This window comes from Pseudomonas sp. B14(2022), assembly GCF_012030485.1.
GTDB lineage: Bacteria > Pseudomonadota > Gammaproteobacteria > Pseudomonadales > Pseudomonadaceae > Aquipseudomonas.
Map to the genome: position 1 here is coordinate 1 of NZ_JAAUVM010000030.1, position 54,776 is coordinate 54,776.

Sequence of the window (54,776 nt, forward strand, 5' to 3'; positions counted from 1 at the left end):
AACACCATGCTGGCAGCCTTGAGCTTGAACTCACTCGAATAAGATTTACGCATATCCAAACACCTCAGATTTGGGCGCTATCATAGCGCCCGATTGAAGTGTCCAAAATCATTAGGCCAGTTCAAGCTCGCTCCTACAGGAGGGAGTTGCCGCCCATAAAAATGCGCCCCGCGGGGCGCATTTTTTTGTTCGGTCAGCTATCGCCTATCAGGCAATTGCATCCCAGGCTCGATCACCGTGCTCGTCCTTGATCCGAGTCGGCAAGCCCATCACGTCCAGCGCCTTGAGGAACGGCTCAGCCGGCAGTTCCTCGACGTTGGCCATGTGTTTCACATCCCACTCGCCCCGGGCGACCAGCAGCGCTGCGGCTACCGGTGGAACACCTGCGGTGTAGGAGATGCCCTGGCTGTCGGTTTCTACGTAGGCTTCTTCGTGATCCGCTACGTTGTAGATGAACATCTCGCGCGGCTGGCCGTCCTTGGTGCCTTTGACCAGGTCGCCGATGCAGGTCTTGCCGGTGTAGCCCGGGGCGAGCGAAGACGGGTCGGGCAGCACGGCCTTGACGACTTTCAACGGCACCACTTCCAGGCCTTCGGCGGTGGTGACCGGCTTCTCGGAGAGCAGGCCGAGGTTTTTCAGCACGGTGAACACGTTGATGTAGTGTTCGCCGAAGCTCATCCAGAAACGCACGTTGGGCACGTCGAGGTTTTTCGACAGCGAGTGCACTTCATCGTGGCCGGTGAGGTAGAGGTTCTGCGAACCCACGACCGGCAGGTCGTCGGTGCGTTTGACTTCGAACATGGTGTTGCTGGTCCACTGGCTGTTCTGCCAGCTCCACACCTGCCCGGTGAATTCGCGGAAGTTGATTTCCGGATCGAAATTGGTGGCGAAGTATTTGCCATGGGAGCCGGCATTGACGTCGAGGATGTCGATCGAATCAATGCGGTCGAAATGCTGTTGCTGCGCCAGCGCGGCATACGCGTTGACGACACCCGGGTCGAAGCCCACGCCAAGGATGGCGGTGATGTTCTTCTGTTTGCACTCTTCCAGGTGGTTCCATTCGTAGTTGCCGTACCACGGCGGGGTCTCGCAGACCTTGCCCGGCTCTTCGTGGATGGCGGTGTCGAGGTACGCAACGCCCGTGTCGATGCAGGCACGCAGTACCGACATGTTGAGGAACGCGGAACCCACGTTGATGACGATCTGCGATTCAGTCTCGCGGATCAGGGCCTTGGTCGCTTCCACGTCCAGGGCGTTCAGCGCGAAGGCTTGGATGTCGGCGGGAACCTTGAGGCTACCCTTGGCCTTGACGCTGTCGATGATGGCCTGGCATTTGGAGATGTTGCGCGACGCGATAGCAATACGACCGAGTTCGTCGTTGTGCTGCGCGCACTTGTGGGCCACCACCTTGGCGACACCTCCTGCACCAATGATAAGAACGTTCTTTTTCAATTGCTTTATTTCTCCTATATCCGCCAGCTTACGAAAGGCTGGACAGGTAGTCGTCGTAACCAAATTCACGAACCACTTCGACTGTACCGTCGAGTTGTTTCACTACGATGGACGGCATTTTCAGGCCGTTGAACCAATTTTTCTTGACCATGGTGTAGCCCGCGGTGTCGATGAACGACAGCCGATCGCCGATGGCCAGCGGACGATCAAATTGATACTCGCCGAAGATGTCCCCGGCCAGGCAGGATTTGCCGCACACCATGTAGGTGTGTTCACCGTCGCTCGGCGCCAGCTTGGCGTTGAGGCGGTAGATCAGCAGGTCCAGCAGGTGGGCTTCGATGGAGCTGTCCACGACGGCGAGGTGTTTGCCGTTGTAGAGGGTGTCGAGCACGGTGACTTCCAGGGAGGCGCTGTTGGTGATCGCCGCTTCGCCGGGTTCCAGGTAGACCTGCACGTCGTACTTCTGCGAGAACGCCTTGAGACGCTGGCAGAAGGCGTCAATGGCATAGCCTTCACCGGTGAAGTGGATGCCACCGCCGAGGCTGACCCAGTTGACCTTGTGCAGCAGCGCGCCGAAGCGTTCTTCGATGGTGTTCAGCATCTGGTCGAACAGGTTGAAGTCGCCGTTCTCGCAGTTGTTGTGGAACATGAAGCCGGAGATCTGTTCGATCACGCCTTCAATCTTCACCGGGTCCCATTCGCCCAGGCGGCTGAACGGACGCGCCGGGTCGGCCAGCAGGTAGTCGGAGCTGCTCACCTGCGGGTTGACGCGCAGGCCGCGGGTCTTGCCTTCGCTGCGTTCGGCAAAACGCTGCAGCTGGCTGATGGAGTTGAAGATGATCTTGTCGCAGTTATCGAGCATCTCTTCGATTTCATCGTCGGCCCAGGCCACGCTGTAGGCGTGCGCCTCACCTTCGAACTTCTGGCGACCGAGCTTCAACTCATACAGCGACGACGAGGTAGTGCCGTCCATGTATTCCTGCATCAGGTCGAACACCGACCAGGTGGCAAAGCACTTGAGCGCCAGCAGGGCCTTGGCGCCGGACTGCTCGCGCACGTAAGCAATCTTCTGCATGTTGACCAGAAGCTTCTGTTTATCGATGAGGTAGTACGGCGTTTTGATCATTTTTGAGAGCCTGCGGTGGTGCCTGCCAAAAAAGGACACGCATTGTGCCCGCACTTGGATCGAATCGAAAGGTTAGCCGGCGGATTTTGCACGCCGGTTTTTCAAGCATAGCCCCGGAGTATGACTATCTAAGGATATGCACTGTCCCGGTGTGGGAGGGGGCTTGCTCCCGATAGCGGGGTGTCGGGCACCCTATTGGCGGGCTGATCCACCGCTATCGGGAGCAAGCCCCCTCCCACATCTTGGCCTATGTCACTTTGCTTCACTGCCATCAAACCGTCATCTCCCCACCACCTTCCTGCCACATTCCGCCGTTACTGTCCTCGCCAATGAGATCGATCTCAAGCGAGTGACCATGACTGATTTGAAAGACGTCGCGCGACTGGCCGGCGTATCCCGCGCGACCGCCGCCCGCACTTTTGCCTCCCCCGACCAGGTGCGCCCGGCGACCCGTGAGCAGGTGTTCGCCGCCGCCCGTGAGTTGGGGTTTAGGCCCAACCTGCTCGGCCGCCAACTGCGCCTGCAAACCACCCAGTTGATCGGCGTGGTAGTGCCCAACCTGCTCAACCCGGTGTTCGCCGAGCAGTTCCAGGCCATGGAGCGTGCCGCGCGGTTGCGTGGCTACAGCCTGGTGCTGGCGACCACCGACTACAGCAGCGAGCGCGAGTGCATTGTGGTGGAAGAACTGCTGCGCCAGCGCGTCGATGGCCTGGTGCTGACGGTCACCGATGCCGAAAGCAACAGCGTGCTCAGCAGCCTGAATACCGAAAAAACCCCGTTCGTGCTGGCCTATCACCAACCAAGCAACCCCAACTACAGCGCCGTGTCGGTGGACAACCGCGCGGGCATGGCCTTGGCCACGCGTTACCTGCTGGAGGCCGGTCATCGACGCATCAGCATGGTCGCCGGCCCCGCCTTGCAGTCCGACCGCGCACGCCTGCGCTATGCCGGTTACTGCGATGCGATGAAGGCATACGGCCTCAACAGCCGCGCGGTGATCGAAATGCCCGCGCATACCCAGGCCGACTTCGCCGCCATCCAGCCGTACCTCAACGGCCCCGACGCCCCCAGTGCGCTGGTGTGTTCCAACGATTTCCTGGCTATCAGCCTGATCGCCGAGCTGCGCCGCAATGCCTGGAATGTACCCGGGCAACTGTCGGTGATGGGCTTTGACGGCATCGCCCTCGGCACCCAGATGCACCCGACCTTGTGCAGCGTGGTGCAGCCCATCGCGCTGCTGGCCAGCACGGTGATCGACCAACTGCTGGCACAGATTGCCGGGAATGACCCGGTTTCCCATTGCCTGCCTTGCCATATCCGGCCGGGCGAAAGTACCCAACCGTTTGAGGAGTCCCTTGATGCGCGCATTCAGTAAAACCCTGGCAGCTGTGCTGCTGTGCGGTGTGGCCAGCCTGGCCCAGGCCGCCGACACGGCTATTTGCTACAACTGCCCGCCGGACTGGGCCGACTGGGGCACCCAGCTCAAGGCCATCGCTGCCGACACGGGTGTGCAAGTGCCGCTGGACAACAAGAACTCCGGCCAGTCCCTGGCGCAACTGGTGGCCGAAAAGGCCGCGCCGGTCGCGGACGTGGTGTATTACGGCGTGACCTTCGGCTTGCAGGCGCAAAAGGCCGGCGTGGTCGATGGCTACAAACCCAAGGGTTGGGAGCAGATCCCCGCCGGGTTGAAAGACCCCGCCGGCCAGTGGTTTGCGATCCACTCGGGCACCTTGGGCATCATGGTCAACGTCGATGCATTGGGTGGCCTGCCGGTGCCGCAAAGCTGGGCCGACCTGCTCAAGCCTGAATACAAAGGCATGGTCGGCTACCTGGACCCGTCCAGCGCCTTCGTCGGTTACGTCTCTGCCGTGGCGATCAACCGCGCAATGGGCGGCGACCTGGACAACTTCGCCCCGGCCATCGACTACTTCCAGAAACTGGCGAAAAACGCGCCTATCGTGCCCAAGCAGACCGCTTATGCGCGGGTGCTGTCCGGCGAGTTGCCGATCCTGGTGGACTACGATTTCAACGCCTACCGCGCCCGCTACAAAGACAACGCCAACGTCGCCTTCGTGATTCCCAAGGAAGGCAGCATCAGCGTGCCTTATGTGATGAGCCTGGTGGCCAACGCGCCGCACCGCGCCAATGGCGAGAAGGTGCTGGACTTCGTGCTGTCGGACCAAGGCCAGGCACTCTGGGCCAAGGCTTACTTGCGCCCGGTACGCCCGGTGACCATGCCGGCCGACGTTGCCGCGCAGTTCCTGCCCGACAGCGATTACGCCCGCGCCGGTGTGGTGGACTATCAGAAAATGGCCGCTGTGCAGGAAGCCTTCGCCGCCCGTTACCTGAACGAGGTCAAGTAAGTGGCTGCATCGGCAAAACAGGCGGCCTGGGCGCTGGCCCCGGCCTTTGCGGTGCTGTTCGCATTCTGGCTGTTGCCGCTGGCGCACTTGATGGTGCTCGGCGCCGAAAGCCGCGACAGCCACGGCAGCGGCTATTGGCAGGTGCTCAGTAGCGCGCAGTATCTGGGCAGCCTGGCGCAGACCTGCGTGCTGGCCATCGTCGTGACGTTCACCGCGTTGTTGATCGGCGGCATCAGCGGCGTGTTCCTTGCGCGCCAGCAGTTTTTCGGGCGTTCGGCGTTGGTGGCCTTGCTCACGTTTCCCCTGGCGTTTCCGGGGGTGGTGGTGGGCTTCCTGGTGATCCTGTTGGCCGGGCGCCAGGGGCTGCTGGCGTCACTGGGCCTGCAGTTGGCCGGTGAGCGCTGGATCTTTGCCTACTCGCTGGCCGGGCTGTTTGTCGGCTACCTGTACTTCTCGATTCCCCGGGTGATCCTCACGGTGATGGCCGCGTGCGAAAGCCTCGACCGCAGCCTGGAAGAGGCCGCGCATTCGCTGGGAGCAGGGCACTGGCGGGTGGTCTGCGACGTGATCGTGCCGGGCCTGGCGCCGGCGTTGGCGTCCTGCGGCGCGATCTGCTTCGCCACGTCCATGGGCGCCTTCGGCACCGCGTTCACCTTGGGCACGCGCCTGAATGTAACGCCGGTGGCGATCTACAATGTATTCACCAACTACGCCAACTTTGCCGTCGCCGCCGCGTTGTCGGTGGTGCTCGGCGCGCTGACCTGGGCGGTGCTGTTGCTCACGCGACGCCTGGTGAAAAATGCGGGGACTGTCTTGTGAAGCGCTCATCGCTGTTTGTGGTTCAACTGCTGTTCACCTTGCTGGTGTGCGCGTTCATGTTGGTGCCGGTGCTGATGTCGTTGCTGGCCGGGTTGACGCGCAATTTCTTCGTCGGCCTGTCCAGCGGCCTGACCTTCGACTGGCTGATCCAGGTATGGCAGGCCTATTCGCCCACCGTATGGCTGTCGTTGCAACTGGCGCTGGCGTGCGCGGTGTGTGTCTGCGTGATCGGCGTGCCGGCGGCGTATGCGCTGGTGCGCATGAACAACCGCTTCAGCCGTGCCTTCGAAGAACTGATGGTGTTGCCGGTGGCGATGCCGGGACTGGCCAGTGCGCTGGCGTTGCTGCTCACCTACGGCCAGTTCGGCACGTTTCGCAGCAGCTGGTTGTTCATCCTGGTGGGCCATGTGTTGTTCACCTTGCCGTTCCTGGTACGTCCGGTGATGGCGGTGATGCAACGCCAGCAACTGCCGGTGCTGGAAGAGGCGGCGGCCAGTCTGGGCGCCGGGCCGATCAAGCGCTTTTTCAGCGTGGTGGTGCCCAACTGCCGGGCGGGGATTCTGGCCGGCGTGCTGATGGTGGTGACCTTGTCGTTGGGCGAATTCAACCTGACCTGGATGCTCCACACACCCATGACCAAGACATTGCCCGTGGGCCTGGCCGACAGCTACGCCTCGGCGCGCCTGGAAATCGCCAGCGCCTACACCCTTATCTTTTTGCTGATGATCGTGCCGCTGCTGATTGCGTTGCAGGCCATCAGCGCTCGTTTGTCCCGTGGAGAGCGTCGATGACCGCTATCACTATCCGCCTGCAAGGCTGTCGCAAGGCGTTCGCCGATGGCACCGTGGCTGTGCATGACCTGAACCTGACCGTCGAAGGCGGTGAAACCCTGGCGATCCTCGGCCCGTCCGGCTGCGGCAAGACCACCACCTTGCGCCTGATTGCCGGCCTGGAACGCCCGGATGTGGGCCAGGTTTTTTTCGGCACCGACGACGTCACCCGCCTGCCCATCGAGCGCCGCGACGTGGGCATGGTGTTCCAGAACTACGCGCTGTTTCCCAACCTCGATGTGGCCGGCAATATCGTCTACGGCTTGAAGATTCGCGGCATGGCGCCGCTGGCGCGGAACAAGCGTTGCGAGGAACTGCTGGAGCTGGTGGGCCTGCAAAATCACGGCAAGCGCAGCATCCACGAATTGTCCGGTGGCCAGCGTCAACGCGTGGCCTTGGCCCGTGCCTTGGCGCCGCGCCCCAAAGTGCTGTTGCTGGATGAACCGCTGGCGGCCCTCGATGCGCAATTGCGCGAGCGCTTGCGCAGCGAATTGAATGAACTGCTGCGCGGCCTCGGTATCACCTCGGTATTTGTCACCCACGATCAGGGCGAAGCCATGGCCCTGGGCGATCGCATCCTGGTGATGGAACACGGCCGCGTCGCGCAACTGGCCAGCCCACGGGAGATCTACCAGAAACCGGCCAATGCGTTCGTCGCCGGTTTTGTCGGCAACCTCAATGCCTTTGCCGTCAGCTCGCGAACCGCCCATGGCCTGAAAGTCTGCGGCGGCGAGTTGCCGTGGCAGGCCGCCGACGTGCCCAACACCGTGTACTGCCGCCCCGAACACCTGCGGGTGATGGAGAGCGAAGGGCACTTGCACGGCCATCTATTGGCGCAGTTTTTCCAGGGCGCCCAAAGCCGCCTGCTGGTGGACGTGGGCGGCCCGCAACCGCTGCTGGTGGACAGCAGCGACAACCACCTGTACGCCGTCGGCGCGCCGATTGCCCTGGCGATTGCGCCGCACATGTTGTTCACCCTGAATGCGTGAGAGTTTGCTTGTGAATCGTCCGTTTCTTGTTGCGCAAATCAGCGACCTGCACCTTAAAGCCGGCCAGCGCCTGACGTATGGGGTGGTCGATACCTTGGGCGCGCTGCGCCGTGCCGTCGACCATTTGAACGCCAGCCAACCCCGGCCCGATATCGTGGTGGTCAGCGGTGACTTGGTGGACTTCGGTCGCGCCGATGAATACGCCGTGCTGCACCCCGAACTCGCGCGCCTGCACATGCCGTGCTACCTGGTGCCGGGCAACCACGACACACGCGGTCCGTTGCTCGAGGCATTCCGTGATCACGCCTATTTGCCGTCGTCGGCAGAGGGGCCGTTGGACTGGGTGGTGGACGAGCATCCGCTGCGCTTGATCGGCCTGGACTCGACTATCCCGGGTGGGCACGGCGGCCAGCTACTGGACAGCCAATTGCACTGGTTGGACGCGCAACTGGCACGACGGCCGGACGCGCCCACGTTGCTGATCCTGCACCATCCGCCGTTTATCAGCGGCATCGGCCATATGGACCGCGAACCCTTTATCAACGCCGCCGCACTGGAGCGCGTCGTGGCGCGCCACCCGCAAGTGGAACGCCTGCTGTGCGGGCACCTGCACCGGCCGATGCAGCGAGGCTTTGGCGGCAGCTTGAGTTGCGTGTGCCCCGGCACCTCCCATCAGATTGTGCTGGACCTGCAAGACGCCGCGCCCGCGCATTTCAACCTGGAACCGGCGGGGTATTTGTTGCATCGCTGGGATGCGCAACACGGCTTGATCAGCCACAACGGTGTGTTCGGGGATTACCCTGGACCGTATCCGTTTTATGACGCTCATGGATTGATTGACTGAGGTTTACGGAGGTTTCACTTCACTCAACTAGCTAACAACTAAGCAATTGAACAACCGTTAACGCCCCGGCCAACGTCACGTTTGGCCGACGGCATCCTGCTGCCCATTTTTTGCGCCCGGAACTTGGATTCCGCGCCGGAGTTCGTCCTGATGAAAGCCACGTTGAATGTATTAAGTGTATTGACCGGCAGCCTGGGCATTGCCCTGAGCCCCTTGGCGTCTGCTGACTTTTTGAGCGACAGCAAAGCCAACTTGAGCATGCGTAACTTCTACTTCAATAACGACAACCGCGACGGCACGGCGGCACCGTCGAAGACCGAAGAGTGGGGCCAGGCCTTTATCCTCAACTACCAGTCGGGCTTCACCGACGGCACCGTCGGCTTTGGCCTGGACGCCATCGGTATGCTCGGCGTGACCCTCGACAGCAGCGCCGCGCGCCATGTCGGCAGCTCGATGATCCCCACCGAAGACGGCAAGGCCACGGACAACTGGGCCCGTGGCGGTGCCACCGCCAAGGCGCGCTTTGCCAAGACCGAAGCGCGCTACGGCTACCTGCGCCCGAACCTGCCGATCCTGGTGAGCAACGACGGCCGCCTGTTGCCGCAGTCGTTCGAAGGCGGGCAAGTCACCAGCAAGGACATCGACAACCTGACCCTGGTCGGCGGCCAGCTTGAGCACACCACCGGTCGCGGCTCCAGCGACCGCAGTGGCCTGGCAGCGGCGGGCGGTACCCAGGAAAGCAATAAATTCACCTACGCCGGTGCGGACTACCAACTGACCAAGGACCTGATGGTCCAGTACTACTACGCCAACCTCGAAGACTATTACCAGCAACACTTCGCCGGGCTGATACATGTATTGCCGCTGGGCGAATACGGCTCATTGAAAACCGACCTGCGCTACTTCAAGACCAGCTCCGACGGCAAAAACAGCAGTGCTGCCGGCCGTGCCGAGGGCTACAAGCTGGGCGGCTATACCAAGAACGGCAACGGTGAAATCGACAACAACACCTGGAGCGCTGCGTTCATCTACTCCCTCGGCCCGCACGCGATCACCGCCGGCTACCAGCAAGTCTCGGACGACAGCAACTTCGCCCAACTCAACCAGGGCGGCCTGGTGAACAAAGGGGAGGGCGGTGCCAGCCTGTACCTCTACACCGACCGTACCGTGCAGACCTTCATCCAGGCCGGCGAACGCACCGCCTTTGCCCAGTACGCCTACGACTTCGCGTCGCTGGGTGTACCGGGCCTTAAGGCCTCGGTGATGTACCTCAAGGGCGAGCACATCCTCACCACCAGCGGCAACGATGCCAGCGAGTGGGAGCGGGACATCTCGTTGGATTACGTGGTGCAGAGCGGCACATTCAAGAACGTCGGGTTCGGCTGGCGTAACGGCGTGTCACGCAGTGAAGTGGCGCGGGACCAGGACCAGAATCGGGTGTTTGTGAGTTATTCGATTCCGTTGATGTAGTACCGCTGAGCCCCTCACCTCTGTAGGAGCGAGCTTGCTCGCGAAAAACGTCAAGGCTCCGCGTGCCTCCAGAATTCGCACGTTATCGTTGACGACCTTCGCGAGCAAGCTCGCTCCTACAGGGGGCCGAGTGGGCGCTCAGTGATAGTGCGTGCGTCGCGGTGTCATCGCTGATCTGATGAAAACCGCAGCGCAGATAAAATGCTGCGGCTTCGGGTGTATCGGTAGATAAACGCACATCTTGGAATTTCACTGCGGCGCAATCCAGCAATGCTTGCACCAGAGCCTTACCCACGTTTCGCCCTCGCATTTCGGGAGTAACGTATACCCGGCGCAGTCGGCCCATTGTTGAGCCGGCGTAGGGATCACGGGAAACGCCGCCGACTGCAATCAGTTGCTTCTGGCAAAACACGCCCAAAAGGTACTCGCCCGGTTGTTCGAACCGATTGGCGCCTGCTACCCACTCTGTGATCAGACGCGTCAGGAACCTGAACCCTTCGGCAATGGCCTGCGCTTCCAACGTGTGGATCTCGTCTGGGAGTTCTTCCAGTCTACGTATCGAAAGGTCTTCGCTGGAGGGCTTCATAGGGACTCTTTGTGTAGGCCTTGAGCGTTGTTGCGATCTCATAGCTGATTGCGTTGCAGAGGCAACTGCCTTGGGTAATGACATCCCTGTCGGGACCTATCCGAAGTAGCGTGGCTGGCACTGTAGCTGTGGCGAGGCTGGTTTTGATCAAGGGTACTCATTTGAAGATTTGTTTAAGCGCATGGTAAGCGCAGTAGATGGGTGCGAACAGCAATGGGTTGATCTATTCATTGCTCACAACATGAGTAGAACTTGTGATCGTCAGGAATAAAATGAGTTTGTCTCACTATGGGTGTATGTCGACAATGGCTGCCATATCTATCGACACTGGAGTTGTAAGTCATGGCAGTCGCTCATTCCCTCGGATTTCCGCGCATTGGACGCGATCGTGAACTGAAAAAAGCGCAGGAAGCGTTCTGGAAGGGCGAGCTTGACGAAGCCGGTCTGCGTGCGGTCGGCCGTGAACTGCGCAAGGCCCACTGGGATCTGCAAAAGCAGGCGGGCATTGAGCTGCTGCCTGCCGGTGATTTCGCCTGGTACGACCAGGTGCTGACCCACTCGCTGATGTTCGGCGTGATTCCCGAACGTTTTCGTCCGACCGATGGCCATGCCACCCTCGACACCCTGTTCGGCATGGCCCGTGGCGTCAGCGACAGCTGCTGCGGCGGTGCCCATGCCCAGGAAATGACCAAGTGGTTCGATACCAACTACCACTACCTGGTGCCTGAATTCAGTGCCGACCAGCAATTCCACCTGGGTTGGGAGCAATTATTCGAAGAGGTGCAGGAAGCCCTCGACCTGGGTCACACCGTCAAGCCGGTGGTGATCGGCCCGCTGACCTACCTGTGGCTGGGCAAGGCCAAGGGCGCTGACTTCGACAAGCTCGACCTGCTTGAGCGCCTGCTGCCGTTGTACGGCCAGATCTTCCAACGCCTGGCCGAGCTGGGCGTGGAATGGGTGCAGATCGACGAGCCGATCCTCGTCCTCGACCTGCCGCAGGACTGGAAAAACGCCTTTGAGCGTGCCTACAACCTGATCCAGCGCGACCCACTGAAAAAGCTGGTGGCGACCTACTTCGGTGGCCTGGAAGAGAACCTGGGCCTGGCCGCAAACCTGCCGGTGGATGGCCTGCACATCGACCTGGTGCGTGCGCCGGAGCAGTACCCGACCATCCTTGACCGCCTGCCGGCGTACAAGGTGCTGTCCCTGGGCGTGGTCAACGGCCGTAACGTGTGGCGTTGCGACCTCGAAAACGCCCTGGCCACTTTGCAGCACGCCCATGAGAAATTGGGCGATCGCCTGTGGGTGGCGCCGTCCTGCTCCTTGCTGCACAGCCCGGTGGACCTGGGCCGTGAAGACCAGTTGGATGCCGAGCTGAAAAGCTGGCTGGCGTTCGCCGTGCAAAAATGCGCTGAAGTGGCGGTGCTGGCGCAAGCGGTTAACCAGCCCGAAGCGCCCAACGTCCTCGCCGCCCTGGCTGAAAGCCGCGCCGTGCAGGCGGCCCGCGCTGCCTCTGCGCGTATCCACAAGCCTGCGGTACAAGCGCGTGTGGCGGCGATTACCCGCAAGGACAGCCAGCGCCAGTCGCCGTTTACCCAGCGCATCGAGAAACAACGTGCGGGCCTGAAGCTGCCGCTGTTCCCGACCACCACCATCGGTTCGTTCCCGCAGACCGCCTCAATCCGCTTGGCGCGCCAGTCCTACAAGCAAGGCAAGTTGAGCCAGGCCGAATACGTCGAAGCCATGCACAGCGAGATTCGTCACGCCGTCGAGGTGCAGGAAAACCTCGGCCTGGACGTGCTGGTGCACGGTGAAGCCGAGCGCAACGACATGGTCGAGTACTTCGCCGAGCAGTTGGACGGCTACGTGTTCACCCGCTTTGGCTGGGTGCAGAGCTACGGTTCGCGTTGCGTGAAGCCGGCGGTGATCTTCGGCGACCTGAGCCGCCCGAAGGCGATGACGGTGGAGTGGATCCGCTACGCCCAGGGCCTGACCCGCAAGGTGATGAAGGGCATGCTGACCGGCCCTGTGACCATGCTGATGTGGTCGTTCCCGCGTGAAGACGTGAGCCGCGAAGTGCAGGCCCGCCAACTGGCCCTGGCGATTCGCGACGAAGTGGTCGACCTGGAAGCCGCCGGCATCCAGATCGTACAAATCGACGAAGCCGCGTTCCGCGAAGGCCTGCCGTTGCGCCAGGCGCAGTGGCAAGGGTACCTGGACTGGGCCACCGAAGTGTTCCGCCTGTGCGCCTCGGGCGTGCGCGATGAAACCCAGATCCACACGCACATGTGCTACAGCGAGTTCAACGATGTGATCGAGTCCATCGCCGCCATGGATGCCGACGTGATCACCATCGAGACCTCGCGCTCGGACATGGAGTTGCTGGACGCGTTCGAAGCCTTCGCCTACCCCAACGACATCGGCCCGGGCGTCTACGACATCCACTCGCCACGGGTGCCGGATGCCTCGGAAATGGCCAACCTGCTGCGCAAGGCCGCCCAGCGGATTCCCGCCGAGCGCTTGTGGGTGAACCCGGATTGCGGGTTGAAGACGCGGGGGTGGCCGGAGACGGAGGCGGCGTTGATTCACATGGTCACTGCAGCTCGCCAGCTACGCGCTGAGTTGGCTTGATATCGTAAAAAATGTGGGAGGGGGCAAGTCGTATCGTCGCACCGCCCCTCCCATATTTAGTCCATGTCAGATCAGAGGTATTTGAGCCAGGTAATATCGCGCCGCCGCGCTTTGAGCCCGGCGAACCAGCGCACCGGCGGGTAGAGCGCCAGGGGCAACACCAACGCCACCAGCCACACCGCACTGATATTCTCGAAGCCAAAGTAGTTGCCATGGTTCAGGCCAAACAGCGCAACACACGCGACATACAGCACTTTCAGCACATAAAGATGCAGCAGATAAAAGAACATCGGCGCCGCACCAAACACCGCCAATACGCCGATCCAGCGTCGATGCCCCACGCGTTCAAACGCCAGCAACAGCAACAGCCCAATCCCCAGGGTCAGCGCCAGGAACAGCAGCGAAGGCGGGTACTTGGTGACGTTGAAAAAGCTCATCAGCGTCTGCACGCCGCTGTCATACGCCTGCCAGGGCTTCTCGCCGTAGCCATTGAGCGCACGCAACAGCACAAACCCCACCAACGCACTCACACCGCCGACCAGCAAATAGCGCTGGCGCACGGCAGGCCGCGTGGCATTGGCAAACCACGGTCCCAGGCCGTAACCCAGGGCAATCACGCCGATCCACGGCAGTACCGGGTAGGTCGTGCGCAGGCGCAGGGTGTCGGACACGTCAATCCAACTGCGTTCATGCAGGATCGTCCACGGAATATGCAGCGCCGAGCCTGGATCGAAGTGCAACCCATCCAGCAGGTTGTGCCCGCCGATGATCACCAGCGCCAGCCCGATCAACAGCAGGCGCGGCAACCACACCAGGGCGGCGAGGGCGAGCATGCTAATGCCAATCGCCCAGATCACCTGGAGGTAGATCACGCTGGGCGGCAGTTGGAAGGTCCAGGCGAAGTTGACCAGGGTGAATTCCAGCACTACCAGGAAAAGCCCGCGCTTGAACAGGAACGCCGACACATCGCGCCGGCCCTGGTATTTCTGGCCGTATAAAAACGCGGATAAGCCTGTGAGCAACACAAACACCGGCGCGCACAGGTGGGCGAGGGTGCGGCTTATGAACAGTGCGGGCTCGGTGCTGTCGATGCTCATCGGGTCGCTGACTTGCCGATGCAGCAGGAAGGTTTCGCGCACGTGGTCGAGTAGCATGAACAGGATCACCAGGCCGCGAAGGGCGTCGATGGAGAGCAGGCGTTGGCGCAGGGGAACGGCATCGGTCATGGGCAGGATCACAGGGCAGGGCGGAAAGTTGGCGTTATCCTATAACATTAATTTGCGCGTTGCCGTGCTTCGTTGTCCAGACTAGAATGCGATCAATTCTTAATTACTCCTTGGCCTCGGCGCCGGTGACTTGCATGTCGTCCCCCCTCAATCTGCCTATCAAGGACCTGTACTGCGAACACCACGGATGGTTGTATCGCTGGCTTGACCGCAAGCTGGGCAATGCCAGCGACGCGGCCGACCTGGCCCACGACACCTTCATGCGCCTGCTGACTCGTCAGGGCAGCGTGGGTTTTGGCAGCGAGCCGCGCGCTTTGCTCACCCATATCGCCAAGGGACTGATGATCGACAGCTGGCGGCGCCAGGAAGTCGAACGGGCCTACCTCGAGACCATCGCCCACCTGCCCGAGCAGCAAGTACCGTCGCCGGAAACCCGCTGGTTGATCCTCGAAGCGCTGTACCGCATCGAAGCCATGTTGCGCGATCTGCCCGAGAAAACCCGCCAGGCCTTCCTGATGTCGCAGATCGACGGTCTCACCTACCAGCAGGTCGCTGACGAATTGAAGGTGTCGCTGGCCTCGGTCAAGCGCTACATGCGCGATGCGTTCCTCGCATGCCTGAGCGTGGCATGAACCCGTCGATCGACCCGCTGATCCTCGGTGAAGCCGCCGACTGGATGGTGCAACTGCAATCTGGCAGCGCCACCGACGAGGATCGCCGTGCCATCGCCCAATGGCAGTGCCGCAGTGCCCAGCACGCCCAGGCCTGGCAACGGGCGGAGGCGATCCTCGGCGATTTCAACAGTGTGCCCGGCGCGATTGCCGGCGACACCCTCAAGCGCATTGGCCGTAAGAGATCCTTCGGCCGGCGCCAGGCCCTCGGGCTGTTGCTGCTGGCGGGGCCGGCAAGCTGGCTGGCCTTGCAGCACAAGCCCTGGCAGGCATGGACCGCCGACCAGCACACCGCCATCGGCGAACAACGCAACCTTACGCTACCGGATGGCACGCGGCTGCTGATCAACACCGCCAGCTCGCTGAATATCGCCTACACCGACAACGTGCGGCGTATCGAGTTGTTGCAAGGCGAAGTCATGATCACCACGGCCCAGGACCCTGCGCCGACTCATCGTCCGTTTATCGTGCAGACCCGCCACGGCACCGCCCGCGCACTGGGCACGCATTTCAGTGTGCGGGTCGGTGAGCAGAGCAGCCGCGTGGCGGTGGTCGACGGGGCGGTGGAAATGCTGCCGCAGCATGCCAGCCGTGGGCTGATTCTCAAGGCCGGCGAGCAGAGCGCGTTCGGCAGCGACAGCGTGGCGGCGCTGGCGCCGCTGGATGTTGGCGCGCTGAGCTGGGAGAACGGCATGTTGCTGGCGCAGCAGATGCGCCTGGCGGATTTGCTTGAGGAGTTGGGCCGCTACCGGCATGGCGTGTTGCGCTGCGACGCCAGTGTGGCCGGGCTGAGCGTGTCCGGCGCGTTCCCGTTGCGTGACACCGATGCCAGCCTGCGTCTTTTGCAGGAAACCCTGCCGGTAACCATCAGCAGCTTGACCGGCTACTGGGTAACGATTGAGCCACGCTGAAATTTTTACCCGTTCGCTGATACCTTTTTCGTTGTCGCCCGGTGTAGGGGAGAACCCTCAACTTTGCACCGTGCCGACAGGAATGCCCATGACCTTCACACCACACCCCATCCGCCCTTTGAAGGCATTGACCCTGGCTGTCGCGCTGGCGGCCATTGCGCCGCTGCACAGCGCCATGGCTGACGAGGCGGCGACCAGCGCGGCGCGCAGCTACCAGATCGCGCCTGGGCCATTGGGTAATGTATTGGCGCAGTTTGCGGCGCTGTCGGGCGTGCCGTTGTCGTTTGACGCCACGTTGCTCAATGATCAGCGGAGCACAGGTTTGCAGGGCAGCTACACCGCACAATCGGGCTTTATGCAGTTGCTGCAAGGGAGCGGCTATACGCTGCAAAGCGCCGGCAGCAATGGCTACACCGTCGTGCCACAGGCCACTGGCGACGCGCTGGAGCTGGGCGCCACCACCATCAGCGGTGAAGGCGGGGCGCAGGCGGATACTTACGGCGGCGGGCAGGTGGCGCGTTCGGCACGGCTCGGCGTGTTGGGCAATCGCTCGATCAGTGATGTGCCGTTCAGCGTGGTCAGCTACACCGCCAAGACCATCGCCGACCAGCAGGCACGCACCGTCGGGGATGTGCTGCTCAACGACGCCTCGGTGCGCCAGTCATCCGGCTTCGGCAACTTCTCCCAGGTGTTCACCATCCGTGGCCTGCCCTTAAACACCGATGACATTGCCTTCAACGGCCTGTACGGCGTGCTGCCCCGGCAAATCATCACCACCGAGGCGCTGGAGCGCGTCGAGTTGTTCAAAGGCCCCAATGCCTTCGTCAATGGTGTATCGCCCGCTGGCAGCGGCATTGGCGGCAGCGTCAACCTGGTGCCCAAGCGTGCCGAAGACATCGCCACCCGCAGCGTCACCCTCGACACCACCACCGACGGGCAGTCCGGTGGTCACCTTGATCTGGGCCAACGCTTTGGCGAGGACAACCGCTTCGGCGCGCGGGTCAACCTGGCCAGGCATGGCGGCGACACAGCCATCGATGATGAATTCAAAAGCTCGCAACTGGTGGCCGTGGCCCTGGATTACCGTGGCGATCGCCTGCGCCTGTCCACTGACTTCGGCTATCAGAAAGAGCGCATCAACAACGGCCGTTCCGTGGTCTACCCCAACGGCACCCAGGTACCCAAGGCGCCGTCGGCCAAGAATAACTATGCGCAGGACTGGAGTTGGTCGGAGCTGGAGGACACCTACGGCATGTTCAATGCCGAGTACGACCTGAATGAAACCTGGACGGTCTATGTCGGTGGCGGTGCCAAGCACACACGCGAGAATGGTCAGTATTCGTCGTTGTATGTGGGCAACGATGGCAGCGGTCGCGTAGGCTTTTTGTACTCGCCCCATGATGAAGACAACAAGAGCGCCATGGCCGGCCTGAACGGGCATTTCAACACGGGGCCGGTGACCCATCAGGTCAACTTCGGTTTGTCCGGTATTTGGGGTGAGCAGCGTTCAGCATTTGAGGCGATCCAGCAGGGCACCCGTCGGCCGGGCAACCTGTACAACCCGACCCAGGTACCACGCCCGACCGTGACTTACTTTGGCAGCGATATCCACGACCCGCGCATCGTCGGTAAGAATCGCATCAAGAGTGCCGCCGTTTCGGACACGCTGGGTTTCATTGATGATCGCGTGTTGTTGACCGTTGGCGTACGTCGCCAGACCATCGAAGTGGATGGCTGGAACACCACGAGCGGTGCGCGCACCGCAAACTATGGCGAGTCCATTACCACGCCGGTGTATGGGCTTGTGGTCAAGCCTTGGGAGCACGTGTCGTTCTATGCCAATCGGATTGAGGGGCTGGCCCAGGGACCCACGGTGCCGACGGCTGTCGACATCACCAACAGCGGCGACGTATTTCCACCCAGTCGCAGTAAACAGACAGAAGCCGGGGTCAAGCTCGATTGGGAAAACTACGGTGCGACCCTCGGCGTATACCGCATCGAACAGCCCAACAGCGCGACCAACAATAACCCCGGTAGTGTGACGCCGCAGTTTCCCAACGGTACGCGGACGTTCAATGTCGACGGCGAGCAAATCAACAAAGGCGTCGAACTCAACGTGTTCGGCGAACCCCTCGACGGCCTGCGTCTGTTGGCCGGCGCCACGTGGATGCACACCGAATTGCAGAACACCTCCAACGGTCTTAGCGACGGCAACCGTGCCGCCGGCGTGCCGCGTTTCCAGTATAACCTGGGGGCCGACTGGGACATCCCGGGCCTCCAGGGCGCCGCCGTCAACGCGCGGATGCTGCGTACCGGGGGGGAATACGTCAACGCCACCAACACCCTGAACATCCCTGCCTGGACCCGCGTCGATCTCGGCGCCCGCTACGGCTTCAAGGCTGATGACAAGTACATCACTTTGCGCGCCAATGTCGAAAACGTGGCGAACAAAGCGTACTGGGCGTCGGCGTCGACGGCCAATAACTACCTGACCCAGGGCGAGCCGCGTACGGTGAAGCTGTCGGCGACGGTGGACTTCTAAGCGGTAAACACGGTCCACTGTAGGCGCGAGCGTGCTCGCGCCTACAGGAGAATAAAATGAACACGCCACAGACCGTTATCGACTTCTGGAAAAGTGCCGGCCCCAAACGCTGGTTCGCCAAGGACGATGCCTTCGACGCCACCTTCCGCGAGACCTTCCACGCCACCCACCTGCAAGCCGCCCGGCGCGAGCTGGAAAGCTGGCTGGATTCAGCCGAAGGCGCCTTGGCCTTGCTGGTCCTGCTCGACCAATACCCACGCAATGCCTTTCGCGGCACGGCGCACATGTTCGCCACCGACCCGCTGGCACGCCTGTATGCCCAGCGCATGGTGGACGCCGGGCTCGACCAGCAGGTTGAGCCGGCATTGCGCGCGTTCTGTTATTTGCCGTTCGAACACTCGGAAGACCCAAGGGACCAGCAACGCTCCCTGATCCTCAACCAGCAGCTGGACGCCAACACTTACCGCTGGGCCAAGGAACACGCGCAGATCATCGAGCGCTTCGGGCGTTTCCCCCATCGTAATGCGGTGCTAGCCAGGGTCACCACGGATGAAGAACGCGCCTTTCTGGACAAGGGCGGGTTTGCCGGTTAACCCGCTATTCCGTCCAGGAATGCCCCCATAAAAACAGCGCATTGTCTTTCCCGCCGCACATCTCGTAGCGTAGGGCTTCACCCAAGGAGCCCCGCCATGAACCAGCCCCCGTTACGCCTCTACGTTGATTCGCTCTACACCAGCCCGTACGCGATGTCGGTGTTCGTTACCCTGCGGGAAAAAGGCCTGGCCTTCGACCTGGTCACCCTGGACCTGGATGCCGCGCAAAACCAGACGGCCGATTTTGCCCGGTTGTCCGTGACCCAGCGGGTGCCGACCCTGGTGGAAGGCGATTTTGCCTTGTCGGAATCCTCCGCGATTACCGAATACCTGGATCAGGCCTACCCCGAGACAGCCGTGTACCCGGCCGATCCAAAACAGCGGGCGAGGGCGCGACAGGTACAGGCGTGGCTGCGCAGTGACTTGCTGCCGATTCGCCAGGAGCGTTCGACCCTGGTGGTGTTTTATGGGCAGAAAATGCCGCCGTTGTCAGCCGACGCCCAAGGGGCAGCCCGGCGCTTGATCAGTGCGGCACAGGCGCTGTTGGCGGGCAACCCTTCGTACCTGTTCGGTGAGTGGTGCATTGCTGATGTGGACCTGGCGGTGATGCTCAATCGCCTGATCCTCAACGGTGACAGCGTACCCACCGAGCTAGTGGCCTATGCAGAACGCCAGTGGTGCCGGCCGTCTGTGCAGGAATGGGTCAACCTGCGACGTCCTGCGCTGTAGCGTTTGCAGTCATTTGCATGACGCGCCGGTCCAGGTCTTCCCAATCGGCCATGCCCAGCACTCGCGTGGTGTTCAAGCCGCGCAGGTAGCCGCGCAATTGTTGGGCACTGGCATAGGCCTGGTCTGGGTCGGCGCCCGGATTCTGCAGCACGTATTCATAGTCGGCCAGGTAATCGGCGACTCGCTCGCGAAACTCCGGCAAGACAGCTTCGCGAATACGGTCGAAGGTTTTCTGGTGGGGCTTCATGGCGGCTCCTTATAAATTTTATCGCGACACTATCGCTTCAGATAATAGTCACCATCACGCATTGCAAGTTCTGTTTTTGCAGGGAAAGCGCAAAATTGCTTCATCGAAACGCTGTTCAAGGAAATGCGTGATGAGGACGATTATTCAGCTTGGTTTAATGATTCTGATGCTCGGCACCGTGCTGGTGAATAATGCGGCCATCGCCGGTGAACTGCATACAGGCCATTTGCTACCTATCGTCGGTAGCGTAGACTCCCTTCAGCGTGCGCAATCGGTGGGCGTGTTGTTAAGCGATAACACCCGCGACAACCTCAGCTACCTTGAACGCTACCACGACATGGCCTTGAATGGCGCCAGGGATGCCCTTGACGGGCGTATCCGCGAGGCGTTCGTCAACAGTTCCGACCCGGAACTGGCGATTGATTGGTTGATGAGCTCGCTGCACGGAACCTTTTTGTCGGTGACGGTCTACGACAACCTGGATGCCCTGGTGCAGGCTCGCCCCGACGTGGTGGTGATGCTCGATACCCATAACCAACTGCTGACCCCGCGCAACGATCAGGTCGAGGCGCGCTTTATCGCGCGGTTCTATGACGCGGACCTGCAATACATCGCCAAGGCCGAAGGCTCGGTGCACAGGCAGGTGCCCTCGGTGTGGGTGCACGACAAGGCCGCACCGGAAATTGCCGCGCGGATCGAGCAGCAGCGGGATGTGCAGCTCGATGCGTTGAAGCAGTTCGATGCCTCGCTCAAGGCGCTGGTTCGCGCGGGTTGATGTGAACCTTTATTTTTAGACTCAGGATTTTTTCATGCGCTCTTTTTTCGTACCGGTCGCTGCCTCGTTGCTGGCCGGTTGTGTTTCTGCTCCTAACAAGCCGACCCTGATCCTGCAAACCAGCAAGAGCCCCGAAGCCTATGTGCAATGCGTGCTCCCCAAGCTGGAAAAACACGGGATCACCTCGACCGTGACGCAGAACTCGCGCCACGCCAGGGTGGTGTTGACCAGCAAAATTGCTGCCGATGACGTGCTGGAAGTTTATAAGGCAGGGGACGGCGGCAAAGTGTTTTTGTATGAGCGCAAACCGCTGGCGTCGACCATCACGCCGTCGCGGCTTGAACAGGTTGCGCAGGACTGCAGATAACCAATGTGGGAGGGAGCAAGCCCCCTCCCACATTTGGATCTGCATAAGGCCTAAGGTCTGGCTTCGTTGCTGAAGTTGTTGACGGTTTTGACCAGCCCTTGAGCCGCCAGCGCCACCAACTCCCCACCTTTCTCCACCGTCGCCAGCGCCGGGTCCGAGCCCATGCGCCCGTCTGGGAAGCGTGCGCGGAAGTCCAGGGCTTCACGGATCGGCCCGGTGTTGGCGATTTGCGGGGAGTAGTCGGCCGACTTGATCGCGTCCGGGTACGCCCACTGCGTCACTGCGATCTCCGAAGGCGTCGCATGGCTGCCATGGCCCACCGGGAATTGGCGGTGCGCCAGGTCAGTGACGCCTTCCAGGTCCCACCAGTTCACCAGCTTCAACGCAAACCCGGCAGGGCGACGGCCGAAGCTCGCCTCGGCGTACAGCTCGGAAAACGCCGCTTCAATCGTGGCGATATTGCCACCGTGACCGTTCAGAAACAGGATCTTGTCGAAACCATGCCCGGCCAGCGAGCGCACCCAGTCGCCAATCGCAGCGATAAAGGTGGAAGGGCGCAGGGAAATGGTGCCGGGGAAGCCCAGGTGGTGCTGGGCCATGCCGATATTGAAGGTCGGGCCGATGAGGATGTCGGCGTGCTTTTGCGCCTCATGGGCGATGATTTCCGGGCACATCCAGTCGGTGCCCAGCAGGCCGGTGGGGCCGTGTTGTTCGTTGGAGCCGATGGGGATCACCACCGTGCGGCTGCGTTCCAGGAACTGCCCGATCTCGATCCAGGTCGATTGATGTAGAAGCATGCGAAGCTCTCTTTTATCTGTGGGGACAGGCTAACCGCCACGGATTGTACGACTACTCGCCACCTGTTGGGGTTTGCAATTGAGGTACGTCGAGGACTTCAACCAGCGTTGGTCGGGGTACCACGAAAACATGAACTGCCCGTCCTTGAGCTTGTCCACCACCTGGCGCGCCACCTGTGGACGCACGGCCGGGCAACCCTGGCTGCGGCCGATGCGGCCTTCGCGCTTGCTCCACAAGGGGCTGACGTAGTCGGCGGCGTGAATCACGATGGCGCGGTCGCGGGCCTGGTCGTTGAATCCCGGTTCCAGGCCGTCCATGCGCAGCGAATAGCCATGGGTGCCCAAGTAGCTTTCCTGGGTGCGGAACAGGCCCAGGCTGGATTGGTGGCTGCCTTCGAGGTTGGAGAACTGGGTGGCGAAGTTTTCCCCGGATTTGGCACCGTGGGCCACCAGGTCGCGCAGCACCAGGGTTTTCTTGCGGAGGTCGAAGATCCACAGCCGACGGGCGGTCGAAGGCTGGGAGTAGTCAATCACGGCCAGGCGCTCGGAGCGTTCTTCGCCATTATTGACCGCGCATTGCACGGCGTTCAGGGCGCTTTTCAGTACAGCGGGATTGAGTTCTGGAGCCGACCGCGCCAGGCTGCTATACAAGGAAGGAGGGTTGCCATTGGCGGCGAGCGCAGAATTGCTCAGTAAAGCCAGGCCCACGGTGGCCAAACCGAGGCGACACATAAAAGTCAGCATCTACAGTACATCTCCCCCGCTGTGGATTGGAGCAAAGTCATTGTTCAAAAAACACGCATGTTACTTGAGCATTTGCTTGCTCGTTGCACCATTGGTCGCGACAGCCGATGCGCTGCCGGTGCAGCCGTTGCCCGTTACGACCCCCGCGCCGCTTGACCTGGCTCCGGTGCAACAAGCCCTGGCGCAGTTGCCCAGTGTCTGTCCCGGCCTGGCATCGCAGATCGATGCGCCGGCCCTTGCGCGCCTGCAAGCGTTCTATCAGCAACAAGGCGATGCACCGTTGTGGGCGGATGAGACGCGCCGCCAAGCGCTCCAGACTCAGTTGCTGATGCTCGCCGACGACGGCCTGGACCCCACCCACTATAGTCTGCCTGCGGCGGATGCCACGGCCAACGTGTTGTGCAGCGACATCGGCAGCAGCCAGCACTACCTGCAAGCCCTGCAGGATCTGCACTACGGACGCCTGCAGCAATCGCGCTTCGAACCGCTGTGGCATTCGCAGCCGCCCACCCGTGACCCCAACACCGAAGTGCTGGCCCTCGCTGCCGTCGGCCTGCAGGACATGGTGCAAGCCTTCGACCAGGCACGCCCCAGCGCCGATCTTTACCGCAGCCTGCGCAACGCCTATTCCATGGTGCGTCTGCAACCCTTGCCCCATTGGGACCCTGTCGGCAGCGGCCCGTTATTGCGTCCCGGCATGGAAGACCCGCGCGTCCCGGAACTGGCCCGTCGGCTCCACAGCGGTGGCTACCTGCCCGTCGAACCCAAGGGCGCGGGCAAACAATACGGTCCGGAACTGGTCACGGCGGTGAAAGCCTTCCAGCTCAGCCACTCCTTGCAATCGGACGGTGTGATCGGCGCCGGCACACTGGCCGAACTCAATATCAGCCCGGCCATGCGCCGTGAACAACTGCGCATCAACCTCGAGCGTTTCCGCTGGCTGGCCCAGGACCTGGAGCCCGAAGGCGTGCTGGTCAACGTCGCCGCCGCGCAACTGAGCGTGTACCAGAGCGGCATCCCCGTGTGGCAAACCCGCCTGCAAGTGGGTCGCGCCGAACGCCAGACGCCGCTGCTCAAGTCTCGCATCACCCGGCTGACCCTCAACCCCACCTGGACCATCCCGCCCACCATCATGCGTGAGGACAAACTCCCGGCCATCCGGCTCAACCCCGAATACCTGCGCCAGCAAAACCTGCAAGTGCTCGACGCCGAAGGCAACCCGCTGGCGCCGGAAAATATCGACTGGGCGCGCCCCGGCAATATCCTGCTGCGCCAGGAAGCCGGCCCGCGCAACCCGCTGGGCAAGATCGTGATGCGCTTCCCCAACCCGTACTCGGTGTACCTGCACGACACCCCGAGCCAACCGCTGTTCACCAAAGGCCCACGGGCGTTCAGCTCCGGTTGCGTCAGGGTTGAACAACCGTTGCTGCTGCGCGACCTGCTGGTCAGCCCGGCCGAACGCGCGCGCACCGATGAACTGCTGGCCACCGGCGTGACCCATGAATTCCGGCTGGCCACCCCGGTGCCGGTGCTGTTGGGTTACTGGACGGTGCAGGTCGATGGCCAGGGTGACCTGGTGTATGCGCCGGATATTTATGGGCGCGACCTGGTGTTGATGAAGGCGATGGGGAGTGTCCTCTAGGGCATTGCCGTGTGGGCGACGATTAACGCGACGGCCTCGGTGGCTGTCACGGAGGCCGTGTCCAGGGTCAACACGGGTGGGTCCCAGCGCTCGTACTCGTGCGCCGACACCGACTGCCAAGTCGGCGGCGTCAACCCGGGAATGTCGCCCGTACGGCTTTCCACCCGGCGCTGGTGTTCCTGCGAGTCTGTGCACACCACCTGAATATTGATCAGCGCCACCTCTGCCTTCGCGGCCATTGCTGTCCAGGCTGCCCGACTTTCCTGCACCGGGTTCACGCAATCGGCGACGACCCTATGGCCCAACTGCAAGTTACTCAGCGCCAGCGCATTCGCCACGCCGTAACCGCTGGCACCGACATCACCCGTCAATACGCCCGCGTCGCGAATCGCCTGCTCGATCACATCGATGCGCAGGTAAACCGCACCGGTCTGGCGCGCCAACTCGCGGGCAATCGTGGTTTTGCCGGTGCCGGGCAGGCCGCTGAAGACGATAAGCATGCTTGACTCTCGATAAGGTTGGGTCGGTTCAGGGTATCCTCCAGTTCCCCCACCGGTCGACCCCAGGACAGTCCATGACCTTGCCGTTCACAAAGATGCACGCTCATGGCGACGACTTCATCATCATCGACCGCCGTGGCCTGGACGACCCTGTCACCCCCGAGGTCGCCCGCCGCCTGGGCAATCGCCACACCGGCATTGGCTTCAATCAACTGGCCGTGGTGCTCGACTGCGAAGACGCCGCCGCGCGCCTCAAGTTCTGGAACCCCAACGGCACGCCGCTGCAAACCTGTGGCAGCGCCACGCGTGGAGTGGCCGACCGCTTGATGCATGAAACCCGCAGCGATTCGGTTGTGCTGCGCACTGACCGTGGCCTGCTGACCTGTGTGCGCGAGGCGGGGCGGCGGGTGTCGGTGGACATGGGCGCGCCGTCGCTGGACTGGTCGGCCGTGCCGCTGGCCGAGGCCATGGATACGTGTACGTTACCGCTGGCGGGCAACCCGGCGGCGTGCAGCATGGGCAACCCCCATTGCACGTTTTTTGTGGCCGACATCGACGCCATCGACCCGGCCGCCGTGGGCCCGGCGCTGGAAATTCACCCGCTGTTCCCGGCCAGGACCAATGTGCATTTCGTGCAGGTGCTCGACCGTGGGCATATCCGCCTGCGCATCTGGGAGCGTGGCGGCGGCGTGCCGCTGGGTTCCGGTTCGTGTTGTTGCGGCGCGGTGGTCAATGGCATCCGCCGTGGCTTGCTGGATGCCACGGTGCAGGTGGAGTGCGACGGCGGTACGGTCACTGTGCGCTGGGACGGGCAGGGCGGTGTGGTGTTGACGGGCAGCGTGGAGCCGATCATGCAGGGCAGTGCCTACCTGCTCTGAAACGTCACCGTAAAGGTGGTGCCGGCAGTGGCACAGGAACTCACCGCCACATCGCCGCCATGCACCTTGGCCAACTCCCGCACGATATACAGGCCCAGGCCCACGCTGCGCACGTCGCTTCCTTGGTCGGTGCCACGGGTCATGGGCTCGAACAGCCCGGCCAGCAAACCTGCCGGAATCGCCGTGCCGTGGTTGTGCACCGCCACTTCGCAAGCGCTGTCAGCCAGGCGCGAGGTGATGGTGATCGGCCGTTGCGGGTCACCATAGGCCACGCTGTTGGCCACCAGGTTGCCGATGATCTGCTGCACGCGATCGGCATCCAGGCAGGCGTCGCCACTGCCTTGTGCTTGATGCACCAGCGTTGCCTTGGGGAACGCCACACGCAGTTCGTCCACCGCGCGATGGATCACCTCATGCAGGTCCAGCGGCGCCGCCTTGATGGTGATGCCCTGGCCGACCCGTGCCTGGGTAAAGTCCAGCAGGTCGGCGATCATGCGTTGCGCGCGCTCGGAGGACTGGCCGATATGCCCCAGCAGTTGGCGCTCCTTGGGCGTACGTTCGCCACGGCTGAGAAAGTCCGAGGCCATGCGAATCGCCGTGAGCGGGTTTTTCAGATCATGGCTGACAATCGCCACCATCTGCTCGGCAAACAGGGCGCGACGCTGGGCGATGGCGTAGGCCTCGTTCAGTTCGGCCTGGGCTTGTTGCAGCGCGACTTCGGTGGCGGTTTTTTCCTGCAACAGCGCTTCGGCCAGGTTGCGTGCGTTGAGCAACTCGCGCTCGTACTTGTCGCGGTCGGTGGTGCCGAACAGCGCCAGGTCGTACACCACGACGCCGGCCTGTTCACGTTTGTTGCCGTTGAGCAGCACGGTCAGCTTGTGCCCATCGCGGTGCAGCAGGTCCAGCTTTACCTCGGTGACGCTGCCGTGCATGCGCAGCATCGGCGCCAGGTGGGTCTGGTGGAAGATCTTCCCGCCCATGCTCAGCAGGTCCTGGAAGCGCCGGCCTTGCAGATCGGCGAGGCTGAACCCCAGCCAGTCGCTGAAGCGCGCGTTGGCCTGCTGGATCGTGCCATCTTCCGTGGTGACGGCCAGGGCGCAGGCGGCGCTGTCGAACAGATCAGCCGGCACGCGCTGCCATCCACGGCACCAGGAAGGCATCCATGGCCGCCGCGCAGGCCTGCGGCGCGCTCATGTGCGGGCAATGGCCGACGTTGTCCACCAGGCAATAGGTGCTGTTGGGCAGCACGCTGTGCAGGTATTCACCCACGGCCACCGGGGCGATCAGGTCGTCACTCGATTGCAGGATCAGCACCGGGGTGGGCAGGCCGATCACGTCCTGGCGGTTGTCCGACATAAAGGTCACTCGCGCGAACTGCTTGGCGATGTCCGGCTCGGTGCGGCAGAAACTCTCGGTCAACTCGTCGCTCAGCGCCGGTTGGCCGGGGGCGCCCATGATCACCGGGGCCATGGCGCTGGACCAGCCGAGGTAGTTGCTGTCGAGGGTGTCGAGCAGGTCGTCGATGTCGGCGCGCTTGAAACCGCCCACGTAGCCGTCGGCATCGATATAGCGAGGCGAGGGGCCGATCATCACGTGGGCGGCGACACGGCCGGGGGCCAGGCGGTCGGCGAGGGTGCCGATCATCGCACTGACCGAGTGCCCCACCAGGATCACCGGGCCCTCGGCAAAGGCATCGATGATCTCGTTCAAGTCGCGGGCATAGCCGTCCAGCGTGCTGTACTTGGCCTTGTCAAAGGCGTTGAGGTCGGAGAGACCGGCGCCCGTCAGGTCATACAGCACCACGCGAAAACGCTCTTTGAACTGCGGCGCGAGGTAGTTCCACATGGCCTGGTTGCAGCCAAAACCATGGGAAAACACCAGGGTTGAGTGCCCGTCACCCATCACGTTGACGTTGTTGCGCTGGAGTAGGCCCATGGGGATCTCGAAATTATGGCGTATTGCTAGGTGTGCTGCAGTTTAGATAGTCGATGGCTTTGGGTCACGCCTTATAGCGCTGATAGGGTAAAGTCGGCGCCTTCAGGAAGAAACTTCAGGTAACAAACATGATGCGGTGGTTGCGGCAATCCGTCTTGAGTCTGCTGGTATTGATGTCCACCGGCCTGTTTATCACCGCCCAGGCCGACACGTCGCCCATCGGCGTGGCCCTCGACCAGCGGGTGATCGACCTCACCAATACCCTCGACGCCGACACCACCACCCGCCTGAAAGACCAACTCGCCGCCCTCGAACAGCGCAAAGGCGCGCAGGTTGGCGTGTTGCTGGTGCCCACCACCGGTGGCGCGAGCATCGAGGACTACGCCAACCAACTGTTCCGCGCCTGGAAACTGGGACGCAAGGACATCAACGACGGCATCCTGCTGGTGGTGGCCAAGGACGACCGCAAAGTGCGCATCGAGGTGGGCTATGGCCTGGAGGGCACGGTGACCGACCTGCTGGCCCATCGGATTATCGAAGAGCACATCACCCCGGCGTTTCGCCAGGGCGACTATGCCGGCGGTGTCGAGCAGGGCGTGAACGACCTGGTTGTCCTGGTGGATGGCGGTGACTTGCCGCAAGTGGCCGGGCACGGCGGCAGTCTTGAGGCGCTTGCGGTGTTGCTGGCGTTTGTGTGCGGTGCCGTCGGCGGCGTGCTGGTCGCGGCGCGCAAGCTGGGCTGGCGGGGGGCGCTGATCGCCACGGCAGCCGTTACCGTGGCGCTGGTGGCATTCGCCGGCGGCCGGGAATGGCCGATGTACCTGCTGGTACTGCCCTTGACCCTTCTGATCGGTGGCGCCACCTTCGGCGCCTTGTGGCTGGCGCGCACGGCGTTCTACTGCGTGATAGGGCTGTTGGCCTATATCGTCGGGGTGGTGATCGCCAACCGGTTCGTGGAGGTCAGTTATATCCATTGGCTGGTGTGGCCGTTTGGCGCGGCGTTGGTGCTGGGCTTGTGCCTCGGGTTGTTCTTCGTCATCAGGGCATCCTGGAAAAAGAGCCCGCGCTTTTTCCTCCTGCGTGCGCTGGCAGTCATGGCCATCTACGTCGCTGCGGGGACACTGTTGGGGCACGGGTATCAGGGCTGGATCGTGGCGATTCCAGTGGCCTCCTTTGTGGCGTTTATCGTGTTTGTGCAGAGCATTGCCAGTTCCGGCTCGGGGTCCGGTTCGGGCGGTGGCTCCGGTTCGGGTTCCAGTGGCTCCAGCTCCAGCAGCAGTTCCTCGGGGGGCGGTGGTTCCAGTGGCGGTGGCGGGGCGTCGGGGAGTTGGTAATCGGAGCTTGTTCTGCGTGACGCCAGGCTGCAAACGGCTGTCTGGCAAAGCCCGGAACGTTACAGCCGCTTGGACAGAAACACGCGACTGCTGCCTGCCGGTTCACAAGGGACCTCCCCGAACCGCACCCAACCATGCTTTTCATAAAACCCCGGGGCCTGAAAACTGAGGGTGTAGAGCACCGCGTTCGCGCAGCCGCGCCGCCGGGCTTCGTGCTCAAAGGCGTTCAGCAACCGGCTGCCGAGGCCCGTGCCGCGCAGGGTTTCGGGCAGATGGAACAGGTCGAGAAAGGCCATACCCAAGGTGGTTTTGCCGGTAATGCCGCCGACGATCTGCCGGGTGTCGGGGTCTTTGATCAATACCGTCAGTGGCAGGCGGTCGTTGTAGCCGGCAATACCTTCGTTGAACGCCGCGAGGCCGTTGCCGAGAATGCGCTCGGCGTCGGGGTTGGGTTGGTCGCTGATTTCTATAAGCGCTGCGGTCATCGCGAAACCCTCCGGTGGTTAAAGCGTCATCACCATCTCATGCCACGCCATGCCGCCATGATCCGAGGGTGAAGGGCGCACATAGGTGTAGCCCATGCGGGTGTACAACGGCACATGCTGTTCCTTGCACATCAGGTGAATCGTGCGCTTGTCCATCGCGCGCATGCGCTGCACGAACTCGGTCATCAACACCTTGGAATACCCCTTGCCCTGATGCGCCGGGTCGACCACCACCGACATGATCACCACATTCGGCGCCTCGGCCGAATGCCCCACCAGTTCCTTGAACGCCTCGTCCGACATCACCACTTCATGGGCGCAGCCGCCGTTGATAAAACCCACCACCTCGCCCTCGGCCTCCAGGATCAAAAAGCCTTGCGGGTATAGCGCAATGCGGGTGGCGATCTTTTCCAGGGTCGCGGCTTCGTCGCCCTCGTAGGCGGTGATTTCAATCGCGTAGCAACGGGCAGCGTCGGCGGGGAGGGCGTTGCGTAAGGTGAGGGCGGGCATGGGCGTTTCCTGGGGCGTTGAGCGAAAGGCCACATCATAACGGCCTCGCTGGGACTCTGCGCAGAACACAGATCGAAATTGTGGGAGGGGGCTTGCCCCCGATGGCGGCGTGTCAGTCAACCCATTTATAACTGACCCACCGCTATCGGGGGCAAGCCCCCTCCCACAGTTTTGTCCGCGCCAGGCTTGGTGGTGGGTGCTGTTTCCGATGCATGTTGGTCAGGGCCATCGAGGTCAAGAGGCAGTGTGGAACCCGCCAAAGCGGGCTTCCTCACCGCTCAAGTCACATCAACTCACCGCAGGCGAATCAAACCCTCGCCGCTCGATCACCGTAAACACATCCGCCACATCCTGGACCATGATCCGGGCGGTATTGGCGACGGTGTTGATGTCGTGCTCGGCATAGTCGGACACGTTGGAACAGGCCATCAGGTGCAGATAGGCGAGGGCGGCGTTGAGACGCTCACTGGCGCAGGCATGCAGCTCGCTGAGTGGGGCGTCGCTGTCGATCAGCAGCACGGGGTAGTCGGTTGCGGTTTGGGACATGGGGGTGAAGCGGCGGGGCGGGTGTTGAGTTGTCATGGTAATAATCCTCAAGAAAGAATAATTGCCACCGTTTTGCTGCGAAACAAAGGGGGTGGCAGCTGTGCGCGGGTTCGCAGACCGGGGATTATTACCAGAACCCGGCAGACCCGAAGGTCTCCCACGCACAACCGCCATAAAACGAGAGGCAGCCGTGAATCGGCTGCGTCGGGTTTGACGGTACTGGTAATAATTGTGAGGGCTGCGAAACCCTGTCGCTGGCCAAAGCCGGCGACGGGGCGAACTATAAAGTGCCGTCAGCCGAGGTGCAACCGACTGGCAGAACGACTGCATCGGCCTAAGGGATTGATAAGATTAAACTGCCAAAGCGGGAGCAAACGCCCTCACCTCCGTTATTCATTCACCCCGGCGGGCAATGAAAACCCATGAAGGAAGGACCCCATGCTGGAAATAAAACGCGCCACCCCCACCCCCACCGACGCCAACGCCGCTTTTGACATCCGCCGCGCAGCCATCCGCAGCCAATGCATCGGCGCCTACGCCGCCGAACACATGGCGCTCTGGACCCGTGGCAAGGCCGAGGACGGCTACAGCGCGCTGATGGAAAAACCGTTCTACCTGGGCTGGCTGAACGGTGAGCCGATCGCCACCGGCATGTTTGACCCGGCCAACCACGAAGTCGGCGCGCTGTTCGTGTTGCCCGCATTCACCGGACGCGGGCATGGCAAGGCGATGCTGGATCACCTTGAGCAGGTCGCACGGGAACTGGCGATTGAAGAGGTGGTGCTGGACGCGACGTTGAATGCCGCGAGTTTTTATCGCGCGTGTGGCTACGTGGGGGATGAGCAGGCGATTTACCACTCGCCGTCGGGGTTGCAGTTGGCGTGCATTCCGATGAAAAAGCAGATTGGTTGAAACGGTGTACTGGCCAAAAAGCGCTATTTGCTTGTTACGCAATAATCTGCTCCGCCCGTCACCCTCAAAGTCTGGTCAATAACCGGCGATGTTATAGTCCCGGCGCTTTTTTACCTTTTGATCGCGCCGGGAGGCCCCAGGAGACTCCGCATGAACCTCTACACTGCAGGCTACGAAGGACTGTCTATCGACGCATTCATCGCGCGACTCAAGCAGGCTGGGATCGACAAGGTGCTGGATGTGCGTGAATACCCGCTGTCGCGAAAAAAAGGCTTCTCCAAAAATGCCTTTGCCCAATGCCTGGCTGCGGAGGGGATCGCCTATGAGCACATCCGGCCGCTCGGCTGCCCGAAGCCCATACGCAGGCAATTCAAGGAAGACGGTAATTGGGCCACCTATGCGCGTGAGTTCAGGGCTTATATCCGCACCCAAGGCACGGTGTTGAGCGAGCTGCTTTGCAGTGCGGCTGAACAGCGGGTCTGCATGGTCTGCTATGAGGCGGACGCAAGTTTTTGCCATCGCAGTTTGATTGCCGAAGCCGCGCAGGAAGTGGAGCCGTCGCTGGAAGCTCAGCATCTGTCGGTCAAAACAACGCTATTTGTTGATCGTCTTCGTTCTGTCGCTTAGGCGGATAGATCAAGCTTACGATCAGCCACTGTTTGGGAAAACGATGGATCGTGCCCATCAACAGCATGAGGTCTTTGTCGGGTAGATCGGTTTCCAGCTTGTGCCGAAAGGGGGCCTCCCAACCTTTTGCGCCGTGTTTGCGATACACGTTTCTGAAGAGTTGACTGGCTTCCCAGTCGACAATTTTGTGGATATGGGTTTTCAGTTCACCGTCGACCAAACACTCATAAACGTAATGAAAGTCGAAGGGCACTTTCTCCAGGCGCTTGATGCTGGCGTGTTCCTGCTCTTCAAACAGGCTGGGTTGGCGTTGCATCGATTGCAGCTTGTCAATTTCCTCTGGGGTCCATTCTGTAGAGGCTGATTTCTGGATGCGTAATGCTGCGATGCGTGCCGGCCTGATCAGGCCTAGCGGGACGTTATGCTCAATCCTGGCCTTTTCCAGTGCGTCAAAATTTTCATAAACCATCAGTCTGTCCAGCAATACTCGTCTTTCGTACCAATCGCCTGCGGGCAGGGTCCTGCCCACACAAATACTGTCCACGCCGATCTTATGGCTTTCTGGTCTGCGGTCCGCCGGGCTGCGTTCTATAGAGGCTTCGATCCATTGCCACTTGGCAAACTGCTGATCACTGGTCACCAAGCGAAACGGTACGGGATACAACCGTATGAGATTGCCGTCCTCATCCATCCCCGCAACGCAGGATGTTTCGGCATATTTTGCGCTCGGGGAAGGGTAGGTTTTGCACAGGATCAAGATTCGAACTTTGCGTTTCATGGGGGCCATATCCAGAAGTCTTTTCTGAACTGTATCCAGGCATCGGAAAGCTGCCAGACAGACTTGTAACGGCGCATGCACACATGACAAAGCACTTCGATTCCTGATGCTACACCGCCACCCGTGCCGATAAGTCAGCTCCCGCCGGGGATCTCCATCAGTGACGCAAATGCGCGCGCAAGCTCCCGATCACCTGCTCAACCGACAGCCCTTTGATCACCGGCGGCATCAGGCTTTCACCCAACTCCCGCCACACAAACAGCGTCAGTTCCGCGCCATCGGTGAGCGTTTTTGCCAGGTCCTGCGAACCCAAATCCTGCAACCGCCGATAACGCTCATCCCGCCAGAATGCTTCCTCCACCCAGTCATACACCGGGATGAAATGAAAGTGCAGCGGGAACCCCGGCATATGCCCATAGCGGCTGATATACAACCACTTGGGCTTGAGTTGCGCTTCCATGGCGCGCTGGGTTTTTGCCAGCAGTCCACCCAATTCGGCTAACGCTGCCTCCGGCATATCGGCGAGGGAATCAATCGGCGCCTTGGCGCCCAGCATCAGGTAACCCGGCAGCTTCGAAGCCAGGTGATGGTTGAGCAGCCAGTGCTCGGTCTCAAACAGGATGTAGGCGGGGTCGATCTGCATCAGCACGCGTCCTTGGGAGCAGGGTGGGCAGGATAACAAGCACGCTCGCCTGTATCCCACAAAACCACGGGATCTGTGTCTATCGCGCACGTTGTCGGGTGGATAGCCTCAGGCCACGTTAACTGACGACCGAGCACACCATGGAACTCACCGCTGTCCCGTTTGGCATCACCGACTGGTCCACCGTCGAACCCGAGCTTCACCCCGGCGTTACCGGCAGTGCCTCATGGCGCACCCGCCACTTCGGCACCACCCGCGTGCGCAGGGTCGATTACAGCCCCGGCTACCTGGCCGATCACTGGTGCACGCGCGGGCATGTGCTGCTGTGCCTGGAAGGCGAGTTGCACACAGAGTTGGAAGACGGCCGCCAGTTCACGCTGACGGCCGGGATGAGTTACCAGGTGGGCAATGACATGGAGGGACATCGTTCATCCACTGCCACGGGGGCCAAGCTGTTTATTGTGGATTAAACCTGCAAACCCTTCGAAAACATGGGGACTTTCTCTATCGCAGTGGCAATCTAATGGCTACACTCTGCGCCGGGGCCTGCCCCTGCTGGCGCCTAACGCAGCGTAAGTCGTTTAAATCGTACGCTGCCTAAGGGCCAACCCATGATCGACCGTTTCATGCTCTTGCTGGTGCCCGCCTCATTGGCGGTGTGCACCTCCTTCGCAGTGGCCGCTGATAGCGAGCCGCTGTCGCCACGCTTTGACATCACCCGCTTTGAAGTGCGCGGCAATACGCTGCTGCCGGCCAGTGCGCTGGCGCAAACGGTGGCGCCGTTCGAGGGGGCCCAACGCGACTTCAGCGACGTGGCCAAGGCCCAGGAGGCGCTCGAAGACACCTTCCATCGGCTCGGCTATCCCCTAGTGCGCGTCGACTTGCCCGAGCAGGAATTGAATGGCGGCGTGGTGATACTGGATGTGGTGCAGGTACGGATTGGCCAGGTGACAGTCGCCGGTAACCGGCATTTCAGCACCGCCAACGTGCGCCAGTCGCTGCCGGCGCTGCAGGAAGGCACCTCGCCTGACCTGGCGGCGGTGTCCAAGAGCCTCAAGTTGGCCAACGAGAACCCGGCCAAGCAGACCGTGATGAAGCTCAAGAGCAGCGCCGCCAGCGATACGGTGGACGCCGAACTGCAGGTGAGCGATGAGTCACCGTGGAACGCGGCCCTCAACCTGGATAACAGCGGCTCGAAGGAAACCGGGCGGACCTACATCGGCGCCGTGCTGCAAAACGCCAATATGTTCGGCCGCGACCAGGTGATGAGCCTGCAATACACCACCACGGTGGAGAAGCCCGAGCGGGTCAGTGTCTACGGCCTGGGCTACCACCTGCCGCTGTATGCGCTGGGCGACTCCCTGGACTTGTTCACCAGCTACTCGGACGTCGACAGCGGCACCGTGACGGCCGGCATCTTCGACCTGGCCGTGAGCGGCCGTGGCACGATCTTCGGCACGCGCTACAACCACAACCTGGCGACGGTGGGCAATTACCAATCCAAGCTGGTCTATGGCGTCGACTACAAGGCCTATAAAAGCAGCCTGGAACTGTTCGATGTGCAACTGGGCAACGACATTACCGTGCACCCCATCAGCCTGGGGTATCAGGGCACCTGGGTGCGGGTGGATGGCGACGCGAACATCGGCCTGTCGCTGTTGCACAACATTCCAGGCGGGTCCAAGGGGCAGCAGCGCGATTTCGACCTGGCGCGCGCCCATGCGCGGGATGACTACACAGCGTTGCGGTTCGCGACGAGCATCACGCAGATCCTGCCGGCCGCCTGGCAGTTGCGCGTGGCGTTGAACGGTCAGTACACCAAGGATGCCCTGGTGCCCGGCGAGCAGTTTGGCGCCGGCGGGGCGGCGTCGGTGCGCGGCTTCCGTGAACGCGAGGTGAGCAACGACTCGGGTGTGGTCGGCAACCTCGAAGCCTACACGCCGCCGCTGTGCCTGGGCGGCAGCTGGCAGTGCCGTGCCCTGGCGTTCTATGACGCCGGTTACCTGACCCGTAACAACGCACTGCCCGGCGAGTTCGAGCACATCAGCCTGAGCAGCACCGGCTTGGGCGTGCGCCTGATCTACCGGCGCAACCTCAATCTGCAAATGGATTACGGCCATGCCTTGCACGCCGAAGCCAGTGAAACCCAGCGCGGCGATGATCGCCTGCATGTCCGTCTCAGCCTGGCCTTTTGAGGGTGCCATGACATTCAAACTTACCTTGATGGCGCTCTCCCTGGTGATGGCAACCAGCGCGGCGGCGGCCCCGGTCAACCCGGTGATCGTCAACGGCCAGGTGACATTCACCCAGGATGGCAACACCCTGAGCGTCACCAACAGCCCCAATGCAATCATCAACTGGTCGAGCTTTTCCATCGCCCAGGGCGAGCTGGTGCGTTTTCTGCAACAGAGCAGCAACAGCAGCGTGCTCAACCGCATCACCGGCCAGGACCCCAGCGTGATCCTCGGCACCTTGCAGTCCAACGGGCGGGTGTTCCTGATCAACCCCAACGGCATCGTGTTTGGTGCCGGTGCGCAGATCAATGTCGGCGGCCTGGTGGCTTCGAGCCTGGCGATTTCCAACGCGGACTTCCTCTCGGGCAACCGACGTTTCTCCGCTGACGGGCCGGCTGGCCAGGTCAGCAACCAGGGCGCGATTACCACGCCGTCGGGGGGCCAGGTGTACCTGATCGCGCCGGACGTGAACAACACCGGCATCATCACCACGCCCCAGGGCGAAACGGTGCTGGCGGCGGGGCACTCGGTGCAGTTGGTGGACTCCACTAATCCGGGCATGCACGTGGTGGTGTCGGCGGAACAGGACCAGGCGCTGAACCTGGGCACCGTGATCGCCCAGGGCGGCAACATTGGTATCTACGGCGCGCTGGTCAACCAGCGCGGCACGCTGAACGCCAACAGTGCCGTGGTCGGCGCCAACGGCAAGGTGGTGCTCAAGTCCAGCCGCACCACCTTGCTCGAAGCCGGTAGCAGCACCACCGCCACGGGCGTTGATTGCGGCGGCGACATCCAGGTGCTGGGCGAGCAGGTCGGCGTAATGGGCAATGCGCGCATCGATGCCAGCGGCCAACGCGGCGGTGGCCGGGTGCTGATTGGCGGCGACTACCAGGGCAAGAACCCGGCCGTCCTGAATGCCAAACAAAGTTATCTGAGCCAGGAGGCGCGAATTTCCGCCGACGCCCTGGCCAGTGGCGACGGCGGCAAGATCATCGTGTGGGGCACTGACACCGCGCGCGTCTACGGCACGCTGTCGGCCCGCGGCGGGGCGGCCTCGGGCAAGGGCGGCCTGGTCGAGACGTCCGGGCATTTCCTCGATGTGGCGGGGGCACGGGTCGACACGCGCGCGGCCAACGGCACAGCGGGTTTCTGGCAGTTGGACCCGGCGAATATCCGGGTCACCTCGTTCCTGTCCGGCCCTTCGGCGTCCCTGGGGGACGTGGCGGCCTTCGCCAATGCGCCGGGCACAGACAGTGAAATCGATGCCGACCTGCTGTCCAACGCGACCTCCAATGTGTTGTTGCAAGCCACCCACGACATCACGTTCTACACAGGCGTCAACAACACCAACACTGGTGTCGGCCTTACGGCCCAGGCGGGCAACGACATCCATGTCAATTCGCTGATCCAGTTCAGTGGGGATATCACCCTGGCCGCCAACCATGACGGTGCGGGCACGGCCAGCGGCAGAGGGAGGGTGTTTACCGAGGGGCAGCCAACTGCTGGCGGTCGCTTGACGATCACTGACGTCGACCGGCCGCCGGTCGAGAATCCGGTGCCTGTCGCAGTGCCGCCCCGCTCAGATATGTGTACGTTGGCGCCGAACTCAGCGTTGTGCCAGGTGCTGTCGCCGCCGACGGCGAGTGAGCCGAACAAGCCGGTGCAAACAGCAATGAATCAGTTAATTAAGACCGTGAACGTGTCGTTCTCCTCAGTCATGGACACTACCTCCTCCGGTATTTCCGGTGGAAAAAAGCCGGGCATTTCAACACCGGCTAAAACGCAGGAAGACAAGATAGAACTCTCCACTGACCAGGGCACTACACATGAACCTGTTAAAAAGCAGTACTGCAATTAACGCATTGCTGTTGCTGACACTGCTGAGTGCAGCGACCTGGGTTCAGGCCGCCCCCGTGGCCGGTACCGTGATTCATCTGAGCGGGCCGTTGTTCGTCAAGAAGCTCGACGGCAGCATGCGCGTACTGGGTGAGCAGTCGGGGGTGGAAGTCGGCGATACCTTGTCGACCCAGGGTAAGGGCTACGCGCAAGTGCGCCTGGGCGACGACAGCCTGTTGACCTTGCAACCGGGGACCGTGCTCAGCGTGGACGCGTTTGCCTACGACGTGAATACGCCTGGCGCTGATGCCGCAATGTTCACCCTGAAACAGGGCGGGTTGCGCTCCGATGGCGGGTTGCTGGGCAAGCGCAGCCAGGATCGCTCGACGTTGATCACGCCCGGCGGCCGGATCGGCCTGCAATCGGCCAGCGTGGTGGTGTTTTACCAGCCGGCGGCAGTCGTGGCTACGCGTGCTTCGTCCCGGCTGAACAGCCTGGCGGCAGGGTTGGCGTCATCGGCCGGGCAGGCTGATACCTCTTACACGGCCTTTGTCGCTGCGGTTTCGGCGCGCTATGTCTATCGCCTGGCTGATGTCCTGGCCTCGGTCGAGTCATGGGCGGCGCAAGGCAAAGCGTCGCTTGCGGCGGTAGTGCCTGCGTTTATGTCAGGGTCTTCCAGTGTGCCGGTGCTGCCGCCAGGTTTGTACGTGGAGGTTATCGCCGGTCAGGTCATCTTGGCTAACAAGGGCGGTATGCAGGGTTTCAACGCCGGCCAGTTTGGATTTACGCAAAGCATCGCGACTCCTCCGGGGCTATTACTGAAGAACCCTGGTCTTCCGTTCACTTTGCCGGCCTCATTCTCTTCTAACGTGCCGAAGGCCGTTACGGGCAGCGGATCGAGTGCGGTTGAGTGCCAGGTGCGCTAAGCCGGGTGGACCCCGGCGAGCCCATCAATGCATCTTGCTATGGTCCATGCCATCCAGCCCACGCGCCTTGGCCTGGACCTCAACGGTCTGCTTTTCGCCCTTGGCGTTCTCCACGGTCAAGGTCAGCGGCACCTGGTCGCCTTCCTTGATCTGCCCGGTCAGGCCCATCAGCATCACGTGGTAACCGTCCGGGTCAAGCTTGACCGCCTTGCCCGCCGGCAGGGCCACCGAGTCCACCGGGCCCATGCGCATCACGTCGTCCTTCATGCTCATCTCATGGATCTGCACGTCCTTGGCCACCGGTGAGGCCACGCTGAGCAGCTTGCTGTCGCTGTCGGCGGTCACGGTCATGAACGCGCCGCTGGACGGTTGGCCCGGCACCGAGGCGCGCACCCAGGCGTCGGTCACTTGCACCTGGGCACTGGCGTGGGCGGCGAGGCCCAGCAGGGTCAGGCCAAAGGTGAAGCGCTTGAGGTATTGAACGGCAGTCATTAGCAGACCTCCATGACGGTGAGCAGGTCTTCTGCGCACTCTTTAGCGGTAAGGGATGCCTGCAAACCCAGGCGCAGGTTGCCACGGGTGTCGAAGACAAAACTGGTGGCCGTGTGGGACAGGGTGTAGGTGTCGCCGGCGGGGATCTTTTCATAAAAGATCCCGAACTCCTTGGCGGCCACGGCGATTTCTTCCGGGGTGCCGTACAGCGCTTCAAAGCTGGGGTCGAAGGCCTTGACGTACTTGTCGAGAATCTCCGGCGTGTCGCGTTCCGGGTCCAGGGTGATAAAGATCACCTGCATGATCTCGCCGTCACGGCCCATCAGCTTCTTGGCCTGGGCGGCGCGGGCGAGGGTGGTCGGGCACACGGCCGGGCACTGGGTGAAACCGAAGAACACCACCGGCATCAGGCCACGGTAGGAACTGAGGGTGACGGTGTCGCCCTCGGTGTTCTTGAGCTTGAAGGTGCGGCCCATGATCTTGTCGCTCAAGTCCTTGCCGTACTTGAAGTTCAATCTGGGGCTGTTGTCACAACCGGCCAGCAGGCCCAGACCCAACAGGCCCATGCCGGTCAGGACCTTGCGGCGGGTGAATAACGTACTCATCAACGGTGCATCCTGTGAAACGCCCGCATTGCGCGAAATCAACTCGGCAGGCTTTGAATAGGAGTAAACGAGGAGGGCGCCAAGTCTACCAACCCTGGCCAGCCCGCGTAATCTGCGACGTTCTGCCACAGGGGCACACCGAATTTCATCCTTTTGCGGCGCTGGTGGTAGAGTCGCCGCCATGAAATCGAGCCACCCCGACCGTTCCCTGATCGTCTGGACCCTGTACTTCTGCGTGCTGATGAACCTGTTCGTGTGCGGTTTGGGCCATGGCCAGATGATGGGCCAACAGCTCAATGGGATCGGTGGCGCGTTCTGCGCGGTGGACGGCAAACAGGCGCCACTTTCCGACAAAGGGCTGGGCGCGCCGTCTTCCAGTAACATCTCGAACTACTTTGCCTGCCCGGTGTGCAACGCGGTGACCGTCGCGCTGGTGTTCCTGATCGGCCTGGCCTGGTTGCTGGGCCTGGGGCAAACCCCACGCCCGGCCCATGAGCGGCGCAACAAGGCGCCGCCGCGTTATTCCTGGCCCTCGGCCAACCCCCGCGCCTCCCCCGCATTCTGACGTGTGCCTTGGGCCTCCTGTGACCAGGGGGCGTTCTATCGTCACGACTGTGAGTGCGCTTTATGAACCATCACTTGCCTGCAGGCGCCAGCCGCCTGGTCAGCCAGGCGTCCCGTCGCCCGCGCGTGGAACCGGCACGGCCGGACTACCCAAGCAATGCCCGCTGCTTTGTGCACCTGGATGCACGGCTGTTGCCGTATTGGCACACCGTGTTCGACATCTGCCCGACGCTGCTCAAGCTCGACCCGCCCGAAGGCCTGAACCTGTTTCGCAGCTTCATGACCTGGGCCTATCGCAACCAGCCGGCCCAGGACTGGACCTGGCACCTGAACGTGTGCCGTTGGCTGCTGGCGTCGCCGTATCGCGGGCGGATTGATGAAGAACCCATCGAAACCTTCATGGCCGCCGCGGCGGCGCGTTGGATCAGTACGGATGACAGCCAGGCCCAGGGGGTGGTCCTGGCCTGGCAAGGCTTGACGGTGTTCGATTGGAAGGGCGCGCGCATTCTCGCCGCCGAACAACAGGCACTCCCTGCCACGGAATGGGATTTTGCCTGGTGTCCGCTCGCCTCCTCAGGGGTATTCCAGGGCTGGTTGCCGGTGCCTTGAGCGCTGCACAGTGGATCGGGATTGTTACGTAAACCGCAAAAGTGATTGACGGTTTTAGCGGCTGTTTCCCCAAGGCCCCAGGCTATACCGTGCGCGCACCCGTTGAATGCAGCATCACCCGACCGACAAACAACAGGGTTGGGCTGTAACGGGGTCGCCTCAATCACTTCACGGAGCCTTCATGAAACACACCACGTGCCTGGCGCTCGCCGTCTCCCTCGGCGCCGCGCAGCAGGCGGCTGCATCGGGTTTTATCGATGACAGCAAAGCCACCCTCGACCTGCGCAATTTCTATTACAACCAGGACACCCGTAACACCAGGGCGCCGTCGGACAAGGAGTGGGGCCAGGCCTTCATGTTCAACTACCAGTCCGGTTTCACCGATGGCCTGGTGGGCTTCGGCCTGGACCTGCAAGCGCTGTATGGCCTGCGCCTGGACGCCTCTGGGCGCGCCGGCAAGGCCGGTGAAGGCAACACCCCCGGCAGCGTCTTCCCGTTGTCCGATGGCAAGGCTGCCAATGACTTCAGCAAGACCGGCGCCACCGGCAAGGTGCGCATCTCACAAACCCAGCTCAAGGTCGGCACCTTGGTGCCGAAGATGCCGGTGCTGATGTCCGAAGACGGCCGCTTGTTGCCGCAGACGTTCCGTGGCTATCAGGTCGACTCCAAGGACCTTAAGGACTTCAACCTGATCGCCGGCAAAATGGAGCAGGTGCTCGACCGTAACTCCAGCAATGGCCAGGGCATGTCGATCGCCGGTGCCAACGACCCGGCCAAGGGCACGTTCAGCAATCAGTTCTACTACGGCGGGGTGGATTACGCCGTGAGCAAGCAACTGCAAGTGCAGTACTACTACGCGACCCTGGAGAATTTCTACCAACAACATTTTGTCGGCCTGGTGCACAACTGGCAGTTGCCGGTGGGGCAGCTCAAGACCGATCTGCGTTACTTCTACAGCACCGCCGACGGCAAGAACGGCAGCGCCGCCGGGCGCGGTGAAGGCTATGTGAGTTCCGGCTATTACGCGCCCGGCGTCAACTCGGGCAAGGTCGACAACCGCCTGTGGAGCGCGATGTTGACCTATGGCGTGTACGGGCATTCCGTGGGCCTGGGGTATCAGAAAACCACCGGCGAAAGTGACTTCCCCCACATCAACCAGGGCCAGGGTCGTTCGCTGTACCTGATCACCAATGCCCAGTCGCTGAAGTTCGTCAACGCCGGCGAACAGGCCACGGTGGGTAACTACACCTATGACTTTACCGGCCTGGGCATTCCGGGCCTGAAGTCGAGCGTGACCTATATCCACGGCAGCAACATCCGTGCGGCGCGCCGCGACAACAGCGAGTGGGAGCGCGATTTGCGTGTCGACTACGTGATCCCCACGGGCACGTTCAAGGGCCTGGGCCTGACTTGGCGCGGCGCCGTGCTGCGCGGCAATGACACCGCCGACAAGGATGAGACGCGGCTGATCGTCAGCTACAGCCTGCCGTTGCTGTAAGCCAGGCAGGAGCAACGCTTGATCGGCATCAAGGCCGCCCCGTGCGCCAGCCCGCACACTGGACTCCCGACGGCCGGTTCCTCTGCGAGGCTTGTATGCTCTACCTCCTGTTGCTATTGGCCCATCTGTTCGCCGCGTTGATTTTTATCGGCACTGTGTTCTTCGAAGTACTGATCCTGGGGCACCTGCACCAGCACTTGCCGATTCGGGTGATGGTGCTGGTGGAGCAGGGCGTCGCCCGACGGGCCCGGGTGCTGATGCCGTGGGTGTTGCTGGTGCTGTTCGGCGCCGGGCTCGGCATGGTCTGGCTGCGTTACCTGCCGGCGTTGTCGGCACCGTTGGCGTCCTCGTTCGGCACGTTGCTGGGCCTCAAGTTGATCCTGGCCGCCAGTGTGCTGCTGCACTTTCTGGTCACCATGGCGCGGATGCGCTGGGGCAAGGTCAGCGCGCGCTACAGCCGCTTCATTCACCTGAGCCTGTTCGCGCACATGGTCGCCATTGTGCTGCTGGCCAAGGGCATGTTTTACCTGAGCTGGTAACGACCTTGATGCACATCAAGGTGCGCGCAGCGGTCGCACCGGACAATGGACCACCGCCGCCCGCTCCGGAGTCCGTCATGCGCACCCATCTTCATCCCACCCGCTTTCGTCAGGATCAGGGCGTGTTGGACCTGGCCTGCCAGACGGACACGCGCCGCTTCCATGCCGGCGTCGGTTCCCTCGACCTGCTGCGTGCCCTGCGCGACAGCCGCCAGCGCCAGCGGCCCCTGGCGTTGAACCTGCATTGGCCGGCAGCTGACGCCGGCACCGACTACCTGCACAGCCTCGCCCAGGAAATCCAGTTGATCGGCTGCCAGCTCGGCCCGCGCCAACCGGTCGAACACTTTCACCTGCGCGGCACCACACCGACGATCGAGCAGGTGCGCACGTTGCTGGAACACCTGCACAGCCGCTTCAACTTTTTCGACCACGACCGTGGCGACTACCGTATCGACCTCGACCCCTGGCACATGGACTGGGCGACCCTGGGCCTGCTGCGCGAACAGGGGTTCAACCACGCCAGCATCGGCGTGCCGGACGCCCGCCGCGATGACCCGCTGTGCCAGGCGCGGTACCAGGACCCGGCGCCCATCGAGTCGCTGGTGGATGCGGCGCGTACCTTCGGCTTTCGCTCGGTGAACATCGACCTCGGGTACGGCCATGCCTGGCAGACGCCGGCCAGTTTCGAGCTGAAACTGGCCAGCCTGATTGCCCTGGAGCCCGACCGCCTGCAACTGTTCGATTACGCCCAGCCACCGGTGCGCTACCAGGGCCGGCAACCCCAGGCGTTTTGCAGCGCGGCGGATAAGAGCGCGATGCGCCGCAGCGGCTTTGAGCACCTGGCCGCCGCGGGGTATCACTACATCGGCCTGGGGCAGTTCGCCCGCGCCGACGATGACCTCAAACAGGCCCAGGAGCGCGGTCGCCTCAGCCGTAACTGCGAAGGCTTTACCCTGCACGGTTATTGCGACCACATCGGCTTTGGCCTGGGCGCCATCAGCCAGATCGACACATTGTGTGCGCAGAACACGGCGGTCCTGCCGCACTACCGTGAGCAGTTGGCCAGTGGTCAACCGGCCACGTGCCGAGGCTGGTTTCGCGAGGCGGCCGACCCGGTGCGCCTGCATGTCGCCGAACGCCTGGCCTGTGACCTGGAACTGAATATCCAGGCGGTGGAGCGGCGTTACGGCCTGGTATTCAGGCGTTATTTCGCCAACCTCTGGCCGCTGCTGGAGGCCTTGCACCGCGATGGTCTGCTCGAGTTGTCGCCTACGTTTATCTGGCTGCTGCCCGCGGGCCTGCCCCAGGTGGATGCCATCTGCGCATTGTTCGAACGGGCGGCGCTCGCCACGCCCGTCAGCGCCAACGACGAGGTGATCGACCATGACGGCGTTTGAATTCGACCGTGCCCTGGTGCACAAATACGACCGCCCGGGGCCGCGCTACACCTCATACCCGACCGCGCCGCAGTTCAACAGCGCGTTTGCCCTGGACGACTATCACCAGGCCGTGCGCGCCAGTCACCAACTCGCCGCGCCCAAGGCGTTGTCGGTGTACATCCACATTCCGTTCTGCCAGAGCCTTTGCTACTACTGCGGCTGCCACAAGATCATCACCCGCAAGACCCATCGCGCCGTCGAGTATGTGGCGTACCTCAAGCGCGAGATCCAGATGCAGGGCGCGCTGTTCGAGCGCTCGCGACGCCTGACTCAATTGCACCTGGGCGGCGGCACACCGACGTATCTGGACGATGCGCAACTGGCCGAACTGATGGCCTGCCTGGCGGACAACTTCAGCCTGGATGACAGCGACGCCCATGAGTTCTCCATCGAGGTCGACCCGCGCACCATCAGCGTCGAACGCATCAACACCCTGCGCCGGCTGGGCTTTAATCGGCTGAGCTTCGGCGTGCAGGACTTCGACCCCGACGTCCAGGCCGCCGTGAATCGCGTGCAAAGCGAAGCGCAGATCCTGCAACTGGTGGCGGCGGCCCGCGAGGCCCGCTTCAAATCGGTGAGTGTCGACCTGATCTACGGCCTGCCCCTGCAAACCGTGGCCAGCTTCGACGTGACCCTGAGCAAGCTGATTGCCCTGCGCCCCGACCGCGTGGCCGCCTACAGCTACGCGCACCTGCCAAGCCAGATCCGCGCCCAGCGCATGATCCGCCCCGAAGACATGCCACCCCCGGCACGCAAGCTGGAACTGCTGGAACTGACCATCCGCCGTCTTACCGAGGCCGGGTATGTCTACATCGGCATGGACCATTTCGCCCTGCCCGACGATGAACTGGCACTGGCCCGCGTCAATGGCAGCCTGCAACGCAACTTTCAGGGTTACTCCACCCATGCCGATTGCGACCTGATTGGCCTGGGCGTGTCGGCCATCGGCAAGGTCGGCGACAGCTACAGCCAGAGCGTCAAGGAGCTGTCCCAGTACTATGCGCGCATCGATGCGGGCATGCTGCCGGTGCAACGCGGTTACCGGCTCAACCCCGACGACGTACTGCGTCGCGAGGTGATCAATGGCCTGATGTGCGACGGCCGCGTCGATGTCGCCCAGGTCGAAGCGGCCCACGGCATTCGTTTCAACGACTATTTTGCCCAAGCGTTGACGCAGTTGGACGAGCAAGTGGCAGACGGGTTATTGCTGGTCCAGGACGACGCGCTGCAACTGCTGCCCAAAGGTCAACTGATGGTACGCAGCGTGGCCATGGCCTTCGACGCTTACCTGGGCGGCGCACACAAAGGCCAATTCTCCCGCACCGTCTGACCCACCACGCAGCCCGGTAGCAGTGTGTCAGCCAACACCTCTACCAACCCTGCCACCGCCATCGAAGCCTCGCTAGAGCTCGACATCTCCCACAGGGATCAGCGGTGCCCATCAGACCTACGGCCGGACGTTTTCTACCTGTCAACAACGTTCAAATGTGGGAGGGGGCTTGCTCCCGATAGCGGTGGGTCAGCCAGCACCTCTATCAACTGTGCCGCCGCCATCGAAGCCTCGCTAAAGCTCGACATCTCCCACAGGGGATCAGCGGTGCCCATGCGCTCTACGAGCTGGCTGCTTCCAGCCTGTCACCAGTGTTCAATGCGACGTCCCTTCCGCAAACTCAACCTTATTGCCCACGTTGTACTTGCCCGACGGCTTATTCATGGGAATGCGCTTCACCTCTTCGAGCGTCTGGCTGTCATACACAATCAACGCCCCCTCCGTGGCCCAGATGCTCAGCAACACATACCGCCCGTCCCGGGTGAATTCCACATGGGCCGCCGTCTTGCCCGGCACCGGCCTCAGAGTGTGGGCGATCTCAAGGGTCTGCTTGTCGATCAGGTGAATCGCATCATTGTCCGGCCCAAAAAACACGTCGCTCCACACATAGCGCGAGTTCACATGGCTGCGCATGAAAAAGCCCGGCCCGAGGGTGGGGATCTGTTTGATCAGGCTCCAGGTCTTGAGGTCGATCACCGAGATTTGCCCCTTGCTGATATTCGGCGTGGCAAACACCCATTGCCCGTTGCGTTGCCAGTACGTCCCCGAGCCCAGGTGCGGCATGCCGGAAAGCGGGATGTCGGTGACCACGCGGCCGCTGTCCAGGTCGATCACCTGGCCGCCGCCGGCCTTGCGTGAGGTGGCGATCAGTTGCCGGTAATCGGGCGAGAACGAGAAGTCGTCGAGCACGTCCTGGGCCTGGATGCGCCGGGGCTCGAAACTGGGGCGGGCGTCTGCATAGGACAATTCCCAGACCTCGTTCACGTCCTTGAGCGCGACGATAAAGCTGTTGCGCGGTGGCGCGGTGTACACCGCACTGACCCGTGAGCCGGTGTCCAGGGTCTTGACCAGCGACAGGTCACGCGCATCCAGCAGCACCAGGTTGCCCGGCAGGTAATTGCCCGCCAGGACCCAGCGGCCATCCTTGCTCACCGCCAGGTTGCGGGTGTTGAGGCCTACGCGGATTTCGGCGATCAGCTTGAGGTTGTGCAGGTCGTATTGGCTGATCCAGCCGTCCCGCGAGGCGAAGTACACAAAGCGTCCGTCCGGGGAGAATTTCGGCCCGCCGTGCACCGCGAAGTGAGTGGGGAAACGGTCCAGCACGGCAAAGGTGTCGCCGTCGAGAATATCCATGTGATGGTCGCCGGATTCCACCACCACAAACAGGTTGAGCGGGTCGGCGTGATGCTGTGGCGTGCTCGGCAATTGGCGCAGGTCCGCCAGCAGGCTGTGGCTGTTGCGGATGTCATGCTCGCTCCACGTCGCCGGTGAATCCGGCGGCTGTTGCAGATACTCTGCCAGCCCATCCATCTGCGCGGCACTTAGTTGCGCCGCGAACGCGGCCATCTGGCTGGCGGGCCGGCCGTTTTCGATGACCTTGCGCACTTCTTCCGGCTTGATCCGTCCCAGGCTTTCCGGGAGCAGCGCCGGGCCGGTGGCTCCGATGCGATTAAGCCCATGGCAGCTTTCGCAATACTGGCGGTAATCCTGCGCTGGCGTACCGTGCGCGGCCGTTGCCCAGAGCAGCGGCACCAGCAGCAGGCGTTTCATACCGCCACCGCTTCACGGGCCGGGGCCAGGCTGGCCGGGAAGTGCAGGGCGGCGCCGGCAAACAGGCTGACGACGTGGCCGATCACCGTCAGCGTCGGCACGCCGGGTTCGCAGTCGGCGGCCATTGTGGGCAACTGGCGCAGGGTGCCACGGGCGACGTGCTGGTCGGCGCGTGCGCCATTGCTGATCAGGGCGGCCGGTGTATCCCCGGGCAAGCCGGCCGCCACCAGATGTTCGGCGATCAGCGCCAGGTTCGACAGGCCCATGTAGAACACCAGCGTCTGGCTCGGCTCGGCCAGGCTGGCCCATGGCAGTTTCAACGCGCCGTCGCGCTGCAGGTGGCCGGTGACGAAACGGCACGAACTGACCAGGTCGCGGTGGGTCAGCGGGATGCCCGCATAGGCGCTGCACCCGGAGGCGGCGGTGATGCCCGGCACCACCTGGCACGGGATACCGCGCGCGAGCAGGTACTCCAGTTCCTCGGCGCCGCGCCCGAAGATAAACGGGTCGCCGCCCTTGAGGCGCACCACCCGTTGGCCCTCGTCGGCCAACTCGGCGAGCAGTTCGTTGAGTTGATCCTGGGGCAGGCTGTGACAGCCGCTGGCCTTGCCCACGTAATGGCGGGCGCAGGTCAGTGGGATCAGCGCGAGCAATTCGGCGCTGATCAGTCGGTCGAACACCACCGCGTCGGCCTGCATCAACAGACTCCAGGCGCGCAGGGTTAACAGGCGCGGGTCACCGGGGCCGGCGCCCACCAACGCGACTTCGCCGGGGTGCAAGGGACTGTGCAAACTGGCCGGCAGGCCAGTGGAAGAGTGGGCAGTTGAAATGTGCATGCGACGTCCTTGGTTCATCATCAGGTAGGCGGCCCCCGGTTGTGTCACCGGGTGGTCGAGCAAGGGATCAGGGTGGGCGGCTGGCAGGCGATCTCGGCGTCGCTGAAGTAGCAACCGGGGTCCGGGCCCCAGAGGTCGCCATCGGCCCAGGCGCGGGTGCGCGTATTGCCATTGCAGATCGGCAGCCAGCGGCACTCGGCACATCGCCCGCCGAGGCGGCGCGGGTGTTCGCGCAGGCGCAGCAGCAACGGGTCGGGCTGCTCCAGCCAGAGCTGGCGGAAGGTGGTGTTGCGCACATTGCCCACCGACTGCTGCCACCAATAGGTGTCCGGGTGCACCTCGCCGGTGTTGTCGATGTTGGCGATGCCGTTGCCCGAGGCATTGCCGCCCCAGGCATGCAGCAGGTGCTCAAGCTGCGGGTAATGTTCGGGCAGGTGCTGGTGCACCCATTGCAGCAACAGCACGGCGTCGGCGTCGTTGTTGCCGCTGACGAAATCACTGTCCACGCCGTTTTGAATATCGCCCCAGGCCTGCTGGAAAATCAGCGCCATGGCTTCGCGGCTCATCTGCCGGTGCGCATCCAGTTGGCGGCTGCGCTTGCCGCGCCCGCTGTAGTTGAGGTGCGACAGGTAGAACTTCTGCACGTCAAAGGTGCGCATCAGCGTCAGCAGTTGCGGTAACTGCCCATGGTTGTCCTGGGTCAGGGTGGTGCGCAGGCCCACGCGAATCCCGGCCTCGCGGCACAGGCGGATGGCGTGCATGGAGCGCTGGAAACTGCCGTGCAGTTGGCGAAAGGCATCGTGGGTCGCTTCCAGGCCGTCGATGCTGATACCCACGTAGTCGAAGCGCGCGTCGGCGATCTGTTGGATGTTGTGCTCATCGATCAGCGTGCCGTTAGTCGACAGTGCGACGAAAAAACCTTTATCGCGGGCATAGGCGCTGAGCTCGAAGAGGTCTTCGCGCAGCAGCGGCTCGCCCCCGGAGAGGATCAACACGCGAACCCCGGCGTCGTGCAAATCGTCGATCACCCGCAGCGCTGCCGGGGTGTCGAGTTCATCGCGAAACACACTGTCGGCACTGGTGGCGTAGCAGTGTTTGCAGGTGAGGTTGCAGCGCCGCAGCAGGTTCCAGATCACCACCGGCGGCCGCTCACTGCCAGGGGGCGAGGTGCGCGGCGGCGGGCATTGACCGGCGAGGGTGCGCAGGTACTGACTGATTCGCAGCATGGGCTATTCCTTTGAGTGCGCCGGCGTCAGGCGCAGGCCGGTCTTTTTCAGGATGCGGCTGCTCACCAGCATCTCGTCGGCGCGGCAGGCATCCCCCAGCAGGAAACGCAGGTGCTCGCGGTAGCTGTCGATTTCTTCGCGGCTGCGGCCGTGCACCATGGCGAACAGGTTGTAGGGCCAGTCCGGGCGCCGGGGGCGACGGTAGCAATGGCTGACAAACGGCTGGGCACCGAGCAGTTCTCCCAGGCGCGGCATGTGCACATCGGCCACGTCCCACACGGTCATGCCGTTATGCCGATAGCCCAGGCGGTAGTGGTTGGGTACGGCGGCGATACGCCGGATCGCGCCTTCGGCCTGCAGGCGCTTGAGCAGGTCGAGGGTCGATTCGACGCTGATGCCCAACTGCTCGGCGAGCCAGGCCCAAGGGTCCTCCACCAGCGGCAGGCCGCTTTGGGTGAGGGCGACCAAGTGCAGGGCCAGGGTGTTGTCAGACCGGGAAATACAGACCGACATGGTAGGTGTGCTCCTTCGGCAGATTGAGCACCGCCAACCCGGTCAGGGCCTCGATGCGCGACAGGGTATCGGCCAGCTCCTGCGCGGTGGCGCAGGCCAGCACGAACCACATGTTCCAGCGGTGTTCGCGGCGGTAGTTGTGGGCCACCTGGGGCAGGGCATTGAGCTGCTCGGCGACCGCGTCAAACTGCGCCTCCGGTACAGCCAGCGCGGCCAGGGTGAAGGCGCCGCCGAGACGCTCGATGTCGAACATCGGGCCGAAGCGCGTAAGCACGCCGTCTTCGAGCAGGGCATACAAGCGGTCGAGCAGTTCACTCGGATGGCTGTGCAGTTCCTCGGCCACCTGTTGCCAGGGCTGGCGCACCAGCGGCAGGCCGTGTTGCAGGCGGTTGATCAATTGTCGATCCAGCTCATCCATGGGCCCATACCTGCGACGGTGGCGGCGCGAAACGCCCGCCGCATTGCTTGAAGGCGCGGGTGCTGAACAGCAGCTGGTGGGGCAGGTCGCTGAGCAGATGCTGTTCCAGCAACGCCTGGATCTGCGCCTCGACCACCGCGCGCTCACGGCCGTGGACCATGCAGAACAGGTTGTAGCGCCACTGCGGCAGGCGCCGCGGGCGCTGGTAACACAGGTTCACGCCGGGCGCGCGGCCCAGGCGCGCACCGACCTCATCAACCAGCGCGTCCGGCACATCCAGCACCAGCATGGCGTTGGCCACATAGCCCAGGGCGCGGTGATTGAGCACCAGGCCCACGCGGCGGAACACACCCTGGTCGTGCCATTGCTGCATCTGTTGCAGCACCTGATCGTGGTGGGCGCCGATCTGCTCGGCGAGCTCGTCGTAGGGCCGCACGACGATGGGCAAACCGCGCTCCAGGCACTGGCGCAGATCGAGCATCTGCTCGTGGTTCAGTGGCGCGATCACGGCCGCTCTCCGAGGGGAAATCCAAGGTCGATGCGATAGGCGGTGAGCATCGGCAGGTCCAGCGGAGTGAGGCCGGTGTCTTTCTCCAGCTCGTCGAGGACCTGCTGCAGGTGCTGGCGGTGAGGCCCGGTGAGCACGAACCACAGGTTGTAATGATGCTCGCGGGCATAGTTGTGATTAACCTCCGGGTACTGGCTGACCCGCGCGGCCACCTGTTCCAGGCGCTCGATCGGCACCGCCAGGGCGGCCAGGGTGCTGGCGCCGGCGCGGGTGTGTTCGAACACCGGGCCGATGCGCGACAACGCGCCGGCCAGTTCCAGGCGTTGCAGGCAGGCCATTACCTCGGCCGTGCTGCAACCCAGCACCTGGGCCATTTCGCGGTAGGGCTCGGCGCACAGCGGCATGCCGTGCTGGAAGCGTTCAATCAATTGCTGGCTGAGCGAATCAAGATCCATTTCAATACCCCATCTTTTGCGCGCGCAGGCTGAAGAAAATCCCGCTGGGACTCTGGGCCGGCAAGGTTTTCATTAGGGTCAGGTGGTACGGGTCCCACACTTGCAACTGTTCGCCGTCGCGCACCGACAGCCACAGTTGCTCGCCGCGCCCGGTGAATTCCATGTGCAACACACCGGGGCCGGGGCGCAGGTCGGCGACCACCTGATGGGTTTCGGTGTCGAGCACCTGCACCCGGTCGTTGTCCGGGTAGGCGAAGTTGACCCACAGCTGGCGCCCGTCGGGGCGTGCAGTGACGAAAATCGGCTGCCCGGCTACCGGGATCGCCGCCGTCTGCCGCCAGGTGCGTGCGTCCATCACCAGCACCTGGTGGCGTCCCACCGCCGGCACGAACGCCTGGTCGTCGGCGACGGCCCAGCCTTCCAGGTGGGGCATCTTGTACACGGGCAGCTTGGCCTGGCCGCGCCCATAGTCCTTGAGCACGCGCACCACGCCGCGCTCCGGGTGCCACAGGTCGAGCTGGGCCATGCCGTCTTCACCGAACAGCCCGGCCATGTAGTAGCGGCCGTCGGCGGTGATCAGCGCGTCGTAGGGTTGCTCGCCGACGTCCTTGAAGCGGGTGATGCGCGGCGGGTTGCCGTTGCTGAAGTCGGCGCTCCAGATCTCGCCGGTGTCGAACAGGCTGAACACGAAGCGCTGCCCAGGCGCATCCACCAGGCCGACCACCCGCGAGCGTTTGCCATCGGCCATTGCGGTCGCGGGGATGTCGGCGATGAGGGTCAGGTTCTCGGCATCGAACACCTTGACCCCGCCCGGCACGTAATTGGACACGGCGATCAAGCGCCCATCCTGGCTGATGGCGCCGCCGATGCTGTTGCCGCCCTGGACGATGCGCCGCTCGATGCGTTGGCGCAGCAGGTCGATCTTGGTCAGCCCGCCATCGCGGGCAAACACATAGGCATAGCGCTGGTCGCGGGAAAACACCGCCGAGGCGTGGGACAGGTCGCCCAGCCCCTCGATACGGGCCAGTTCGGTCATGCCGGTGCTCTCGATAATCTGCACGCTGCCGCTGGCGCGTTCGATCACCAGGCCCAGGTCGCCGCTGCCGCGCAACGCGGGTTGGGCGCAGGCGCCCAGCAACAGGCACAGGGATAACAAGGTGGGTCGCATCATGGTGGGGGGCTTCCTTGCAAAAGGCGGTCGACCAGCCAGGCAATATCGCCGGCACTGAGCAGCGGGCCCCAACCCGGCATGGCGCGGGCAGGGCGGCCGTAGGTCACGGTGGCGATCAGGCTGTCGCGGCTGTGGTCGGCGAGGGCTTGCGGTGTGAGCGCCGGGCCCAGGCCGCCGGTGAGGTGCAGGCCATGACAGGCCCCGCAATCCTGGGTCAACAGGTGTTCAAGACGGGCAGCGTCCGGGGTGGCCGCTGCCCGCGCGGGAATCAGCAGGAGCAGCGCCATGGCCGTACCGATCATCGATGCTTGCATGGCGTGCTCCTTGCGCTTATTTCAAGGTCAGGACCCAATCGGCCAACACCTTGGCTTCATCATCGGTGACCTGGTTCGGCGGCATCGGGACCGGCCCCCAGTTGCCCTGGGTACCGTTCTTGATATGGCCGGCCAGGGTGGTGGCGGCGTCCTTCACACCGGCATTCTTGGCCGCGACGTCCTTCAAGGCCGGCCCCACCAGTTTGCCGTCAATCATGTGGCAGCCCACACAGGGTTTGCTGTTGAACAACCCAGGACCGTCTTGTGCCAACACCGGTTGCAGGCTGAGCGCAGCGGCGGAAGCCAGCAGTGCGAGGAGAATATTTTTCATTCGGTGACCTCGTGTTGATGGGGCTCAATAAATGTCGTGTTGGGTGTTGTAGACGTTGAATTTCCCAGTCGGCGTGATCAGGCGCTTGTCGCGGATCACTTGCTTGAGCTTCAAGGTCTTGTCATCGATCACCACCAGCGCCGACTCTTCGGTCTGGCCGTTCCACACCGAGAACCACACCTCGTCACCGGCCTTGTTGTATTCCGGTTGCACCACCCGCAGCGCGCCTTGCTTGATGCCCGAATACTCGGCAATCGGCAGCACGGTGTAGCCCTTGTCCAGCTGGTTGATGTCGAACACCGCCACCGACTGGCTGAGCTTGGCGTCGGGGTTGAGGGTGGTGTCGACGTACAGGTGATGGGAGTTGGGGTGGGTCTTGATAAACAGCGAACCGCCGCCCTGGCCCTTGAGGGATTCCACCTGTTTCCAGGCGTATTGCGGGTGCTTGACCGGGTCGGTGCCGATCACCGAAATACCGCCGTCGCCCAGGTGGCTGGTGGCCCATACCGGCCCATATTTTGGGTGATTGAAGTTGGCGCCACGGCCAGGGTGCGGGGTCTTGCCGACCTCTACCAACGCGGTGAGCTTGCGCTCCTTGGAGTCGATCACCGCGACCTTGTTGGAGTTGTTCGCGGCAGTCATGAAGTAGCGGTGGGTGCTGTCCCAGCCGCCGTCATGCAGGAACGGCGCGGCGTCGATGGTGGTGATGGTGAGGTTCTTGATGTCCTGGTAATTGACCAGCATCACCTTGCCGGTTTCCTTGATATTGACGATGAACTCCGGCCACTCGTGGGAGGCGATGATTGCCGCCACGCGGGGTTCGGGGTGGTATTCCTGCTTATCGACGGTCATGCCCCGCGTGGACACGATCTGCCTGGGTTCCAGGGTTTCGCCATCCATGATGGTGAACTGCGGCGGCCAGTAGGAACCGGCAATCGCGTACTTGTCTTCATAGCCCTTGAACTTCGAAGTCTCCACCGAGCGGGCCTCGATGCCCACCTTGATCTCGGCGACTTTGGTCGGCTCCAGGGGCCACAGGTCGATCATGTCGATCTTGGCATCGCGGCCGATCACCAGCAGGTAGCGGCCAGACGCGGAAATACGCGAGATATGCACGGCGTAACCGGTGTCGATCAGCTTGATGATCTGCTTGGTGTCGCCGTCCACCAGGGCGATCTTGCCGTCGTCGCGCAGGGTGACCGAGAACAGGTTCTGCAGGTTGAGCGTGTTCAGTTGTTTTTTCGGCCGGTCTTCGGGCTTGACCAGCACTTTCCAGGTCTTGAGGGTTTCGGCCATGCCCCATTCCGGCGGGGTGGGCGCGGTGTGCTGGATGAAGGTGGCCATGCTGGTGATCTGCGCCTTGGTCAGCGCGTTGGACGTGCCCCAGTTGGGCATGCCGGCCGGGGAGCCATAGGTGATCAGCGCTTCCAGATAAGCTTGGCCACGGGCCTGGGTGATGTCCGGTGTCAGCGGCTTGCCGGTGGCGCCTTTGCGCAACACACCGTGGCAGCCGGCGCAGCGTTCGAAGTAAATCTGCTTGGAGGCGTCGAACTCAGCCTGGCTGATGTCCGGCGCGCCGGGGCTTTTCACCATCCCGGCCGGCGCGTCGCCATGGGCGTTGATGGGCAATGCGAGGGCCAGGGCGCAGCTCAGGCTGGCA

At 62.6% G+C, this 54,776-nt stretch carries 58 protein-coding genes; 30 read left to right on the forward strand and 28 right to left on the reverse strand.

Annotation, left to right across the window (positions count from 1 at the left end):
• Positions 1-207 precede the first annotated feature (207 nt).
• Both HCF10_RS28280 and HCF10_RS28285 read right to left on the reverse strand, forming a co-directional pair.
• Positions 208-1,452: a saccharopine dehydrogenase family protein gene (locus HCF10_RS28280; protein ID WP_032889518.1), complete on the reverse strand. Its 1,245-nt coding sequence runs from the start codon at positions 1,450-1,452 to the stop codon at positions 208-210.
• Between the two features lie 28 nt (positions 1,453-1,480).
• The gene (locus HCF10_RS28285; RefSeq protein WP_131699893.1) at positions 1,481-2,578 is read right to left on the reverse strand and encodes a carboxynorspermidine decarboxylase; all 1,098 of its coding nucleotides are present in this window, start codon (positions 2,576-2,578) and stop codon (positions 1,481-1,483) included.
• A 355-nt stretch (positions 2,579-2,933) separates the two neighbouring features.
• Here HCF10_RS28285 and HCF10_RS28290 point away from each other — a divergent pair, with 355 nt between their 5' ends.
• The 7 genes from HCF10_RS28290 to HCF10_RS28320 all read left to right on the forward strand — a co-directional run bounded on the left by HCF10_RS28290 (position 2,934) and on the right by HCF10_RS28320 (position 9,893).
• Positions 2,934-3,953 (forward strand): LacI family DNA-binding transcriptional regulator, encoded by a 1,020-nt coding sequence (locus HCF10_RS28290; RefSeq protein ID WP_167656851.1) that lies wholly within the window; start codon positions 2,934-2,936, stop codon positions 3,951-3,953.
• Positions 3,937-4,941: an ABC transporter substrate-binding protein gene (locus tag HCF10_RS28295; RefSeq protein WP_131699895.1), complete on the forward strand. Its 1,005-nt coding sequence runs from the start codon at positions 3,937-3,939 to the stop codon at positions 4,939-4,941. The genes HCF10_RS28290 and HCF10_RS28295 overlap by 17 nt, the downstream gene beginning before the upstream one ends.
• Positions 4,942-5,760 (forward strand): ABC transporter permease, encoded by an 819-nt coding sequence (locus HCF10_RS28300; RefSeq protein WP_131699896.1) that lies wholly within the window; start codon positions 4,942-4,944, stop codon positions 5,758-5,760.
• Entirely contained in the window at positions 5,757-6,551 is a 795-nt protein-coding gene (locus HCF10_RS28305; RefSeq protein WP_167656852.1) for an ABC transporter permease, read from the forward strand. Before HCF10_RS28300 ends, HCF10_RS28305 begins: the two co-directional genes overlap by 4 nt.
• On the forward strand, positions 6,548-7,579 hold the full coding sequence (locus HCF10_RS28310) for an ABC transporter ATP-binding protein (protein ID WP_131699897.1): 1,032 nt from the start codon (positions 6,548-6,550) through the stop codon (positions 7,577-7,579). Before HCF10_RS28305 ends, HCF10_RS28310 begins: the two co-directional genes overlap by 4 nt.
• A 10-nt stretch (positions 7,580-7,589) precedes the next feature.
• On the forward strand, positions 7,590-8,423 hold the full coding sequence (locus HCF10_RS28315) for a metallophosphoesterase (RefSeq protein ID WP_167656853.1): 834 nt from the start codon (positions 7,590-7,592) through the stop codon (positions 8,421-8,423).
• Between the two features lie 150 nt (positions 8,424-8,573).
• On the forward strand, positions 8,574-9,893 hold the full coding sequence (locus HCF10_RS28320; RefSeq protein WP_167656854.1) for an OprD family porin: 1,320 nt from the start codon (positions 8,574-8,576) through the stop codon (positions 9,891-9,893).
• Positions 9,894-9,975: 82 nt separating this feature from the next.
• On the opposite strand, the gene HCF10_RS28325 is transcribed toward HCF10_RS28320, so the two are convergent.
• Positions 9,976-10,479 carry a GNAT family N-acetyltransferase gene (locus tag HCF10_RS28325; protein ID WP_167656855.1) on the reverse strand — a complete coding sequence of 168 codons (504 nt, stop codon included), beginning with the start codon at positions 10,477-10,479 and terminating at the stop codon, positions 9,976-9,978.
• 342 nt (positions 10,480-10,821) lie between these two features.
• Between HCF10_RS28325 and metE the strand changes: the two genes are divergently transcribed.
• Positions 10,822-13,110, forward strand: a complete 2,289-nt coding sequence (metE, locus tag HCF10_RS28330; protein ID WP_167656856.1) for a 5-methyltetrahydropteroyltriglutamate--homocysteine S-methyltransferase — start codon at positions 10,822-10,824, stop codon at positions 13,108-13,110.
• 71 nt (positions 13,111-13,181) lie between these two features.
• Here the strand turns inward: metE and HCF10_RS28335 are convergent, their stop codons facing one another.
• The gene (locus HCF10_RS28335; RefSeq protein WP_167656857.1) at positions 13,182-14,336 is read right to left on the reverse strand and encodes a DUF1624 domain-containing protein; all 1,155 of its coding nucleotides are present in this window, start codon (positions 14,334-14,336) and stop codon (positions 13,182-13,184) included.
• 134 nt (positions 14,337-14,470) lie between these two features.
• Between HCF10_RS28335 and HCF10_RS28340 the strand changes: the two genes are divergently transcribed.
• The 5 genes from HCF10_RS28340 to yfcF all read left to right on the forward strand — a co-directional run bounded on the left by HCF10_RS28340 (position 14,471) and on the right by yfcF (position 19,782).
• The gene (locus HCF10_RS28340; RefSeq protein WP_131699902.1) at positions 14,471-14,968 is read left to right on the forward strand and encodes a sigma-70 family RNA polymerase sigma factor; all 498 of its coding nucleotides are present in this window, start codon (positions 14,471-14,473) and stop codon (positions 14,966-14,968) included.
• A complete protein-coding gene (locus HCF10_RS28345) occupies positions 14,965-15,918 on the forward strand; it encodes a FecR domain-containing protein (protein WP_131699903.1) in 954 nt (317 codons plus the stop codon). The genes HCF10_RS28340 and HCF10_RS28345 overlap by 4 nt, the downstream gene beginning before the upstream one ends.
• A gap of 88 nt (positions 15,919-16,006) precedes the next feature.
• Complete coding sequence (locus HCF10_RS28350; protein WP_131699904.1) at positions 16,007-18,460, forward strand: TonB-dependent receptor; 2,454 nt, start codon at positions 16,007-16,009, stop codon at positions 18,458-18,460.
• Between the two features lie 56 nt (positions 18,461-18,516).
• Positions 18,517-19,053: a DUF924 family protein gene (locus HCF10_RS28355; protein ID WP_131699905.1), complete on the forward strand. Its 537-nt coding sequence runs from the start codon at positions 18,517-18,519 to the stop codon at positions 19,051-19,053.
• Between the two features lie 96 nt (positions 19,054-19,149).
• Positions 19,150-19,782: a glutathione transferase gene (gene yfcF, locus HCF10_RS28360; RefSeq protein ID WP_131699906.1), complete on the forward strand. Its 633-nt coding sequence runs from the start codon at positions 19,150-19,152 to the stop codon at positions 19,780-19,782.
• Here the strand turns inward: yfcF and HCF10_RS28365 are convergent.
• The gene (locus HCF10_RS28365; protein ID WP_131699907.1) at positions 19,757-20,029 is read right to left on the reverse strand and encodes a hypothetical protein; all 273 of its coding nucleotides are present in this window, start codon (positions 20,027-20,029) and stop codon (positions 19,757-19,759) included. The two genes, yfcF and HCF10_RS28365, sit on opposite strands and share 26 nt — an antisense overlap.
• 130 nt (positions 20,030-20,159) lie before the next feature.
• Between HCF10_RS28365 and HCF10_RS28370 the strand changes: the two genes are divergently transcribed.
• The gene (locus HCF10_RS28370; RefSeq protein ID WP_167656858.1) at positions 20,160-20,804 is read left to right on the forward strand and encodes an ATPase; all 645 of its coding nucleotides are present in this window, start codon (positions 20,160-20,162) and stop codon (positions 20,802-20,804) included.
• Between the two features lie 34 nt (positions 20,805-20,838).
• Positions 20,839-21,171, forward strand: coding sequence for a hypothetical protein (locus tag HCF10_RS28375; protein ID WP_145338459.1), 333 nt, complete (start codon positions 20,839-20,841; stop codon positions 21,169-21,171).
• A 50-nt stretch (positions 21,172-21,221) separates the two neighbouring features.
• Here the strand turns inward: HCF10_RS28375 and HCF10_RS28380 are convergent, their stop codons facing one another.
• Together HCF10_RS28380 and HCF10_RS28385 are read right to left on the reverse strand one after the other, a co-directional pair.
• Positions 21,222-21,968 carry a creatininase family protein gene (locus HCF10_RS28380; protein ID WP_131699910.1) on the reverse strand — a complete coding sequence of 249 codons (747 nt, stop codon included), beginning with the start codon at positions 21,966-21,968 and terminating at the stop codon, positions 21,222-21,224.
• Between the two features lie 30 nt (positions 21,969-21,998).
• Entirely contained in the window at positions 21,999-22,712 is a 714-nt protein-coding gene (locus HCF10_RS28385; protein ID WP_131699911.1) for a murein L,D-transpeptidase catalytic domain family protein, read from the reverse strand.
• 40 nt (positions 22,713-22,752) lie between these two features.
• On the opposite strand from HCF10_RS28385, the gene HCF10_RS28390 reads away from it, so the two are divergent.
• A complete protein-coding gene (locus tag HCF10_RS28390) occupies positions 22,753-24,354 on the forward strand; it encodes a L,D-transpeptidase family protein (protein WP_167656859.1) in 1,602 nt (533 codons plus the stop codon).
• Here the strand turns inward: HCF10_RS28390 and HCF10_RS28395 are convergent.
• A complete protein-coding gene (locus tag HCF10_RS28395; RefSeq protein ID WP_145338461.1) occupies positions 24,351-24,854 on the reverse strand; it encodes an AAA family ATPase in 504 nt (167 codons plus the stop codon). The two genes, HCF10_RS28390 and HCF10_RS28395, sit on opposite strands and share 4 nt — an antisense overlap.
• A gap of 74 nt (positions 24,855-24,928) precedes the next feature.
• Between HCF10_RS28395 and dapF the strand changes: the two genes are divergently transcribed.
• Positions 24,929-25,732: a diaminopimelate epimerase gene (dapF, locus tag HCF10_RS28400; RefSeq protein ID WP_167656860.1), complete on the forward strand. Its 804-nt coding sequence runs from the start codon at positions 24,929-24,931 to the stop codon at positions 25,730-25,732.
• On the opposite strand, the gene HCF10_RS28405 is transcribed toward dapF, so the two are convergent.
• Together HCF10_RS28405 and HCF10_RS28410 are read right to left on the reverse strand one after the other, a co-directional pair.
• A complete protein-coding gene (locus HCF10_RS28405; protein ID WP_167656861.1) occupies positions 25,720-26,862 on the reverse strand; it encodes an ATP-binding protein in 1,143 nt (380 codons plus the stop codon). The two genes, dapF and HCF10_RS28405, sit on opposite strands and share 13 nt — an antisense overlap.
• Complete coding sequence (locus tag HCF10_RS28410) at positions 26,852-27,667, reverse strand: alpha/beta fold hydrolase (protein WP_145338464.1); 816 nt, start codon at positions 27,665-27,667, stop codon at positions 26,852-26,854. Before HCF10_RS28410 ends, HCF10_RS28405 begins: the two co-directional genes overlap by 11 nt.
• 128 nt (positions 27,668-27,795) lie before the next feature.
• Between HCF10_RS28410 and HCF10_RS28415 the strand changes: the two genes are divergently transcribed.
• A complete protein-coding gene (locus tag HCF10_RS28415; RefSeq protein ID WP_167656862.1) occupies positions 27,796-29,001 on the forward strand; it encodes a TPM domain-containing protein in 1,206 nt (401 codons plus the stop codon).
• A 59-nt stretch (positions 29,002-29,060) separates the two neighbouring features.
• Here the strand turns inward: HCF10_RS28415 and HCF10_RS28420 are convergent, their stop codons facing one another.
• The 3 genes from HCF10_RS28420 to HCF10_RS28430 form a co-directional block, all read right to left on the reverse strand.
• Positions 29,061-29,486: a GNAT family N-acetyltransferase gene (locus HCF10_RS28420; protein ID WP_167656863.1), complete on the reverse strand. Its 426-nt coding sequence runs from the start codon at positions 29,484-29,486 to the stop codon at positions 29,061-29,063.
• An 18-nt stretch (positions 29,487-29,504) separates the two neighbouring features.
• On the reverse strand, positions 29,505-29,996 hold the full coding sequence (locus HCF10_RS28425; protein ID WP_131699919.1) for a GNAT family N-acetyltransferase: 492 nt from the start codon (positions 29,994-29,996) through the stop codon (positions 29,505-29,507).
• 288 nt (positions 29,997-30,284) lie between these two features.
• On the reverse strand, positions 30,285-30,578 hold the full coding sequence (locus HCF10_RS28430) for a fructose-bisphosphate aldolase (protein WP_131699920.1): 294 nt from the start codon (positions 30,576-30,578) through the stop codon (positions 30,285-30,287).
• A gap of 402 nt (positions 30,579-30,980) precedes the next feature.
• Here HCF10_RS28430 and HCF10_RS28435 point away from each other — a divergent pair, with 402 nt between their 5' ends.
• Complete coding sequence (locus HCF10_RS28435; RefSeq protein WP_167656864.1) at positions 30,981-31,454, forward strand: GNAT family N-acetyltransferase; 474 nt, start codon at positions 30,981-30,983, stop codon at positions 31,452-31,454.
• A gap of 150 nt (positions 31,455-31,604) precedes the next feature.
• Positions 31,605-32,081 (forward strand): DUF488 domain-containing protein, encoded by a 477-nt coding sequence (locus tag HCF10_RS28440; RefSeq protein ID WP_145338468.1) that lies wholly within the window; start codon positions 31,605-31,607, stop codon positions 32,079-32,081.
• Here the strand turns inward: HCF10_RS28440 and HCF10_RS28445 are convergent.
• Positions 32,038-32,859 carry a hypothetical protein gene (locus HCF10_RS28445; protein ID WP_145338469.1) on the reverse strand — a complete coding sequence of 274 codons (822 nt, stop codon included), beginning with the start codon at positions 32,857-32,859 and terminating at the stop codon, positions 32,038-32,040. The two genes, HCF10_RS28440 and HCF10_RS28445, sit on opposite strands and share 44 nt — an antisense overlap.
• Positions 32,860-33,016: 157 nt before the next feature.
• On the reverse strand, positions 33,017-33,502 hold the full coding sequence (locus HCF10_RS28450; protein ID WP_167656865.1) for an HIT family protein: 486 nt from the start codon (positions 33,500-33,502) through the stop codon (positions 33,017-33,019).
• Positions 33,503-33,642: 140 nt separating this feature from the next.
• On the opposite strand from HCF10_RS28450, the gene HCF10_RS28455 reads away from it, so the two are divergent.
• The 4 genes from HCF10_RS28455 to HCF10_RS28470 all read left to right on the forward strand — a co-directional run bounded on the left by HCF10_RS28455 (position 33,643) and on the right by HCF10_RS28470 (position 38,498).
• Positions 33,643-33,972, forward strand: coding sequence for a DHCW motif cupin fold protein (locus HCF10_RS28455; RefSeq protein WP_131699925.1), 330 nt, complete (start codon positions 33,643-33,645; stop codon positions 33,970-33,972).
• Positions 33,973-34,113: 141 nt separating this feature from the next.
• Positions 34,114-35,697 carry a ShlB/FhaC/HecB family hemolysin secretion/activation protein gene (locus HCF10_RS28460; protein ID WP_167656866.1) on the forward strand — a complete coding sequence of 528 codons (1,584 nt, stop codon included), beginning with the start codon at positions 34,114-34,116 and terminating at the stop codon, positions 35,695-35,697.
• Between the two features lie 7 nt (positions 35,698-35,704).
• Positions 35,705-37,594: a two-partner secretion domain-containing protein gene (locus HCF10_RS28465; RefSeq protein WP_237683196.1), complete on the forward strand. Its 1,890-nt coding sequence runs from the start codon at positions 35,705-35,707 to the stop codon at positions 37,592-37,594.
• The gene (locus HCF10_RS28470; RefSeq protein WP_167656867.1) at positions 37,563-38,498 is read left to right on the forward strand and encodes a FecR domain-containing protein; all 936 of its coding nucleotides are present in this window, start codon (positions 37,563-37,565) and stop codon (positions 38,496-38,498) included. Before HCF10_RS28465 ends, HCF10_RS28470 begins: the two co-directional genes overlap by 32 nt.
• Positions 38,499-38,522: 24 nt before the next feature.
• On the opposite strand, the gene HCF10_RS28475 is transcribed toward HCF10_RS28470, so the two are convergent.
• Positions 38,523-38,990 (reverse strand): copper chaperone PCu(A)C, encoded by a 468-nt coding sequence (locus tag HCF10_RS28475; protein WP_167656868.1) that lies wholly within the window; start codon positions 38,988-38,990, stop codon positions 38,523-38,525.
• Positions 38,990-39,595 carry an SCO family protein gene (locus HCF10_RS28480; RefSeq protein ID WP_131699929.1) on the reverse strand — a complete coding sequence of 202 codons (606 nt, stop codon included), beginning with the start codon at positions 39,593-39,595 and terminating at the stop codon, positions 38,990-38,992. Before HCF10_RS28480 ends, HCF10_RS28475 begins: the two co-directional genes overlap by 1 nt.
• Positions 39,596-39,776: 181 nt before the next feature.
• On the opposite strand from HCF10_RS28480, the gene HCF10_RS28485 reads away from it, so the two are divergent.
• The 6 genes from HCF10_RS28485 to hemN all read left to right on the forward strand — a co-directional run bounded on the left by HCF10_RS28485 (position 39,777) and on the right by hemN (position 45,574).
• Positions 39,777-40,160 carry a DUF2946 domain-containing protein gene (locus tag HCF10_RS28485; RefSeq protein WP_167656869.1) on the forward strand — a complete coding sequence of 128 codons (384 nt, stop codon included), beginning with the start codon at positions 39,777-39,779 and terminating at the stop codon, positions 40,158-40,160.
• Between the two features lie 62 nt (positions 40,161-40,222).
• Positions 40,223-40,768 carry a putative natural product biosynthesis protein gene (locus tag HCF10_RS28490; protein ID WP_167656870.1) on the forward strand — a complete coding sequence of 182 codons (546 nt, stop codon included), beginning with the start codon at positions 40,223-40,225 and terminating at the stop codon, positions 40,766-40,768.
• A 181-nt stretch (positions 40,769-40,949) separates the two neighbouring features.
• Complete coding sequence (locus HCF10_RS28495; RefSeq protein ID WP_167656871.1) at positions 40,950-42,266, forward strand: OprD family outer membrane porin; 1,317 nt, start codon at positions 40,950-40,952, stop codon at positions 42,264-42,266.
• Positions 42,267-42,361: 95 nt separating this feature from the next.
• On the forward strand, positions 42,362-42,805 hold the full coding sequence (locus HCF10_RS28500; RefSeq protein ID WP_167656872.1) for a hypothetical protein: 444 nt from the start codon (positions 42,362-42,364) through the stop codon (positions 42,803-42,805).
• A 77-nt stretch (positions 42,806-42,882) separates the two neighbouring features.
• Entirely contained in the window at positions 42,883-44,202 is a 1,320-nt protein-coding gene (locus HCF10_RS28505; RefSeq protein ID WP_167656873.1) for a coproporphyrinogen III oxidase, read from the forward strand.
• On the forward strand, positions 44,189-45,574 hold the full coding sequence (gene hemN / locus HCF10_RS28510) for an oxygen-independent coproporphyrinogen III oxidase (protein ID WP_167656874.1): 1,386 nt from the start codon (positions 44,189-44,191) through the stop codon (positions 45,572-45,574). Before HCF10_RS28505 ends, hemN begins: the two co-directional genes overlap by 14 nt.
• Positions 45,575-45,889: 315 nt before the next feature.
• On the opposite strand, the gene HCF10_RS28515 is transcribed toward hemN, so the two are convergent.
• The 11 genes from HCF10_RS28515 to nirS are packed head-to-tail and all read right to left on the reverse strand — an operon-like array spanning position 45,890 to position 54,709.
• Positions 45,890-47,344, reverse strand: a complete 1,455-nt coding sequence (locus tag HCF10_RS28515) for a cytochrome D1 domain-containing protein (protein WP_167656875.1) — start codon at positions 47,342-47,344, stop codon at positions 45,890-45,892.
• Positions 47,341-48,180 carry a uroporphyrinogen-III C-methyltransferase gene (gene cobA / locus HCF10_RS28520; RefSeq protein ID WP_167656876.1) on the reverse strand — a complete coding sequence of 280 codons (840 nt, stop codon included), beginning with the start codon at positions 48,178-48,180 and terminating at the stop codon, positions 47,341-47,343. Before cobA ends, HCF10_RS28515 begins: the two co-directional genes overlap by 4 nt.
• Before the next feature lie 44 nt (positions 48,181-48,224).
• Positions 48,225-49,406 carry a heme d1 biosynthesis radical SAM protein NirJ gene (nirJ, locus tag HCF10_RS28525; protein ID WP_167656877.1) on the reverse strand — a complete coding sequence of 394 codons (1,182 nt, stop codon included), beginning with the start codon at positions 49,404-49,406 and terminating at the stop codon, positions 48,225-48,227.
• A 3-nt stretch (positions 49,407-49,409) separates the two neighbouring features.
• Entirely contained in the window at positions 49,410-49,919 is a 510-nt protein-coding gene (gene ahbB, locus HCF10_RS28530) for a siroheme decarboxylase subunit beta (RefSeq protein WP_131699938.1), read from the reverse strand.
• Positions 49,894-50,337, reverse strand: a complete 444-nt coding sequence (locus HCF10_RS28535; RefSeq protein WP_131699939.1) for an Lrp/AsnC family transcriptional regulator — start codon at positions 50,335-50,337, stop codon at positions 49,894-49,896. Before HCF10_RS28535 ends, ahbB (HCF10_RS28530) begins: the two co-directional genes overlap by 26 nt.
• Positions 50,330-50,845: a siroheme decarboxylase subunit beta gene (ahbB, locus tag HCF10_RS28540; protein ID WP_167656878.1), complete on the reverse strand. Its 516-nt coding sequence runs from the start codon at positions 50,843-50,845 to the stop codon at positions 50,330-50,332. Before ahbB (HCF10_RS28540) ends, HCF10_RS28535 begins: the two co-directional genes overlap by 8 nt.
• Positions 50,842-51,300 (reverse strand): Lrp/AsnC family transcriptional regulator, encoded by a 459-nt coding sequence (locus HCF10_RS28545; RefSeq protein WP_145338481.1) that lies wholly within the window; start codon positions 51,298-51,300, stop codon positions 50,842-50,844. The genes ahbB (HCF10_RS28540) and HCF10_RS28545 overlap by 4 nt, the downstream gene beginning before the upstream one ends.
• Before the next feature lies 1 nt (position 51,301).
• Positions 51,302-52,471: a cytochrome D1 domain-containing protein gene (locus tag HCF10_RS28550; protein ID WP_167656879.1), complete on the reverse strand. Its 1,170-nt coding sequence runs from the start codon at positions 52,469-52,471 to the stop codon at positions 51,302-51,304.
• Positions 52,468-52,785: a c-type cytochrome gene (locus HCF10_RS28555; protein WP_175539109.1), complete on the reverse strand. Its 318-nt coding sequence runs from the start codon at positions 52,783-52,785 to the stop codon at positions 52,468-52,470. Before HCF10_RS28555 ends, HCF10_RS28550 begins: the two co-directional genes overlap by 4 nt.
• A gap of 16 nt (positions 52,786-52,801) precedes the next feature.
• The gene (locus HCF10_RS28560) at positions 52,802-53,116 is read right to left on the reverse strand and encodes a c-type cytochrome (protein ID WP_145338483.1); all 315 of its coding nucleotides are present in this window, start codon (positions 53,114-53,116) and stop codon (positions 52,802-52,804) included.
• Positions 53,117-53,140: 24 nt separating this feature from the next.
• Positions 53,141-54,709, reverse strand: a complete 1,569-nt coding sequence (gene nirS, locus HCF10_RS28565) for a nitrite reductase (protein ID WP_237683199.1) — start codon at positions 54,707-54,709, stop codon at positions 53,141-53,143.
• Positions 54,710-54,776: the final 67 nt, after the last annotated feature.

Bases quoted from the DNA above. Each gene is read 5' to 3' on its own strand.
- HCF10_RS28285 (WP_131699893.1), bottom strand. From the start codon at position 2,578: ATGATCAAAACGCCGTACTACCTCATCGATAAACAGAAGCTTCTGGTC.
- HCF10_RS28290 (WP_167656851.1), top strand. From the start codon at position 2,934: ATGACTGATTTGAAAGACGTCGCGCGACTGGCCGGCGTATCCCGCGCG.
- HCF10_RS28295 (WP_131699895.1), top strand. From the start codon at position 3,937: ATGCGCGCATTCAGTAAAACCCTGGCAGCTGTGCTGCTGTGCGGTGTG.
- HCF10_RS28310 (WP_131699897.1), top strand. From the start codon at position 6,548: ATGACCGCTATCACTATCCGCCTGCAAGGCTGTCGCAAGGCGTTCGCC.
- HCF10_RS28320 (WP_167656854.1), top strand. From the start codon at position 8,574: ATGAAAGCCACGTTGAATGTATTAAGTGTATTGACCGGCAGCCTGGGC.
- HCF10_RS28325 (WP_167656855.1), bottom strand. From the start codon at position 10,479: ATGAAGCCCTCCAGCGAAGACCTTTCGATACGTAGACTGGAAGAACTC.
- metE (WP_167656856.1), top strand. From the start codon at position 10,822: ATGGCAGTCGCTCATTCCCTCGGATTTCCGCGCATTGGACGCGATCGT.
- HCF10_RS28335 (WP_167656857.1), bottom strand. From the start codon at position 14,336: ATGACCGATGCCGTTCCCCTGCGCCAACGCCTGCTCTCCATCGACGCC.
- HCF10_RS28340 (WP_131699902.1), top strand. From the start codon at position 14,471: ATGTCGTCCCCCCTCAATCTGCCTATCAAGGACCTGTACTGCGAACAC.
- HCF10_RS28345 (WP_131699903.1), top strand. From the start codon at position 14,965: ATGAACCCGTCGATCGACCCGCTGATCCTCGGTGAAGCCGCCGACTGG.
- HCF10_RS28350 (WP_131699904.1), top strand. From the start codon at position 16,007: ATGACCTTCACACCACACCCCATCCGCCCTTTGAAGGCATTGACCCTG.
- HCF10_RS28355 (WP_131699905.1), top strand. From the start codon at position 18,517: ATGAACACGCCACAGACCGTTATCGACTTCTGGAAAAGTGCCGGCCCC.
- yfcF (WP_131699906.1), top strand. From the start codon at position 19,150: ATGAACCAGCCCCCGTTACGCCTCTACGTTGATTCGCTCTACACCAGC.
- HCF10_RS28365 (WP_131699907.1), bottom strand. From the start codon at position 20,029: ATGAAGCCCCACCAGAAAACCTTCGACCGTATTCGCGAAGCTGTCTTG.
- HCF10_RS28370 (WP_167656858.1), top strand. From the start codon at position 20,160: ATGAGGACGATTATTCAGCTTGGTTTAATGATTCTGATGCTCGGCACC.
- HCF10_RS28375 (WP_145338459.1), top strand. From the start codon at position 20,839: ATGCGCTCTTTTTTCGTACCGGTCGCTGCCTCGTTGCTGGCCGGTTGT.
- HCF10_RS28380 (WP_131699910.1), bottom strand. From the start codon at position 21,968: ATGCTTCTACATCAATCGACCTGGATCGAGATCGGGCAGTTCCTGGAA.
- HCF10_RS28385 (WP_131699911.1), bottom strand. From the start codon at position 22,712: ATGCTGACTTTTATGTGTCGCCTCGGTTTGGCCACCGTGGGCCTGGCT.
- HCF10_RS28395 (WP_145338461.1), bottom strand. From the start codon at position 24,854: ATGCTTATCGTCTTCAGCGGCCTGCCCGGCACCGGCAAAACCACGATT.
- dapF (WP_167656860.1), top strand. From the start codon at position 24,929: ATGACCTTGCCGTTCACAAAGATGCACGCTCATGGCGACGACTTCATC.
- HCF10_RS28410 (WP_145338464.1), bottom strand. From the start codon at position 27,667: ATGGGCCTACTCCAGCGCAACAACGTCAACGTGATGGGTGACGGGCAC.
- HCF10_RS28415 (WP_167656862.1), top strand. From the start codon at position 27,796: ATGATGCGGTGGTTGCGGCAATCCGTCTTGAGTCTGCTGGTATTGATG.
- HCF10_RS28420 (WP_167656863.1), bottom strand. From the start codon at position 29,486: ATGACCGCAGCGCTTATAGAAATCAGCGACCAACCCAACCCCGACGCC.
- HCF10_RS28425 (WP_131699919.1), bottom strand. From the start codon at position 29,996: ATGCCCGCCCTCACCTTACGCAACGCCCTCCCCGCCGACGCTGCCCGT.
- HCF10_RS28430 (WP_131699920.1), bottom strand. From the start codon at position 30,578: ATGACAACTCAACACCCGCCCCGCCGCTTCACCCCCATGTCCCAAACC.
- HCF10_RS28435 (WP_167656864.1), top strand. From the start codon at position 30,981: ATGCTGGAAATAAAACGCGCCACCCCCACCCCCACCGACGCCAACGCC.
- HCF10_RS28440 (WP_145338468.1), top strand. From the start codon at position 31,605: ATGAACCTCTACACTGCAGGCTACGAAGGACTGTCTATCGACGCATTC.
- HCF10_RS28445 (WP_145338469.1), bottom strand. From the start codon at position 32,859: ATGAAACGCAAAGTTCGAATCTTGATCCTGTGCAAAACCTACCCTTCC.
- HCF10_RS28450 (WP_167656865.1), bottom strand. From the start codon at position 33,502: ATGCAGATCGACCCCGCCTACATCCTGTTTGAGACCGAGCACTGGCTG.
- HCF10_RS28455 (WP_131699925.1), top strand. From the start codon at position 33,643: ATGGAACTCACCGCTGTCCCGTTTGGCATCACCGACTGGTCCACCGTC.
- HCF10_RS28460 (WP_167656866.1), top strand. From the start codon at position 34,114: ATGATCGACCGTTTCATGCTCTTGCTGGTGCCCGCCTCATTGGCGGTG.
- HCF10_RS28465 (WP_237683196.1), top strand. From the start codon at position 35,705: ATGACATTCAAACTTACCTTGATGGCGCTCTCCCTGGTGATGGCAACC.
- HCF10_RS28470 (WP_167656867.1), top strand. From the start codon at position 37,563: ATGAACCTGTTAAAAAGCAGTACTGCAATTAACGCATTGCTGTTGCTG.
- HCF10_RS28475 (WP_167656868.1), bottom strand. From the start codon at position 38,990: ATGACTGCCGTTCAATACCTCAAGCGCTTCACCTTTGGCCTGACCCTG.
- HCF10_RS28480 (WP_131699929.1), bottom strand. From the start codon at position 39,595: ATGAGTACGTTATTCACCCGCCGCAAGGTCCTGACCGGCATGGGCCTG.
- HCF10_RS28485 (WP_167656869.1), top strand. From the start codon at position 39,777: ATGAAATCGAGCCACCCCGACCGTTCCCTGATCGTCTGGACCCTGTAC.
- HCF10_RS28490 (WP_167656870.1), top strand. From the start codon at position 40,223: ATGAACCATCACTTGCCTGCAGGCGCCAGCCGCCTGGTCAGCCAGGCG.
- HCF10_RS28495 (WP_167656871.1), top strand. From the start codon at position 40,950: ATGAAACACACCACGTGCCTGGCGCTCGCCGTCTCCCTCGGCGCCGCG.
- HCF10_RS28500 (WP_167656872.1), top strand. From the start codon at position 42,362: ATGCTCTACCTCCTGTTGCTATTGGCCCATCTGTTCGCCGCGTTGATT.
- HCF10_RS28505 (WP_167656873.1), top strand. From the start codon at position 42,883: ATGCGCACCCATCTTCATCCCACCCGCTTTCGTCAGGATCAGGGCGTG.
- hemN (WP_167656874.1), top strand. From the start codon at position 44,189: ATGACGGCGTTTGAATTCGACCGTGCCCTGGTGCACAAATACGACCGC.
- HCF10_RS28515 (WP_167656875.1), bottom strand. From the start codon at position 47,344: ATGAAACGCCTGCTGCTGGTGCCGCTGCTCTGGGCAACGGCCGCGCAC.
- cobA (WP_167656876.1), bottom strand. From the start codon at position 48,180: ATGCACATTTCAACTGCCCACTCTTCCACTGGCCTGCCGGCCAGTTTG.
- nirJ (WP_167656877.1), bottom strand. From the start codon at position 49,406: ATGCTGCGAATCAGTCAGTACCTGCGCACCCTCGCCGGTCAATGCCCG.
- ahbB (WP_131699938.1), bottom strand. From the start codon at position 49,919: ATGTCGGTCTGTATTTCCCGGTCTGACAACACCCTGGCCCTGCACTTG.
- HCF10_RS28535 (WP_131699939.1), bottom strand. From the start codon at position 50,337: ATGGATGAGCTGGATCGACAATTGATCAACCGCCTGCAACACGGCCTG.
- HCF10_RS28545 (WP_145338481.1), bottom strand. From the start codon at position 51,300: ATGGATCTTGATTCGCTCAGCCAGCAATTGATTGAACGCTTCCAGCAC.
- HCF10_RS28550 (WP_167656879.1), bottom strand. From the start codon at position 52,471: ATGATGCGACCCACCTTGTTATCCCTGTGCCTGTTGCTGGGCGCCTGC.
- HCF10_RS28555 (WP_175539109.1), bottom strand. From the start codon at position 52,785: ATGCAAGCATCGATGATCGGTACGGCCATGGCGCTGCTCCTGCTGATT.
- HCF10_RS28560 (WP_145338483.1), bottom strand. From the start codon at position 53,116: ATGAAAAATATTCTCCTCGCACTGCTGGCTTCCGCCGCTGCGCTCAGC.
- nirS (WP_237683199.1), bottom strand. From the start codon at position 54,709: ATGGTGAAAAGCCCCGGCGCGCCGGACATCAGCCAGGCTGAGTTCGAC.